Genomic DNA, 45,973 nt, shown 5'->3' with positions numbered 1-45,973 from the left:
GCTGCCGGATGGGCATCGCGCCGATCTGGTCGCTGCCGCGCTGGCCGCGCGGATCGTGACGTTGCCGGTCGCGTTGCGGCGCACCCTGACCTGGGATCAAGGCAATGAAATGGCTGCTCACGCCCAGTTCACCATCGCGACCGAGGTTCCGGTCTACTTCTGCGATCCCAAAAGTCCCTGGCAGCGCGGCAGTAACGAGAACACCAATGGTCTTGTCCGCCAATACCTTCCCCGCACCGTCGACATGCGCGACTACACCCAAACCGACCTAGATGCCATCGCTGACGAACTCAACCAACGACCTCGACAAACCCTGGGGTTCAAGACACCATCAGAAGCACTCAACCAAGCGTTGCGATGACCGCCTGAACCCGCACCGCATATCGCGCGTTGGGTCAGTCGTTGGTCTTGGCCGCGGGAATGCGGCCGAGACTATCTGGGCCTGCCCGGAGAGGTTCGGCCGGCAGCAGCCACGCAACTTCCGAGGGTGTCAGGGTGGTGACTGCGGCGTATCCACCAAGCCTTGCGGTGCGTAACGCCGAAACGGTTCGTCCGGGCATCTGATTCGTAAGGTCAGGTATGGCTCTTGGTGACAGATATCGTGGTCCGCCACCGTTCGTCGCTCGCGTCGCGTGGCCAGCTGCGCAACAGACCGCGAGGGTTTTGCGGCTTGGTCTTCAGACTGCGCTTCGTGTAGTTCGTATCGAGTCGCGAGCCAGGCGCGCCAGAGTGCACGTTGTTGCCGGTGGCGGGATATGCGCTCTCGGCGCAGCTGCGGGAGGCCGTGTGCGGTCGCGATGTCGTCGAGAGTGGTAGGACCTTCGTTGATGCGGCTCTTGGTGTGGGTGAGAAGCCCGGCGGTGGTAAGGGTCGCCAGCGCGGCGTACCCGCTGCTGCGGTTCATTCGGGCCGCCGCAATTGCTTCTGTCGGGGTCGCTGCCCGATCGCCGAGCACGGTTTCGTACAGCCGGCGGCAGTGCAGTCCGAGGATGCTCCAGGCCGGATGCACCGGCTCTACCCGAACCGTTTGGCTCCCTGCCGGATTCGATGAGTCCGGATGGTCGTCGACTTGGGGTCTGACCAATGCGTAAGCATCGGCGAGGAGCCCGGCGCCACGTCGTGTCCTCAGAATAGGAGAGCCGGGGAGGTCGCGAAGGTCGCGCAGGACCTGCCAGACGGTGGTCTCCGGGATTCCCGCGGCCATGAGCGATACCGACCGGCCGCCCAGCTCCACGATCGGGACACCGCGCACGACGGTCCCGCCGATCGCCGAGCCATACGCCAATGCCTGAAGGACAGCGAGCGCGCTCCAGCGTCGGGGGGATCGTGGCCATTGCGCGTCGACCCACTTTGTCGCGGCGGTGAGCCAGCGAGCTTGTTTTTTCGTTCGCGAATTGTCCCCCCACCACCCCCCTGTGTGCTCTTTGGACTTGTGCGCGAGTGAGCGGAATTCGGGTGCGATCCGGTTCGCCCAGCGGCAGGCCGCATCCCAGTCGCGACCTAGCGCGGCGTCAGCCTCGGCCCCGTAACGGTGGTAGGCGGCGGCGAATCCGGCCCAGGTCCCACCTGCGGCGGGCAACTGCGTACGAATGTCGCTGAGGCAGTACCCGCGCAGCACGGCGGCCGCGAGGACGGCCTGGCGGGCAGCGGAGCGGTCCAGGCGTCCGTCCCGCGCGCGCCAGCGACCGTTCGCAGGTGCCGAGCCGTTGATGGCAAATGCGCGCACCGCGCTCGGCATCGGTGTCCTGAGCCGGATCTGCGTGCGCAGTCGTGCACGGTCGCCGCTGTCCTCCCATAGCGGGGGGACCTCGGCTCCGGCGGTGCACGTCGCGCGCGATGTGTGCACGGTGGTCGTGCGCACCGTGCACGGGGCCGATGCGGAGCTGGCCGGGTCATGCGGGAGCAGTGCACGGTCGTGCATCTCCAACAGTTGGGACAGGCGGGGAACGAACCCAGCGTCGGAGCGGACGGTGAGCGCTTGGACCGCGTCGTCAAGGCTGCCGTCGAGTTCGCGGAATCCGCCTTCACGACAGCGAGATCCGGGCGGGGTGATGCAGCCGGTGGCGGGGTTCAGCATCGGGGTGATGTCGAGGCTCGGTAACTGCTCGGCGAGCAGCCGCAGCAGAGGTTCGAGGTCAGCTCTGGTGAGAGCGATACCCACCGGCAGCGGGATCAGGACATGGCGGCCACCGCTGGTGCTGCGGTCGGCGATCGCCTTGCCGCCGCAGTCGCCGATCCACCGCAGACACCGCGCGACATCATTGTCGACGCCCTGGCGGCCACAATGTTTGGCGTCGAAATCCAGTGCGAGCAACCGCGCACGGCCGCGGAGATACAGCGGCACCGCCGCGGGATGGGCGGGCAGTCGGCGGGTCAGCTGCTGGGCATGCGCGCGATAGACGCCGTCTTCGGGGCTCCACAACCGCATGGAGCGGCGGGCGGCCAGCAGGGGCGCCAGGGTGGTGAACAGCGCCTGCGCTTGCGTGTGGGTGTAGCTGGAAGGGGTTGGGGGACAAGGGAGTAGGGGTTGCCCAGGTAGGTCAGGAATGGCTGTACGCGCTGGTGCGTCGCCCGAGAAGAGGGCCGTTGCAGGCGCGTGCAGGCGTGAGCTACCCTGGGACGTGCTAAGCCTCATTAGCGCGACCTTCGGGTGTGAAGCGGGCCCTCAGTTCCAGCTGGGGGCCTTTGCTATATCTGGAGTTGCGATCAGGGGCAGGATCGGTGCGGGGGCCGTCTTTTCTTGTGTTTCACATGGGCTCACCCGCTCGCTGACCGATCAGGCTGTTCGGATCGGAGTTCTCACCTCCTGCTGTTGGTTGATCGGCAGGCCGAGGGATTGTGCTCGGTACACGATGCGACCGATGGTGGATGCGTGGAAGCGCTCACCGGTTTCTTCTGCCATCTCGTTCGCGATGAATTGATGGGCCAGGCCACGCGCGGCTTTCTCGAGCACCGAGATCAGGTGCTGCTCAGGCATCGGGGTCTGCCTACGGCTCCTCATGTGCCGTGCGATGTGGACGATGATGTCCGCGTCGTTCTGTGAGATCCCGGCGACAGTAGTGGCCGCCTGCACCACTTCGGAGGTCGGAGGTGAGGTCCGCTCGGCAACGGTGGCCTCCGATGTGGGCGAGGCCGGGCTGGGGAAGGCAGTGGAACTGTAGGCCGGGACAAGGGTGATCGGCGACGGCGCAGGGACCGGCGTGGCTTGGGGTAACTCAGCGGTCTCAGATGGGCTGTCGTCGGTGTCGTGAGCTGCCGATGTTGCTGACACTTCGTCGATCATCTTGGCGTAGCGTGCAGCCAGCCAGGCGTGCAGCCACATGAGGACCACGACCATGGTCGGCGCGACACTGTACTGTGCGGCGCGCCCGAAGTTCGCGGCCGCCAAGTGCGGTCCGGCGTTCAGCGAGACGGTGGCGAGCAGCAACGCCGCTTCGAAAAGCACAATGCGCGAGCGATCGACAAGCCTGCCCAGCCGGGCCGCGATGGTCGCCTGAGCCATGATCTCGAGGATCGGGATAGAGATCAGAGCCTCTAGACCGAAAGACAAAATCCACAGCACCAGCACCGGCCCCGTTGGGTCGGCGTGGTCCGGCGCAAAATTCATGCCTACGTTGATCGCTGACCACAACAGCGCACCGACTATCGCGACGCGTAGTCGGGTCGACATACCCGTGGTGCGCCGGTAGAGCATGCCCACCTGTGTGTCGGGGCTGGTTTCGCGCCGCCGCGCCGCCAATGCCCGCTCGTGCCAACGACGCTCGCTGGCAACGGCCCGACGGTCCTTAGCCGCTTGCTTGTGGTCGCGGTAGACGTCGGCACCCTCCAGCGCCGCGATACGTGCACGCTGACGTCGCTTCTGGCGGCGCAGCCGGACATGGAGCCGGTATTCGGCCGCGATCTCGTCTTCTGTCATCGCGCGATACAGCAGCGGATCATCCTGGATCGTGACTGTGTCGTAGGCATAGTCCAGCCACTGCCGCAGCGGGCGCGAACCCGGGCCGCTGCGGCGAATCAGCCCCCACCACAGCCGCGTCCACGGCCGCCGGATGGCAGTGGGTTCGGGTGTCGGCGCGGTTGAGGTTGCTGGTATGTCGGCCGAATCGTCGACGTGTGACGCCCGGTCGCGGGGTGGTGCGGTCATCGGGTGGGTTCCTTCCAGCGAAACGGGCTCAGACCGGCATGGGCCCATGCGGGATCGTCGTCTGGCAGCAGCGGGTGCAGCTCGCCGGTGAGCGCGACGAGCGCTTCGACGACTTCTTCGCTGGTGAACGCGAGAGCGGAGTCGGATCTGAATTCGCCAGCGTGGGTGGATTGTTCGTCCATCGCGGAGGTTGTCATGAGCTGATCTCCCTCAGATGTTTCGGCCCGACTCGATGCCAGCGCGCGTCGGCGGCAGGCTCGGCGGCGATCCGGAAATCGCTGCGCGGCTCCCGGCATGGTCGAGGCTGGGTTCTGTCGTGGCCAAGGGGTGGGGTTCGCCGGTGAGGTGAGCGATAGCGGTGGCGACTTCGTTGATGGTGGCGGTGGTGTAGATGCCGGTGGTGCCGCGGCTGGCCTGGCTGTGTCGGGCGAACTCGCTGGCCACGGCGTGGTTGTAGTGGCGTTCGATCCATGTGGTGGTGGTGTGGCGCAGCCAGTGGATGGAGATGCCGTGTGTGTGCACCCACGGCAGGTGGCGGCCGAGGCGTTCGAACAGCGCGTTGTAGCGTCGGCGGGTGATGGGCTTGCCGTTGCGTGCACGCAGTAGCTGTTCGTTCGGCAGCGCATCGCGCTCCTCGCCGTGGCGGCACAGCGCGCGCATCAGGGTCGGGGAGACGGGCTGCCAGAGTTCGGTGCCACCCTTTTCCCGCAGCAGGATCAGCGACTGTACCGGGTCCAAGTCCTGCGGACGCAAGCTCAGCGCCCCGCCACGGCGGCATCCGGACTCGGTGTGAAGCCGCAGCAGCAGGGTGTCGAGCTCGGGGTCGTTGCCCGTGGTCGAGGCGACATGGACGATTTGCGCGAGCAGATTCGCCGGCAGCGCGCGCCGGTTGGAACGGGTGCGTTTGGGTTTCTTCAGCCCGGCGACGGGGTTGTCACGCGGATCGATCGTCCGATTGTCCTCGGCGTGCTTGTACAGCCGTCGCAACACGTCGGTGACGTGGCGGACCACATCGTTGCCTCCGCGGTCGCTGCGCCGGATTACCCGCTGTGCACGGATCGCCTCGCACAACACCTGAAAATCGGCGGTCGTCGGTTCGTCCAGACGCCGCTGGGCCCACCCGGGCTGGGCGAGGATCTTGTCCCAATAGGTCTGGTAGTGATCGCGGGTGCGCCCCTGCGGCATCGAGGCCAGCGCCTTCGGGATGTGCTCGGCGAAAGTCGGCACCGCACGAGCGGTTTCGGTCCCTGTTGCCAGATCGGCGAGGGTGAGTCCGAGACTTTTCATCATCGTCTGCATTGCGGCGATGTCGGAGTCTGTGCGCGTGCTCATGCGTCGGCTCCTTCGGCGAAGCGGCGCGCGAGGATCTCATCGAGCACGTGGGCCGGGTACACCACCAGCAGAGACTGTTCGGGGTCGGCAGCCAGCAGAACGCGGTCGTGGATGCTGATGTGTGCGCCGCGGCGTACGGCCGCGGGCAGGGACAGGTGTCCGTGCTTGGTGACGCCGCGGCGGCCGTAGCCGGGGCGGGTGATCACGATCAACCCGCCGTTGATCCGCCACGACAGCAGATCCCCGGGACGCCAATCCAACGCGGTCAGGACGGCCTTGTCGATCACGCGCCCGTTGGTATCGACCGGACGGATGCTGTGTACCGCCGACCGCTTGGGCGGTAGCTCGACATTGCCCAGCGGCAACCCCGGCGCGCCGGGAATCGCATGAACGCCACCGGTGGCGTTGAGCGCGGAGAACGATGGAATGACCGGTGCGAGTGTGTCATGGCTCACACGAATCACCCCCAGTGGGGGTGAAACCGCAGGTCGCGAGAAAAATCCGATGATGGGTGTCCAGGCTGAGCCTGGACCCCTTTTCTGAGGCATATTTGCCACAATTTTGTGTCCGGAGGGGGACTTGAACCCCCACGCCCGTTAAAGGGCACTAGCACCTCAAGCTAGCGCGTCTGCCATTCCGCCACCCGGACCGGTGGTGCTCAGCAAGGTTATCGGATGTGGGTGCGTGGAACCAAATCGAGCCTCTAGCTGGCAATTCTCGGGGATGTGAGCCTGCGGCCGTGCGTTCGTGGAGGGGTGGCGAACGCACGGCGGTGTGGTCGGGTCAGCGGAGTTCTTCGATGGTTCGCTCGAATCCCAGCGGGTTGTGGCCGTCGGCGATTTGGCGGTCGATGAGGTTCTTGATGGGGGCCGATGTCGAGGGCTACGCCTGCGTCGCGGCGGGCGCGGACGATGGCGTCGACAGTGGGTTTGTGGAAGGCGAGGGGTTGGAAGGGGCGGCCATCGCCTGGCCCATCGCGCCGAGTCCGAGGACCGTCACCGGGGTACTGGGTTTCCGCCATTGCGGGTCGCCTCCTTGGTTGGTGAACGTGGTGGTCAGCGCGCTGGAACCAAGGTTGCTCTTTGCCCGATGGACCGGCAAGTACCTACTATTTGGTCGGGTACTTACCACTCGGCGTGTGAACAGGTAGCGAGGTCGGACGATGGGCGAAAAGAGATCCGGACCATACTTCTGCGGCATCGACGCGGCGATGGATGTCGTCGGCGGGAAGTGGAAGGCGCTGATCCTCTGGGAGCTCGAGAACCACGGTGTGCGCCGCTTCGGCGAACTGCGCCGCGGCCTGCCGGGGGTGTCGGAGAAGATGCTCATCCAGCAGCTGCGCGAGCTGGAGGAGGACGGCGTCGTGGACCGCGAGATCTATCGCGAGGTCCCGCCGCGGGTCGAATACCGCCTCACCGAGCTGGGCACGGCGCTCAACGCCGCACTCGAACCACTCGGCGCCTGGGGCCGCGATCGCATCGATCGCATCGGGGCGGCCAGAGTCCACTTGTCCGCGTGACCGAGTCGCATCTGGTGGCCCGGTCTCGCATTCCGTCGCGGCCATGTGCCGCCCGTCGGCGATCCCCGAGGCTTTCTGCTCAGGCTGATGTTGGCGGCGGGCGGCCGTAGGATTGCCCACCGCAGGCGGTGGTGTGTGGGTGCGTTCCGCCCGGCGCGGCGGGCGGCGCAGCACGGGATATCGGCGGGTAGATGGTAGGAAAGGGTACGTGTCAGCAACTGGCGAAGGATCCGTCCCGAAAAGCAGCAGTCGTGCGGTGTCGGAGGTGGTGGAGCTGGTCAGTGCGCTGATCCGGTTCGACACCTCCAACACCGGCGATCTGACCACCACCAAGGGGGAGCGCGAGTGTGCGCAGTGGGTGGCCGATCAGTTGCATCAAGCGGGTTACACCACCGAGTACGTGGAGTCGGGTGCGCCGGGACGCGGAAATGTGTTCGCGCGGTTGAAGGGCGCCGATGCCGGCCGGGGCGCACTGATGATGCACGGCCACCTGGATGTGGTGCCCGCCGAGGCCGCGGACTGGAGCGTGCACCCTTTCTCCGGCGCGGTTCGCGATGGTTACGTGTGGGGGCGCGGCGCGATCGATATGAAGGACATGGTCGGCATGATGCTGGCGATCGCGCGCCAGTTCAAGATCGAGGGGACGGTGCCGCCGCGCGATATCGTGTTCGCTTTCCTCGCCGATGAGGAGAACGGCGGCAAGTGGGGATCGCAATGGCTGGTGGACAATCGGCCCGATCTGTTCGCCGGAATCACCGAGGCGGTCGGGGAGGTCGGTGGGTTCTCGCTGACGGTCCCGCGCCCCGACGGCACCGAACGCAGGCTCTACCTGGTGGAGACGGCCGAGAAGGGGCTGGGCTGGATGCGCTTGCGCGCCAAGGCCCGTGCGGGTCACGGCTCGTTCCTGCACGAGGACAATGCCGTCACCATCCTGGCCGACGCGGTCGCCCGCCTCGGCAAACACACCTTCCCGCTGGTGCTTTCGGATTCCGTCGCCGAATTCCTGGCCGCGGTGTCGGAGGAGACGGGCCTGCAATTCGATCCAGCGAGCCCCGACATCGAGGGCCAACTCGCGAAACTCGGCACCATTTCCCGCATTATCGGCGCGACGCTGCGTGACACCGCGAATCCGACCATGCTGCAGGCCGGTTACAAGGCCAACGTCATCCCACAGACCGCCGAGGCGGTCGTGGACTGCCGTGTGGTGCCCGGGCGGCAGGAGGCATTCGAGCGCGAGGTGGACGAGCTGATCGGCCCGGACGTCGAACGGGAGTGGATCACCAAACTCGATTCCTACGAAACGACCTTCGACGGTCATCTCGTCGACGCGATGAACGACGCCATCCTCGCCCATGACCCGCAGGGCCGCACCGTGCCCTACATGCTTTCCGGTGGCACCGACGCAAAGGCGTTCGCGCGCTTGGGTATTCGCTGCTTCGGCTTCGCACCGTTGCAGCTGCCGCCGGAACTGGACTTCACCGCGCTTTTCCACGGCGTCGATGAACGCGTTCCCGTGGACGCGCTCGAGTTCGGCACGCAGGTTTTGGAACATTTTCTGTTGCACAGCTGAATCAATCCGGAGAGGACCCCATGACCTACAACCCCTACGACGCGCTCCCGCAGGTGCCCACCTTCACGGTGACCTCGGAAGACATCACCCCAGGCGAGTCGCTGCGCAACGATCAGGTGAGCGAATTCTTCGGTGTGGGCGGCAAGGACATCTCGCCGCAGTTGTCGTGGTCCGGATTCCCGGAGGAGACAAAGAGTTTCGCGGTCACGGTGTACGACCCGGACGCACCGACCGCGGCGGGCTTCTGGCACTGGGCCGTCGCGAATATCCCGGCGACGACCACCTCGCTGCCGGCGGGTGCGGGGAGCAAGGGTGGCACGCTGCCCGAGGATGCGATCAACCTGCGCAACGACGCGTCGTTCCCCGGCTTCGTCGGCGCCGCGCCACCCGCGGGCCATGGACCGCATCGGTACTTCGTGGTCGTGCACGCCGTTGATGTGGAGAGCCTGGAGGTCTCCGAGGACGCGACACCGTCCTTCCTCGGATTCAACCTGTTCTTCCACACTCTCGCCCGCGCGACCGTGGTCGCCACCTATGAGGTGAAGTAGGCTCGAAGCCGGTGTGGCCCTGAGCGAGATGCTCAGGGCCACAACGATTTCCGTAGCCACTCATCGTGGACGGACGTCGGGGATCGTGACGGTTCTCACCGCGAGTGCGAATCGCCGCATGCACCATGACACCGGAGGACACCACCACGGCCCGTGCGACCGCGGAACCCGCGACGACCAGCCCGCGTCGTCGAGCGGGATCATATGCCCGCGACGGTCCCGCTTGGCCTCGAGATACTTGCGCGCCTTGTCGCTGCGCGGCCGCGTCCCCAAAGGCACCACCGTGACGGCGATGCCCTGATCCCGCACCGCACGCACCTTGTCCGGGTTGTTGGTCAACAGCCGCACCGAGCACAGCCCCAGCGCCGTCAGCGCCTCGGCGGCGAGTCGGTAGCACCGCATATCGGCACGCAGTCCGAGGTGCTCGTAGCTGTCGAACGTGTCGACTCCCAGTCGCTCACTGGTGCGCAGGCCACGCGCCTTGTTGACCAGACCGGCGCCGCGCCCTTCCTGCTCCAGATACACGAGCACACCGCACCCGGCGTTCTGGATGAGGTCCAGCGATTTATCCAGTTCGGGACCGCAATCGCAGTCCTCGGACTGCAAAGCGTCGCCATAGAGGCAGCGGGAATGGATTCGGACCAGACAACCATCGGTGATCTGGCCGAAGACAAGCGCATGACCGCCGTCTTCGTCACCGGGAATCGGCATGACCTGAACGCGGAGCTCACGCCCCTTGCGAGTCAGCCGATGTCCGGTGGCGGAGAGGCTGGGTGCCGCTTTTGCCATGCTCCTCCGATGCATAGTGAAGCGGTCGCACGAACTGTGAAATTGCCAGTCGCACAATGAATCCATGGTAGCCGGAGGGCAGGTCCCATGGCACTGCTACGCGGGGACGGCGGCTCGCTGGGTACCCTCGTGACCGCAGTGCGGCGCGGCATTGCCGAGAGCTGGCTGGGTGACAGGTGCCGGCAGGCCCGGTTCGGTAGGCAGGTATGCGACGATTTCGCTCGGCATCGCCCCGGGCTGTGGGGTGGGATCGTCGCTCGGCTTTTGCGCGGCGGCAGCGGAGGCCCGCCGCCAGAATGCCAGACGACTGTTGCGGACGCCCCCGCGTCGACGATTGCGGCGTGGTCGCTGCACGGCCGGGAACGTGCCCAAGGCATCCGATTCCCAGTCGGCCGGCGCCCATGGCGCGTCGTCGGTCGGAATCCAATGGCGCCGACGTCGACGTTTGGCCTCCAGATACGCGGCGGCGCGTGCGCTCAGCGGACGGGTGCGCAACGGAACCACGGTCACCGCAAGGCCCGCCAACCGAAAATCCTCGGCCTTGGCCGGGTTGTTGGTCAGCAGCTGTACCGATCGCAGCCCGAGTTCCACCAGAGTCTTGGCCGCGTGGTTGTAGGTGCGGGCATCAGCCGGGTAGCCGAGCGCTTCGTAGCTGGCGAAGGTGTCGCTGCCGGTGCGCTCGCTCTGCTGGTAGCCGCGTGCCTTGGCGATCAGCCCGACGCCGCGGCCCTCCTGCTCCAGATACACCAGGACGCCTGCGCCTGCCGCCTGGATGAGGTCGAGCGCCTTGTCGAGTTCGGGCCCGCAGTCACAGTCGTCGGAGCCGAGCGCATCACCGTAGAGACACCGGGAATGCACCCGGACCAGGCACCCGTCGGTGAGCTCACCGAAGGCCAGTACGTATCCGTACTCGGCGCCGCCGGCGACTTCCATGACAGAAACCTGTATTTCGCGTCCCTTGCGGGCGAACCGGTGAGTGGTCGCACCGAGTAGGGACCCGGCTGTGATCAATGCTGCCCCGGACCCGAGCCGGAGCGACGCCGTTGGATGTGCGTGGTCACGACGGGGACTGTAGCGGATGCATAGTGTCGTACAGATGAAGTGCGAGGCATGGTGGTAAAAAGTCGCCGTTCGGGATGATGCGATGCTCACCGGTTCGCGGCATAACGCTCGACGATCTGGTCGATATCGCCGGTCAGCGGCATGGCGCTCGGCACGTCACCGAGCTTCTGCGTCAACAGCATGGCCGCGGTCGCCCAGTCGAGGTCTTCCCGGCCGAGCGCCCCCTCCGAGACGACCACCCGATAGGCGAGCGCCGCGGAGAACGCGGCCGCCGCACCCGGCGCGTTCTTGAGTGCCCGCGGAAAATGCGTGACGTCGACGTTGAGCCGATCCGATCGCATCGCACACTGGAATTCCCCGACCGTGCACACCGCGCCGACCCCGAGCCCACGCAGCCGCTGCGCGACATCGTCGCTCGACGCGGTGATCACGGCCGGGAGCATTTTGTCGAGCTCGTCGGCGGAACCCACCAGGTAGTCGACCGCGTCGAGATGGCGATAGAGATCCTGCGGTACCCGCAGACTCGGCGTCGGACAGACGATCAGCCGCGGTTTGGGTCGCATGCGCGCAACCATGGCCAGCACCTGCCCGATGATGCCGATGGGGTGTTCGAAGGTCAGCAGCACCACATCCGAGGCACCCAGCGCCGCACGCACATTCGGTCCATCGAGATCCGCCCCTTCCAATCGGACCCGATCGTCCTGCACACCGATCAACGCCATGTCGCCGCTCGAGGTCATGATGACCGCAGTGATCGGTGAGGGTGCGCGGGTGGCAGTCTTGATCAGCTCGGTCCTGACCCCGGCCGTGTCGAGATACTCCCTGATGCGACGGCCGTTTTCATCGTCACCGAGCGCGGAGACGATGCGGACCTGGAGTCCGAGGCGTGCGGCCGCCACCGCCCGATTGAGCCCTTTGCCGCCGGGATGCTCGCTGTAGCCGTTGCCGCGAGCGGGCGCGTCCACCGCGGGTATGCGGTCGACACGGAAGAGGTGGTCCATGACCGCGTCACCGACCACCGTCACCATGCCGGGTCGCGGCTGCGAGTTCGGAAGCGTCACTACGATTTTCGGCGTGGGAGCCACCTGCGGGATGGTGTAGCTGGATTCGCCGGCGAGCAGGCCGGCCAGCGCGGTGAACGCGTCGTGCTCCGAGGATGTGCGCAGCCGCTTCACCGTCGGTGTCTCGGGAATGGCCTCGGCCCGCAGCGTCTCGTGCAACCGCTGCCACATCTCGGCCAGATACTCCCGCCGCTGCCCGAGGTTCTCGGCGTAGAGGCGGTCGAGGTCGATTCCGTCCGGGGGGCTTTCACGAAACAACCCGAGCGAGAGTGCCGCGTCGGCGATCAGGCGGTCGGTCGGCTGCAAGCGGCGTGCCATATCGCTGACGACGGGCAGCATGGATTCCTCCGGCGACCGGCCCGTCCGCAGTGCGCGCTGCCGGACTACTACCAGGTCGAGCAGGGGCTCGACGTCGATCTCGGTGTTACGCAAGCGATCCGAGCTCAGGCCGGAGTACTTGCACAGCCGCGTGAGGATATTGCGTATCGCGACCATACGAGAGTCCTGCGGAAGGTTCTGCAAGATCCGCCCCTCCCTGGGTGCGTTGTCGATTCGTTGTCCGTGCCGGCGAACTACCGGATGAGCGGGGTTTAGCGCGAACAGGATCCGGCAATCCCCAACTTACTCCGGCAATTGACCATCATGAAGGGCAAATGCCACACTGGTTTCGGCGATCTGATCGCCCGCCAGACGATTCGGGAGGGTTTGGTGATGAGAATGCTGCTCCTGATGCGACATGCTCGGCGGCGCGGACAACACCGCGTCGGCGACTGTGAAACCGAGCTGGAGACCAACCGCACCACGGTCTAGGCGAACGGTTCGCGTTCACCCGGACATCCGACAGAAATCAGCCACCGTCGCCGCTCCGCTTCTTCCGATGGCAACGAGGCCCGGCCGATGCGAGCAATTCGGATCCACCAGGGCTCGACGCTCCCTGGCCGAAGCATCCGCGACGATTCCTCCGCCCGTGGAGACAGCCGTGACGATCTACGAAAGCAGCCGGTCGATGACCAGCAGCGTCACGCCCGAATGGGCATGGCGAGCAGGCCCCGAGGAACCGGCGTGGCGACTGAGCTGGTTGCCCAATCCACTGACCCGCGAACAGGCACTGGCCGGCATGGAACTGCAGGAGATCCTCAGCCATCCGGACCTGGCACCGGACGCCGCCGCGCAGACGCTGGCCGATCGACTCGGAATCACCGTGCGGCAAGCCATCGGCCTGCTGCATCAACGGATGCTCGACAGGAGTCATTCGTGACCATGTTGTACCCCCAAGAGCCCACCAGGCTCGAGCTGTTGCACCGGAGGCACCCATGAACGTGCAGACGACCGAATGGACGATGATCAGTGACATAACCCCCGAATCGGCCTACAGGACCATCGGATCGGGGGCGACGGTGTGGTCGTTGAGCTGGCTGCCCGACCGGCTGCTGACCAGGGAACAGGCGTTGGCAGGCATGGAACTCGACGAGATCCTCAGCGACCCGAGCGGCGTGCACGACCAGGACGCGGACGTCGAAGCGACCAAGCGAGCGGACACCATCGGCATCCTCTGGGAGCAGGCGGTGATCCTGCTGTCCAAGCGGATCCTGGCACGCATGCGTCAGCACGCGGGCGAGACGCCGGAACCGCAGGACGCGACGGTCGATGAACAAGTCACGACCGGGCGCACCTTCCGCTCACGCCGCATGTCGATGCATCGCGGCGGACCGCCTCGGGTGCTCGGATAGCAGCGCGCACACCGTGCAAGGCGGCACCGAACGCCACCGCAGGTGTCAGGAGCGATCGCCGTGCTCGGCGCCGATAGCGTCGGCGATCGACTTGTACCCGTTGTCGCGCAGCCGCGCGGCGATGCCGCGATGGATGTTGCGAGTCCAGAAAGGGCCGCCGTAGATGAAACCGGTGTAGCCCTGCAGCAGGGTGGCGCCCGCGAGGATCCGCTCCCAGGCCTGGTCGGGGGTTTCGATGCCGCCGACGGAGATGAGGACAACGCGGTCGCCGACGCGGCGGTAGAGGCGGCGCAGCACGTCGAGGGAGCGCTCGGCGACGGGAGCACCGGACAGGCCGCCCGTACCCATGGCTTCGACCTCGGCGGCAGCAGTGCGCAGGCCATCGCGGCGGATGGTGGTGTTGGTGGCGACGATGCCGGCCAGGCGCAGTTCGACGGCGAGGTCTGCCACCGCGTCGATGTCCTCGTCGGAAAGGTCGGGGGCGATCTTCACCAGCACCGGAACCTGCACGCTGTCGAGCACGGCCTGCAACACCGGGCGCAGCGATTCGACGGCCTGCAGGTCACGTAGACCGGGGGTATTGGGGGAGCTCACGTTGACAACGACGAAATCGGCGAGCGGGCCGAGCAGTGCCGCGCTGATCGCGTAATCGGCTGCGGCGCCCTCGGGTTCGACGATCTTCGTTTTGCCGATATTCGCGCCGACCGGGACTCCGCCGCGGCGCCTGCGCAGTCGCTCGGCCGCGGCGGCCGCGCCGTGATTGTTGAAGCCCATCCGGTTGATGAGGGCATGATCGGCGGGCAGCCGGAACAGTCGCGGCGCGGGATTGCCCGGCTGGGCCTGGGCGGTGACTGTGCCGATCTCGGCGAAGCCGAAACCGAGCGGTCCCCACGCGTCGACGCCGTCGGCATTCTTGTCGAAGCCGGCGGCCAGGCCGAGCGGCGCGGGGAACTCGACGCCGAAGGCGGTGTTGCGCAGGATCGGATCGTCGGAAACCAGGACCTTCGACATTGCCCAGCGTGCGGGTGGGAAGCGGTCGGCCAGTTTCATTGCGGCAAAGACCAGATGGTGGATACGTTCCGGCGGTAGCAGGAACATCAAGCGCAATAGCAGTGCGTACATCGGTTCACATCCCCGGTTCGGGCTGGGGTAGCAGCGCGGTTTTTCGGCGGCGCAGCAGCACTCGGCGGCTGCCGTCTGTATAGGCGCGTACGCGCGAGAGTTCCCAGCCGCCGAATTCGGCTTGAATGGCCAGCCGCATGGACGCGGTCACCCGATTCACCTCCGGCGGTAGTCGCAGTGGCACGTATTCGTAGTCGTCACTGGTGGTTTCCCAGCTCGCGGGGAGCGCCGCGCGATGGTTGCGCGTCCTTCGATGCTGTGGTGGTTGGTCATCCTTCGACGCCATCACTGCCCTCCCTTCCGCTGGTCCGCCCGGATTCGTTGCAGACCGTTCCCGGTCGCGGATCCGACGAACAGATCGCCGGTGCGCTCGTCGATGGCGACCGAATTCGGCTGCCGGACCGTCGGAAATCGGCCCACTTCCTTCGGTATACCCGTCGACAGATCGAATCCGACGACCTCGTTGGTCTGCGTGCACGTCACCCACACGGTCTCCGACCGTGGATCGTAGGCAAGCGCGTAAGGCGACGATCCTACCGGGAAACGCTGCCGCAGGACGAGCGGTCCGGCCGTGTAGACCAGCAGTTCGTTACCTGCGGTGTCGGTGACGATGATGCGGCCGAAGTGGTCGGTGATCAGGTTGGTGGCGCCGTCCCCCGCGCGCAGAGCCAACCCGAGCTGGTCTTTGCGCAGGTCGAGTTCGGTGAGCGAGGTCTGACGACGGTCGAGCACGCTCACCCGATCGCCGGTGAGGGCCAGCGCGTCGGCAGAGGCGAGCCCGGATACGGTGTCGAGGACCTCGCCGGCGGGAGACAGGACGCGCACCTTGCCCTCGGCCGTGCCGACGACGAGTGCGCCGTCGCCGCGTTCTTGCACCGCGTGCACGTCACCGTCGACGGTCACCGCGGTGCTCGTCGACGCCGCGGCGTCCACGCGCAGCACCTGATTCGGCAGGGCGACAAGAACTTCGCCGGCCTGTCCCGAGGCGAGAGCGGTGGCCTTCGCGGGCAGCGCGACAGTGCGCACCACGGGCGGGGTGGTGGCCGGATCGATGAGCAGCAACGCCGTCGCGCTGTTGTCGAGTGCCGCGAGCAGACCGGTTCCGGTGACGACGAGCAGATCGGTGATCGGTGTGGCGACCGGCAGGACCTGATCGGCCGGTGCGGCGGTCGCGTCCGAGGAGACCGCGGCGGTGGCCGGTGGTCTGGTCGGCAGGTCTTTACCGTCGGTGTCGGAGGAGCATCCGGCGAGCAGCACCAACACCGCGACACCCGCAATGGCCGAGAGGACCGAGCCGCGAGGGCGCATCCACCGAACTCCTTCTACCGACGTACTACCGACCGATCATCCGCAACATCACCATCTGACCATGATGGCGCACCGGCGCGGCCGACCGGGGTGGCGGCTCGAGGAGAATGTCGGCGTTCGGGGTTACGGTTATGTCGAAACAATGTCCAACTCAGGGAGATCCGGTTGAAAGCCGACCATCCATCGGGATTTGCCATCGATGACATAACCGTTGGTCCGTTTGCTCACGGATTCGGCAGCACCGCCGACGGCAGGCCCTACGCCTTCCGCACGGTCCGCTCGACCGTCACGCTGGAGATCTACCGCGCCGACCTCGACAGCGACGTGCCAGGTCCCGAGGACATCGTCGCGGTCGCCCAGGCCCGCGTCACCGACATCGATCTCGACGACGAACGCAGTGTGGTGGCGCTGGTGCGGGACATGATTCCGGACGCGGCGCCGGTCGAAGTGGCCGCCGAGCGCGACGTGACGACGGTTCGGGCGCTGCTCGGACGGATCAGTTCCGTCATCGATGGTATGTAGATGGTGATGCCAACCACACGATTCGCCCGTACCGCGCTGACCGCAGCGGCCCTCATCACGATGACCTCGGCCGCGGCGTGCAGCTCGGGACCGGACGAAGCAGCTGTCGACGCCGCACGCTCCTCGGCCATCGCTTCGCTGTCCTCCTCTGTCGCCGCGTCCTCGAGCGCCGCACACCGGCCGCTGCCGACCGCCGCCGAACTCGACGCGCAGATCAAGCGCGCACTCGACCCGGCGCTGCCCGACAGCGAACGCACCGATCTCATCGAAGACGGCGAGGTGTTCAAGGACGCCATCCCGGACATGTACAAGGCGCTGCAAGACAATCCGCGCGCCGTATACGGGGTCACCGACCCGGTCTTCGACAACCGCGACGGCACCTTGACCGCGACCATGCGCCTGGACAAAGACGGCACCGGCTCCGCCGTGCGCACCACCGTGGTGCATTTCGTGCTCATCGACGGCAAGTGGAAGATCTCCCGCACCGATCTGTGCGGCATCCTGCGCTCGGCCGATTACCGCACTCCGGCCTGCGGCTAGTGCTGGATACGGGCCTGGCGCGGTGGGGTCATGTCGTCTATCGCCACCGTTATCTCGTCCTGGCGGTCTTCGCGCTGGCCGTCGTCGCCTCCGGCTGGTACGGCCGTGACCTGTCGGGCAGGCTGACCCAAGAGGGCTGGTTCGACGAAAGCAGCGAATCGGTGGCCGCCTCCAAGATCGCCGACGATACCTTCGGCCGCGATACCGACAGCGACATCATCGCCGTCTACACCGCGCCCGCGGGCAGCACGGTCGACGATCCGGCCGTGCGGGCCGCGGTGACGACCGCACTCGATCAGCTGCTGGCCCGCCACCCCGACCGAGTCCAGAAGGTCGACAGCTATTGGGACAGCCCGTTCGCCGCGCAAGCCACCGACGCCTCGCACACCCACGCCTTCGCCAGCATCGGACTGCGCGGTGCGGGCACCGCCACCGTGGAGAACTACGCCGCGATCAAGGACGAGCTCGGCGCCGGACCGGCCGGTAGCGGGCCCGGCGGCACGACGGTGCAGCTTGCCGGGTTACAGCCGGTCGTCGAGGGCATCAACCATGGCATGCAGCACGACATCAAACGCGCCGAAATGATCGCATTGCCGATCGTGGCGATCCTGCTGTACTTCGTCTTCGGCGGGGTGATCGGCGCACTGCTCCCCGTGCTCATCGGCGGGATGACGGTGCTCGGCACGCAGGGCACCATGCGCGTGCTCACCGACCACATCAATGTCAACGTATTCGCCAGCGCGGTAGTGACTTTGGTCAGCCTCGGGCTCGCCATCGACTACGGGTTGTTCACCGTGACGAGGTTCCGGGAGGAGTTGGCCGCCGGTCACACGGTGGAGGAGGCGACCGCGCGCACCGTCGCCACCGCGGGGCGCACGGTGCTGTTCTCGGCGGCGATCATCGCGATCAGCCTGGGCGCGTTGTTCATCTTCCCCATCGGCGTGCTGCGCTCGGTGCCCTACGGTGGCATCAGTTCGGTATTGCTCGCCGCGCTGCTGTCGGTCACCGCATTGCCCGCGGTGCTCAGCATCGTCGGACGGCGCATCGATCTGTGGGGCTGGCATCGCTTCTCCCGCAGCAAAACCGAAGCCCAGATAGACGCCGGATTCTTCTCGCGGCTCGCCACAATGGCGATGCGGCGGCCGTGGCTGATCGCGGCGCCGATCGTGCTGGTGCTGCTGGCGCTGAGTGTCCCGTTCCGCCAGATCGAGTTCGGCGGGCTGAGCGAGCGCTATCTCGCCGACGACAACGCGGCCAGGGTGGCGCAGGAACGCTTCGACGAGCTGTTCCCGAGCTTCCGCACCGAACCGCTGAAACTGGTGGTGATCGGCGCGAATCCGCAGCAACTCAGCGACATCCGGTTCGAAGCCAACCAAATTCCCGGACTCACCGGGCGCTTCGAACCCGGCGCGCCGACCAAGGACGGCATCAATGTGCTCAACGCGGGCCTCGCCGACAAGCGTGACGCCGACGCGGTGATCGCCGCACTGCGCGCCATCCCGGAACCGCCCGGCGTCGAGGTCATGGTCGCGGGTGTGCCCGCGCTGGAGCGCGACAGCATCAACGGACTGCTCGAAGGGCTACCGGTACTGGTCGCGATCCTGGCGGTCGCCGCGCTGGGCCTGATGTACGCCGCGTTCGGGTCCTTCGTCCTCGCGCTCAAGGCCGTCCTTATGAGTGCACTGAGTCTCGGCTCTACGCTGGGCATCCTCACCTGGATTTTCGTGGAAGGCCACGGCGCGGGGATCTTCCATTTCACGCCGGGCCCACTGATGTTCGCGGTGCTGGCGCTGATCGTGACGGTCATCTTCGGACTGTCCACCGACTACGAAGTCTTCCTGCTCTCGCGCATGGCCGAGGCCCGCGCGGGCGGCGCCGACCCGCCCGAGGCGATCCGCTACGGCATCGCCCACACCGGCAGCGTCATCACCTCCGCCGCTGCGATCCTCATCGTGGTGACCGGCGCTTTCGGCTTCTCCGACCTGGTGCTGATGAAGTACATCGCCTACGGCATGATCGCCGCGCTGATCATCGACGCGACCGTGATCCGCATGTTGTTGACGCCCGCGGTGCTGAAACTGATCTGGCGCTGACGACGACCTGGCGTAGAGCTGGAAGGAGAACCACCTGTGCGCGCGATCAGGGGCTCGAATCTGCTGGTGATGTTCCTGCTGGAACTGGGTGTGCTCGTGGGAGTGGGTCTTTGGGGCTTCACGATTCGCCTTACCGTGATGATGGTCGAGTGTGTTATGGGCGGTAGGCCATCGGCAGAGGCGGAGGTGCGTCGGTTGCGCACGGCTGGCGAACTCGCGGCGAGAATGCCGCTGTGACAACAGGTTCAGCGGTCTCTGGAGATCGGAAACGCAAGACGACCGGATGGTTTACGCTCTGGCGACACATCCAACAGAGCGTCAATGGATACCTCAGCCTGTCAGGTACCACACCGCCCTTTCTGCCTGGTACGGCAGGCGGAAACCTGCTGCCGACAACGATTGGGCACCCGGACGTTCCTGCCGTAGATGGCGATCTCCGCGCCGACGATTTGAATCGTCGCACGTAGCGGCCGATTTTCGCGGGGCGGGCGGCTGCTCAGCGTCGGACCGGGAGGACTAGCTGGGCGCCGGAGATCGGGTGGTCGAGCACCTCGACGGGGTGTTGATAGACGCGGCTGAGCAGTTCGGAGGTGAGGACCGCGCGCGGTGGGCCATCGGCAGCGATGCGGCCGGATTCCAGGACCGCGACGCGGTCGGCGTAGGCCGCGGCGATACCGAGGTCGTGCAGGACGACGACAACGGCGGCGCCTGCTTCGGCGCGGGTGGTGGCGAGGTTCAGCACGGCCTCTTGGTGGCCGAGGTCCAGGGCGGCGGTGGGCTCGTCCAACAGCAGGGTGGCGGTGTCCTGAGCGAGGACACGCGCCAAGGCGACGCGTGCGCGTTCGCCGCCCGACAGCGTCGGAAACGACCGTGCCGCAAGGTGTTCCACGTCGGTGGCGGCCATCGCGGCGGCGATCTTCTGGTCGTCGAGCGCACGCAGCTCGGTACGCACCCACGGCGCACGGCCCATGGCGACCACCTCGCGCGCGGTGAACGGGAAACCGACGGTATGGCTCTGCGGCAGCACCGCCCGGCGGCGCGCCATGTCGAGCGCAGACCAGTGGGCCAGCGACCGCCCGTCGAGTTCGACCGTGCCTTCGGTCGGGGCGAGCTCGCCCGCGAGAGCGGCGAGCAACGTGGACTTACCAGCGCCGTTCGGGCCGACCAGCGCGACAACCTGCCCGGCAACGACGTCGAAGTCCACTGCCTCGAGCACGCGACGACTTCCCGTTCCGGTGGCACCGCGTCGATCGATGCTCACACCGATCGCGCGCAGCGTGACCGAATCACGTTCGTGCGCCACAGGCAGCTCGTGCGTCCGCGCGAAAACCCCGCCGAGCCCTTGCCGCATGCCGCTCATATGTCGCCCCCGATCACCATGTCGGCAAGGCGCTCGGACATGGCAGGCGGGGAAGCCGCGGCAGAGGTCAGCGAGGAGCGCGTCGATGAGCCGGTCATGCCCATCCTCCCGCGCGAGCGCGTGTCCGGCGCAGCAGCCAGAAGAAGAAGGGGCCGCCGATGAGGGAGGTGAGCATGCCCAGCGGGAGGTCGGCGTTGTCGACGAGGGAACGGGCGCCGACGTCGGCGGCGAGCAGGACCACCGCGCCGATGATGGCGCTCAAGGGGATCAGGACGCGGTGGGCGGGACCGACGAGCATGCGGACCAGGTGCGGGACGATCAAGCCGACGAACAGGATGATCCCGGTGAAGGCGACACCCGCAGTGGCCAGAATCGCTACGACCAGGATGACGTTGCGGCGCAAGCGTTCTACGTCGACACCCAGATGGCGAGCAGCGGACTCGCCGAGGGCCAGCAGGTCCAGGCGCGGTGCGATGAAGATCGCGGCGAGCACGCCGACGGCGGTGAGTGGTGCGACCACGCGCACCGAGCCCCACGTGGCGCCGTTGAGGCTGCCCAACTGCCAGAACACGATTTGATCGCGGGCAGCGGGGGAGGCGACGAACAGCAGGAAGGCGATGAGTCCGCCTGCGAAGGCATTGATCGCGACGCCGGTGAGCACCAGTGTGACCACCTCGGTGCGTCCATTGGATCGGGCCAGCACATATACGAGCAGAGTGGTCGCCAGCCCCGCCACGAACGCGGCCGCCGCGACCGACCAGGCGGCGACGAACGCGCCGCCGAACACGATGACGGTCCCCGCACCGACCGCGGCGCCCGCCGACACCCCGATCACACCGGGCTCGGCCAGCGGATTGGCGAACACACCCTGCAACAACGCACCCGCTGTCGCCAACGCCGCGCCCACCAGCATCGCCAGCACCACCCGCGGGAAACGGACCTGCCACAACGTCACCTCACCGGCAGGATGGGCGGGCATCGGCCCCCAGTCCAGGCCGATTCGATGCAACACACTGCCCGCCACCTCGGCGGGCGTGGTCGGCACCTGCCCGATCGCGGCCGAAGCCAGAGCGAGCAGAACCAGCACCGCCACCGCGACCACGAAGACGATCGTGGTGCGTGAACGGCCACGGGATTTCGGAGCAGTCGGCTGCGGGCTGTGCGGCATCGACCGATCGATCGAGGTGCTCCCCGACGTCGCTCCGCTCACCACCGAACCTCGCCTGTGCTCGCTGCCACCGACCTCAGGGTCCCGTCCCTGCGAGACTCTGCGGCGATCCGCCCGGAATCTGTGCCGGTCCGCACTGATCGGGACATGCCATTGCGGTCGCCGCGCGCGGCCCTTCGACCCGACATCGCCCCGAACAGGTTCGTGCCGAACGGGTCAGTTGCCGCGCGGTTCGGGGCGATTGTTGCCCGGACCCCCAGTGCGGTCGTTCCGATGAGACTCGAACTCCTGCCGAATAGACCGGTTTCGATGCCGAATACACCAGAAACTACTCCGAACGGACCAGAGTCCGTCCCGTCGACTACTCGCTCGCCGCCCGTGCTCATGCCGGTCGGGTGCCGTACACGGCCTCGCTCAGGGCTGCGATGACGCGGCCGGTGTTCGGGCCGAAGCTCAGCAGGACCGCGTCGGACATGTCGACTACGCGTCGGTTGCGGCCAGCGGGGGTTTGCGCGATGCCGGGTACCTTCTCCAAACCGTCGACCCCGCCGACCGAATGCAGGCCGTCGGTCATGACGAGCAGGACGTCGGGGGCGGCGCCGATCATGGCCTCGCTGGTGATCGCGACGAAGGGTTCCTTCAGTCCGGCCACCGCGCCCGCGTCGTGTGCGCCCAATGCGGCGATGAGCGCATCCGCGCCGGAGCCGGGGCCCGCGAGCATGGTGATGGCAGTGCTGCGCAGGTAGAGGAAGGCGATGGTGAGGGGCTTGTCCTGCCTCGGGACGGCGGCGGTCGCGGCGGCGATCTCGTCGCGGGTGCGCCGGGCGAGAGCCTGTCCGCTGCCGGGAACACCGAGGGCGCCCGCGACGGCCTCGATCTGCGGCACCACACCGTCCATGGTGCGTTGCGGGTCGAAGTACACGACGGTGACACCTGCTGCGCGCAACTGCTCGCGCACCGCGGGCGCGGCGCTGGTGCTGTCGGTGAGGAACACCGAAGGACGCAGCGCCAGAATGGATTCCACGTTCAGCGAACCGCTGCCGCCGGTCACGTTGGGCACGTTCTGCACCGCGGGGAACGAGGCGGCGGTACTGCGGCCGACGATTTTGGGACCTAGGCCCAACGCCCACACGATCTGCGCGAGGGTGCCGTAGCGGTCGGCGGCGATTATGCGGCTCGCGCTGGTGACGGTGACCTCGGAGCCGTCGAACGACCGCACCGTCGCAGGCAGGGTGGGGGTCGGTTCCGGCCCGATCGGCGTGGGGTCGAGGTTCGCCAGCTTGGCGGTGCTCTGCCCTCGAGGCCCGGAGGTCGTGGCGTCGCTGCCGGTGCCGCACGCGGTGACCCCGACCAGGATGCTCAGCGCGAGCACGGCGTAGACCGCACGCTCCCATCCGCTTCGGACGCCGTCGATCCGTCGCGCCTGGACGGACGCGGGCCCGGACAAGCGTGCCGGAAAAGCCGAATGCCTCGACGTCGCACAACTCATGCAGGCAAGGCTAACTTGCGTCATTCCGTGCGTGCACTGACGTCGTCCAGAGCGGCCGCGATGGCCCGCGGCAGTTCGAGAGCCTCCGCGGCGAGCACGCCGGTCAGCTGCCCGATGTCGCGGGCGCCGACGATCATGCTCGCGACGCCGGGGCGATCCCGAATCCACGCGAGCGCGACCGCGAGCGGCGAGGTGGCCAGGCCGTCGGCGGCGGTGACCAATGCGTCCACGACCCGGGTCGCGCGCTCGTCGAGCCGGTGCCGGATCTCGGCGGCGGTCGCCTCGTCCGCACCACGCGAATCGGCGGGCACACCGTCACGATATTTGCCGGTGAGGATGCCGCCCGCCAACGGGGCGGACGCGATCAGTCCGACGCCGTGGTGATCCGCCGCAGGCAGGAAGGAACCTTCGGAGCCGCGCGCCAGCAGCGAATACGGCGCCTGCGCGACGGAGATCGGCGCAATGGCGGCGAGACTGGCCAACTGCCAGGCGCCGAACCCGCGCACGCCCGCGTACCGGACCCGCCCCGAGCGCACCGCGAATTCGAGGGTCGCCGCGACTTCGTCGAGCGGAGTCCGCGGATCCCATGCGGCGACGTTCCAGATGTCGAGATAGTCGGTGCCGAGCTCGAGCAGCGTCCGGTCGAGTTGACGCAGCAGGGTGCGCCGCGAGGTGTCCACCGTCGGGCGGGCCGGTTCCGGCGCGGGCACCGACGGACCCGCCGGCGCGGGCGAAATCCTCGGCAGCACACCGGCGCAACCACTGAGCACCAGATCGTCACGCGAGACCAGGTCACCGAGCAGCTCGGCCAGGATCCGTTGCGCCGCACCGCCGCCGTAGGCGGGGGAAGTGTCCACCAGGGTGCCACCGGCATCGGTGAACGCCACCAACTGCACGGCCGCCTCGTCGGAATCCGTATGCGAACCCCACGTGTGGGTCGCCAAACCTATCCGGGACACCCGTAGGCCACTGCGACCGACCGTCCGCTGTTCCATCACCGTGTCCACGATTTCGTCACGGCGCCAAGCCTAGAGCGTGCGAGCGGATGCGGGCGCTCACGCGCACTGTGCGTCGCATCGCGCTGTCACCGCGTGTCGCGGACGCGGCGGACCGTTGCGCTGGTCACCGCCCCGACACCCGATCCTCGCTTCGACACTGTACTGTCGCTGCGTGATTGCGGCGGTGATCATGTCAGTGCGACCCGCCTGTGGACCAATTGCCCAGCCGGAACGGATTTTTCGGGCAGAAGCGGAGGACGGTACGTGGTCGGCGAGTCCATGACCTGGGTGCAAGCGCTGGTACTCGGTCTGGTGCAGGGACTCACCGAGTTTCTGCCGATTTCCTCCTCGGCGCATCTGCGCATCGTGTCGGCGGTGTTCTTCGGCGACGACGCGGGCGCCTCGTTCACCGCGGTGACCCAGCTGGGCACCGAGGCCGCCGTGCTGGTGTATTTCGCCAAGGACATCTGGCGCATCGTGCGCGCCTGGTTCACCACCCTGGTGGGCAAGGTGTCCGGGCCCGCCAGGCAAACCGTGCCGCTCACCGAGCAGGTGACCACGAAGCTTCCCATCATGCGCCCCGGCGAGCCCATGCTCCTCGACGAGGACGCGCAGCGCGAACTCGACTACCGCATCGGCTGGTATGTGATCATCGCGACCATCCCCATCGGCCTGCTCGGCTTCCTGCTCAAAGACCAGATCCGCACCGGAGCCCGCAACCTGTGGCTGGTGTCGTTCATGCTGATCGCGTTCGCACTGGTCATCGCCGCCGGTGAGTACTACGGCCGCAAGATCCGCCCGATCGAGCAGCTGACCACCCGCGACGGGCTGGTCATGGGTTTCGCTCAGTGCCTCGCGTTGATCCCGGGTGTGTCGCGCTCCGGCGCCACCGCGACGGCCGGTCTGTTCCTTGGGCTCGAGCGTGCGGCCGCGGTGCGGTTCTCGTTCTTGCTCGCCATTCCCGCGGTAACCGCGTCCGGCCTGTTCAGCCTGCCCGACGCGTTCGAACCGGCAGGAGAAGGACTCAATGCCAGCGGCCCGCAACTGCTCGTCGCCACCATTGTGGCCTTCGCTGTCGGCTACGCCTCGGTGGCGTGGCTGCTCAAGTTCGTCGCCAAGCACTCGCTGGACTGGTTCGTCGGCTACCGCATCGTGCTCGGACTGACTGTGATGGGGCTGCTCGCGGGCGGGGTGGTGTCGGCGACATGATTAGGCTGACCGCATGACGGTAATCCTGCTGCGACACGGTGTGTCGACATCGAACACCGCCCGCACGCTCGCGGGCCGCAGCCAAGGCGTCGATCTGACCGAGCGCGGCAACGAGCAGGCCAGGGCGCTCGCCGCTCGCCTCGCCGCACTGCCCATCGAGCACATCGTGCACTCGCCGCTACTGCGCTGCCAGCGCACGGTCGCGCCGCTGGCGGAGAAACTCGACCTGGAACCGGAGTACGATGACCGGCTGATCGAGGTCGACTACGGCGACTGGACCGGCAAGCTGTTGGCCGATCTGCTCACCGAACCTCTGTGGAAGGTCGTGCAACAACACGCCTCCGGCGCGGTGTTCCCCGGGGGCGAAGGACTCGCGCAGGTGCAGGCCCGCGCGGTGGCCGCGATCCGCGACCTCGACCGGAAATTCGCCGAGCGGCACGGCCACGATGTGCTGTGGGTGGCATGCTCGCACGGTGATGTCATCAAGTCGGTGCTCGCCGACGCGTTCGGCATCCATTTGGACGGCTTTCAACGCATCGTGGTGGAGCCCGCGTCGATCAGTGTCGTTCGCTACACCCCGACCGCGCCGTATGTCTGGCGTGTCAACGACACCGGGACCGACCTTTCCGCGCTGGCGGCGTCCAATACGCCACGCCCGGTGGCCGATTCCCGCACCGCGGGGGACGCCGAGCCGGTCGACACCTCCGGTCCCGTTCCTGGCGGGGAGGTAGGCGGTACCGGAAGTGCGGATAATGGGAATGCGGAGCGTCGAGATTCCTTGTAAACGAGTAGTCGGCGTGTTGAATGTCTGTGCGCCGCGGGTAGTCGATCAGGGTCACGTATCAGGAGGTGCATGTGTCACGCGCAATCCATGTATTCCGCACCCCCGATCGTTTCGTCGCCGGGACTGTCGGTGAGCCGGGCGATCGTTCGTTCTATTTGCAGGCCGTGCAGGAACCGCGCGTTGTGAGCGTGCTGCTGGAGAAGCAGCAGGTGAAGGTGCTCGCCGACCGCATGGGTCTGCTGCTGGACGAGGTCGCGCGTCGCTTCGGCGCCGAGGTGCCGCCGCAGGCCGACGATGTGGCCGATGTGGATCCGCTGGTGACACCGGTCGACGCCGAATTCCGGGTCGGCACCATGGGCTTGGGCTGGGACGCCGATGCGGGAGCGGTGGTGGTGGAGCTGCTGGCGATCACCGAGACCGAGGTCGACGAGTCGGTGGTGCTCGATGACACCGAGGAGGGCCCGGACGCGGTGCGGGTGTTCCTGACCCCGATCCAGGCGCGCGAATTCGCGCTGCGCTCGACCCGTGTCATCGCCGCGGGGCGTCCGCCGTGCCCACTGTGCGGCGAACCGCTCTCGGCGCGCGGACATATGTGTGTGCGAACCAACGGATACAAGCGCGGGGACATTTTCGGCGCGGCCGAGCTGGAGGAGTAGCCGGTGGCCGCGTGGCATACCGCCGAGCTGACGGTGATCGGACGGGTAACCGTCGCAAGCAATGTCACCCTCGTCTGTGCCGTGCCCACGAGCACGGATACCGACGGTGCGCCACTGCGAGTGGTGTACAAGCCCGTGCGCGGTGAGCAACCGCTGTGGGACTTCCCCAACGGCACCCTGGCGGGCCGCGAGGTGGCCTCGTATCTGATATCGGATGCGCTCGGCTGGGGTGTCATCCCGGAAACCATCCTGCGTGAGGGCCCCTACGGTCCCGGCATGGTGCAGCGCTGGGTGGAGGCGGTGGACAACCACACCGCGCAGGGCAATCGGCTCGACCTGATCGACCTGGTGCCCGCAGGCGCGGTCCCCGACGGCTTCTGCGAAGTGCTGCGAGCCCTCGACCCGGCAGGCAACGAGGTATCGCTGATCCACGCCGACGATCCGCGCCTGCGGCGGATGGCGGTGCTGGACGTATTGCTCAACAATGCCGACCGCAAAGGCGGGCACGCACTGGAAGGCGCCGACGGTCAGGTCTACGGGGTCGACCACGGCATCTGCCTGCACAGCGAGCACAAACTCCGCACCGTGCTGTGGGGATGGGCGGGCAGTGGGGTCGGCCAGGATCTGCTCGACGACATCACCGCGTTCGCGAAGGCGCTGCCGGGTCAGCTCGCCGACGCCCTCGCCCCACACCTGACCGACACCGAGATCGAGGCACTCGCCGATCGGACCCAGGGACTGCTGGACGACCCGGTGATGCCGGTGCCGCGCACCTCCCGCCCGATTCCCTGGCCCGCGTTCTGATCCGCAGGGTGACCCTGGCAGGGCCTCCCTCCGGTATCGCGTCGTGTACCAGACTGGGCGCATGCGCTACCGACTCTTCGGCTCGACCGGCTTACGAATCTCCGAACTCGTCTTGGGCACAATGGGTTTCGAGGATGCGGAGGAAAGCAGGCGCATCATCGACGCCTATGCCGACGCGGGTGGCAACGTCTTGGACACCGCATCGGCCTACGGCGAAGGGGAGAGCCTGCTCGGTGCGGTGATCCAACGCCGCGACCGTTTCGTCCTCGGCACCAAATACACGTTGTCGCGCGACACCGCGGATCTCAATGCCGCGGGTAATCACCGCAAGAATCTGGTGCTGTCGCTCGAGCAGAGCCTGCGGCGGCTGCGCACCGACTACATCGACATCTACTGGGTGCATCTGTGGGACCGGCACACCCCGATCGAGGAAACGATGCGGGCGCTCGACGACGCGGTGCGCGCGGGCAAGATCCTCTACGTCGGCATCTCCGACGCACCGGCCTGGGTGGTCGCCCAAGCCAACACCCTGGCGCAATGGCGTGACTGGACACCGTTCGCCGGCCTGCAGGTGCCCTACAACCTGTTGCAGCGCGATATCGAGCGAGAACTACTGCCGATGGCCGAATCCTTGGGCATGACCGTGACCGTGTGGGGACCTCTTGCGCGCGGCGTCCTCGCGGGCGCGAACGGCCGCCGGGGCTCGGCGGCCGAACTCACTGCCCGCGATCGTGCCGCGGCCGACGCGGTCGCGGCGGTCGCCGCCGAGTTGGATGTGTGTCCCGCGCAGGTGGCGCTGGCCTGGCTTCGACACAAGTCGGCAGCGGTGGTGCCGATCATCGGAGTCAGCAGTGTCGCCCAGCTCACCGACAATGTGGGAGCGGTGCAGCTCACGCTGACCGACGACGCGGTGCGACTGCTGGAGGCCGCGGCCCCGTTCCAGCTCGGGTTCCCCGGCGATTTCATCGCCGAATGCGAGCCGCATCCCTTCGCGTTCGGGGACAGGGCCACATCCATCGATGGGCGCTGATCGCGATGAGGACGACCACTTCCGCACTGTCGGGCAGGCGAGCCTCAGTGGGCCGGTCTTCCCGAGCGCCGACATCGTCGCGGGCCGCCAGCGATGCCGGCGTGCCCGCATTGCGCCCGTCGCTGCGGGCAGCTCAGTCCAGCAGCGGGCGCACCTTCTCGCCGACAAAACGGACGAACTCCACCGGGTTCGGGTCGTCGTCGGTGGGTTCCAGCACGACGGTGTCCGCGCCCGCGGCCGTGTACCGGCGCACGGTATCCGCGATGGAATCGGGGTCGCCCGCGATGCCCGCACCCGCCTGGAATCCGTGCTGCTCGGCCGTTGCCGCCAGACGCCGGTCCGCGTCCGGTCCGGTCGCTGTCGCCACATACACGATCACCCGATGAGGTTCGGTTCGCCCGGCTCTCGCGCGCCCCTCATCGATCAGCGCCCTTGCCGCGCGCACGCCGTCGGGAGCGGTGCGTGAGGTGAGGATGGTGCCGTCGGCGAGCTCGCCGGACAGCCGCAGCGTCCGGGGGCCGCTCGCAGCAGCCAGCATCGGTACGGGCGCGGTAGGCGGCCAGTCCAACGCGACCTTATCCAGCTGCACATAGCGGCCCGAGGTGGTGACGGTTCGGCCGCAGAGCAATCCACGCAGCGCGCCGAACTGTTCGCGCAGCAAGGTCATCGGCGATTCGGCACAGGCACCGACCTGCGCCATCCATTCCTGCACGCCGTGCCCGAATCCCGGCAGGAACCGCCCAGGATGCAGGCGCAGCAGCGAAGCGACCTCCATGGCAGTCAGTGCGACATTGCGCAACGGCACCGGCATCACCCCGATCCCGACGCGCACCCGCTCGGTCCGGGCCAGCACGGTCGCGGCCGCCGCGACACCACCACCCCAGAAGCAGTCCTCCCACAACCAGAGTTCGTCCAGCCCGCTCTCTTCCGCGGCATCGCCCACTGCGGCAAGATGTTCCGGAGGAATCCGGGGAAGCGCTACGGCACCGAGCACAGTCATCCGGCCACCGTATCCCCAGGCACCGACAGATGTGCTGGATCCGGCCCCGCGACCGCGGCCCGCGCGGCCCCGCCGGCGACTGCGAGATCGCGATTCGCCCGGTTCGCCGACATCGCAATTCGACCCCGCATCGCATCGAACCAGCCAGACCGTAAACGTTGACATCCACCGGCGACGACATTTACGCAGGTCGGAACCCGCCATCGGGGTGTGCTACGTCGCGAATCAGACGGGGCGAAGGCCGATGATCTCCACCACACCTTTACCCTCGAATCATGCAGTCCTGGTCCGATACCGCCCTTCCCACCATCCCCGGAGCAGGGCCACCGTTGCGGTTGTTCGATACAGCCGACCGACAGGTCCGGCCGGTCACCCCCGGCCCCACCGCCACCATGTACGTCTGCGGGATCACCCCTTACGACGCCACCCACCTCGGGCATGCGGCGACCTATCTCACCTTCGACCTGGTGAACCGGTTGTGGCGGGACGCGGGCCACACCGTGCACTACGTACAGAACGTGACCGATGTCGACGACCCGCTGTTCGAGCGTGCCGCCCGCGACGGCTTGGACTGGCGTGACCTGGGCACCCGCGAGATCGAGCTGTTCCGTGCGGACATGTCCGCGCTGCGGATCGTGCCGCCGCGCGACTACATCGGCGCTATCGAGTCCGTCGACGAGGTCGTGGAACTGGTGCAGAAACTGCTGGCCTCGGGTGCGGCCTATGTCGTCGACGATGCCGAATTCCCGGACATCTACTTCCGCGCCGACGCCACCGAGCAATTCGGCTACGAATCCGGCTACGACCGCGCCACCATGGAGCGACTGTTCGCCGAGCGCGGCGGCGACCCCGACCGACCGGGCAAGCGCGACACCATCGACGCACTGCTGTGGCGCGCCGCGCGCCCCGACGAACCGTCCTGGCCCGCCCCCTTCGGCGCGGGTCGTCCCGGCTGGCACATCGAGTGTGCGGCGATCGCGCTCAACCGCGTCGGCCCCGAGTTCGACGTCCAGGGCGGCGGCAGCGACCTGATCTATCCCCACCACGAGTATTCCGCCGCGCACGCCGAAGCCCTCATCGCGGGCCGCCGCTTTGCCCGCCACTACGTGCACGCCGGTCTGATCGGCCTCGACGGCGAGAAGATGTCCAAGTCCAAGGGCAACCTCGTCCTCGTATCCAAGCTGCGCCGCACGGGCACCGACCCCGCCGCGATCCGCCTCGGCCTGCTCGCCGGTCACTACCGCCAGGACCGCATGTGGACCGACACCGTCCTCGCGGAGGCCACCCACCGCCTGGACCGGTGGCGGCGCGCGTCCTCGCCGGCCGCCGGCCCCGCCGCCGAGGACACCATCGCCCGCCTGCGCCAGCACCTCGCCGATGATCTCGACACCCCGAAAGCCTTGGCTGCTGTGGACAACTGGGCCGACCAGGCCCTCGAGTACGGCGGCGCGGACCGCGACGCCCCCGCCCTCGTCGCGACCGCGGTCGATGCGTTGCTTGGCGTGCAGCTGTAAAGCCGCATGCCACCCGCCCGTTTTCCGACGAGCGGGGTACAGCTGGTGCGTAGTGGCGGTCGGCCTCACGTCGGCGACGGTCTTCGGTGGTCGGCCCCGGACGTTTCCTCCCACACCGGCCACTGATCGGCCCACGGCGGACCGAAGTCCCGCACTGCGACCAGGCTCCATGGTGTTTACGCATGTCGGTGGCGACGGGCCGGGCGGCCGGCGCTCGCAGCGGTCTCCCTTGCCCGCGCTGTGATTCCGTGATCTGGTACACACGTGTGCAACATTCATCCGCGCGCTCTGATCGGTCGGCACACCGCGCTCGGTGGCGCCCTCGATGCCCTCGCGCAGATCGCTGAAGGTCGTTTGGAAGCATCCGCCGAGCCGGACGCCGAACGAACCGTCGTGGCGCGCCGGCGTTTCTTCGGCACGGACACCGTCGACGCGCGAACCGGAGCGGTGCGCGCCGACCGGGTGGCGTTGTCGTGGGTGGGATGCACAACCTTCGCGCTGGCAATCGGCGGATCGGTGTTGCTGCTCGACGCGTGGGTGCCCCGGTTCACCAGCTCGGGGTATGTGCCCGCCACTGCGCAGGACCTGGCCGACCTGCGCCCCGAGGCGATCTTCATCGGGCACGGGCATTTCGATCACGCGGGTGACGCGGGCCGGATCGCGCAGGCCTGTGGCGCGGTCGTGCACGGCACCACCGAGCACTGTGTGGCTATTCGCGCGCAAGTGCCGGACCCGTCGTTCCCTACCTCCGAGCTCGGCGATGCCGAGACCCTGATCGGTGCGCGCCACGAATTCACCGTCGGCAATGTTGCGGTGACTGCCGTCCGTCACCTGCATTCGGCCCCGACCGCGCCAGACCGCAGCGATCCGGCGTCACCCTTCTTCCCGGCGCCGGATGTCCGCGCGATCGTGCGGCACCCGCCGACGCTCGCCGGGGTCCTGCAGAGCCTGCCGCGCCTGCGCGATCCCGAAGGCGGTGTCCTGCTCTACCAGTTCCGGGTTCCCGGATTCACTCTCACCTGGCACGATTCCGCGGGTCCGCTGACCGAGAAAGCCCCGCACGTGTTCGACGTCTTGGCCGGCCTTGCCCCCACCGACGTCCAGATCGGTGCCGTCCAGGGCTTCAACCAGATCACCAACGGCCTACGCGACCCCCGCCGCTACATCGAATCCCTCGGCCCGAAGCTCTTCGTCCCCAGCCACCACGACAACTGGCTCCCCGGTTTCACCAGCCACGCCGACCGCTACGACACCCCGCTGCGCACGGAACTGGCCCGCCTCGCCCCCGGCCACCGCCCAGAATTGCGCACCATGCACGACCCGGCCGACTACCTCAGCCCGCAGCGCCTGACATTCTCGCTGTAAGCCTTTCGCGCTTCGACCGAATTCGGTGCCGCCGAGCGGGACACGACTACAGGCAATCACCGAGAGGTCGGCAGGTCGGAGGCGACCATGGCAGCGGATCAGCAAGCGGACCGTCTCGGGCATCCGGTTCGACCAGCCCGGCGACCTAACCACGGTGCTGCGCGTGCTCTACCTGGTCTTCAACGAGGGATACTCTGGCGACGTCGACCCGGCCGGTGAAGCGATCCGGCTCACTCGCCGGCTGGCAGCCGAGACCAAGCATGAAGAGGTCGCGGGCCTGCTCGCGCTCATGCCACTCCACCACGCGCGGCGCTCGGCACGAACCGGCCCCGACGGCAGGCTCGTTCCTCTCTCGCCGAGCAAGACCGCAGCCTGTGGAACACCCGCCTCATCGCCGATGACGTCGACGTGCTCCAGACAGCCCTCACCCGCGACCGCCTCGCCTCGGTGAGCTCCAGGCCCAAGCCGCGATCGCCCGCGCCGCACGACTCAACGCCCAGCTGCGCAGTTGCGCGGCGGGTGGCAAGCATTCACCGACCCGATAGGGACGGTCTGCTCACCCTGTTGACGGGCCGGATTCGCCGTTCGACAGGCCGATCGGCGACGATCCGCTAGCCCGCATACAGATCTACCGATTCGGCGGGCTCGTGCACCGTCGCCTCGGGCTCGGCGGTATAGAGCTGCTCGATCGCCGTGGCGTATTTCGCGGCGATCGTCTTGCGGCGCAACTTCATCGTCAGGGTGACCTCGTCGCCGCCGGGTTCCCAGAATGTCGGCAGGATGATGAAGCGTTTGATCTGTTCGACGCGCGACAGTTTCGCGTTGCCCGCCGCGACGCCGCGCGCGATCTCGGCGATCACGCCCGGGTTGGCGGCGAGTGTGGCGGGGGTGGCGTCGGGCAGTCCGTGCTGCGCGGCATACGGTTGGGCGGATTCGGCGTCCAGCACGATCAGTGCGGTGTTGAACGCTCGCGCGTCGCCGATGGTGGCGAGCGCACCGACCAGGGGCGCGGCGGCTTTGATCGCGTTCTCGATGTTGGCCGGGGACATGTTCTTTCCCGCGGCGTTGATGATGAGTTCCTTTTTGCGGTCCACCACCCGCAGGTATCCGTCGGCGTCGACGGTGAGGATGTCGCCGGTGTGCAGCCAGCCGTCGGCGTCGATGGCCTCGGCGGTCTTCTCCGGCTCTTTGCGATAACGACGCATCACCAGGGGACCGCGGATCAGGACGCCGTCCTCGGCGATCATGGACTCCATGCCGGGCAGCAACCGGCCGACCGTGCCGAGGCGCGCCTGCGACGGCGGGCTTGCGCTGGCCACGCACGTAAGCTCGGACATGCCCCAGATCTCGGAGATGGGAATGCCGAGGCCTGCGAAGAACCCGAGGGTCTCCGGTGGGATCGGCGCCGCACCCGACATCGCCCACTTCACCTGGTCCAGACCGAGTTTCGCACGCAGCTTCGACAGCACCGCCGCATCGGCCTTCGCCCATTCCGCCGCCAGCTCCGCCTCGACCGGTCGTCCGTCCAGCTGTGCGGCAGCCTTGCGCGCTGCCACCTCCAGCGCCCACCGCAAAGCGGCGCGGGTGGCGTCGTCGGGTTCGTTGGCGACCGAGAATTCGACCGCGGCCTTGAGCTTTTCCCACACTCGCGGCACCGCACCCCAGATCGTCGGATGCACATCCAATAATGCGGCAGGCAGCAGCGCCCGGTCCGGCACCACCGTGATCTGGGTACCGAAGAACTCGTGCAAATACAGCGCGGTCATCCGATCGGCCATGTGCGCGCTGGGCAGATAGGAGGTTTGGCGGTCGCCGAATTCGACCGGCAGTACCGCGTTGAAGGCGTGCACCTCGGCGTACAGGTTCGCGTGGGTGATCTCGACGCCCTTGGGGTTTCCGGTGGTACCGGAGGTGTAGACCAATGTCGCGACGTCCTGGGACTGCACGGCCTGCCAGGTCGCTTCGAAGTCGAAATCGGTGCGGCCCATGGCTTTGAGTTCGGCGACACTGATTGTTCCCGCATGCTCTGCATCGACGCACACGATGGTCTCGATCGGCGCCCCGCACGACCGCACCCGTTCGACGTACTGTTCCTCGCAGATCACCACCCGGTTCTCGGCATTGGTGAACACATAGTTCAACTGCTCGGGGGCCAAGGTGTTGTACACCGAGAACGACGTCGCGCCAGTGTGCTGAGCGCCCACTTCCAGCGGATAGAACTCGACCCGGTTGGCCATCATCAGCGCGACGGTGTCGCCGCGGCCGATCCCGAGGGCGTCGAGCCCTGCGGCGATATGCCTGACCTGATCGGCGTATTCACGCCAGGTCAGGCTCTGTCCGCCTCCGATGGAGCGAACCGCGACCGCCTCGGGGGCGATCGCGGCGATGCGCTGGAACGCAGCACACGTAGTCTTCGGTTGATTCATCCCACACAATCTCAATCACGTCGCCCGGCTTTGCTGTTCACGACGTTAGGGTGCGAGCCGAGCGGCGTGGGAGGTTTCGCACTATTTAGCTGCCAGCCGCCACAGGGAGGTGATCTCCGCTACGCGAGCGGTGTGCAGGGGATCGCTGGGATCCAGCGGCCGGGTGTGGCGCGGGCGGGTGTCGAGGCGGTCGAGGACTCGCAGGCCCGCCGCGTCGATGGCATCGGTCAGGTCGTCACGGGTCCGGAGTCCGAGGCGCTCGGCCAGGTCCGACAGGATCAGCCAGCCTTCGCCGCCCGGCGCCAGATGGGCGGTGAGCCCGTCGAGGAATCCGTGCAGCATCGCGCCGCCGGGATCGTAGACTCCCTGTTCGACGGCGGCGGTGGGGCGCGCGGGCAGCCACGGGGGGTTGCACACGATCAGATCGGCGCGGGCGGGCGGAAACAGGTCGGGCCCGATCACCTCGACACGATCGGTGAGCTCGAGCCGGTCGATGTTGTCGCGAGCACAGGCCAGTGCGCGCGGGTTGATGTCGGTGGCTACGACCCGCCCGATGCCGCGACGAGCCAGCACCGCGGCCAGCACGCCCGTTCCGGTGCCGAGATCGAACGCGGTGCGGTCACCACCGCCGTCCGGCAGTGGCGCCCGTGCAACAAGATCGACGTATTCGCCACGGACGGGAGAGAAAACTCCGTAGTGCGGATGGATGCGCCCACCCAGCGCAGGCACCTCCACGCCTTTGGCCCGCCACTGCTGTGCACCGATGGCGCCGAGCAACTCGGTGAACGCGACGACCATCGGTTCGCTGGGCGAGCCGTAGGTTTCGGCGCACACCTGCCGCAGATCGGGCGCTCGGCGCAGGTCGAGGGTGTGGTCCGCGGACAGCTGCACGACCAGTTTGCCCAGCACCCGCGCGCGATGGCCGCGGGCCCTGCGGTACAGGTGAAACGATTCGGCGACGCTGCCGCCTCGTGGCGACGCGATGCGGTCGATGCGGCGACGCAGTGCCTGCAACAACTGGCGCGCCTGCTGAAAATCGCCCCGCCACAACAGCGTGGTGCCTTCGCATGCCAGCCGGTAGGCGGTGTCGGCGCGCAGGGTGTCATCGGCGACGACGACGTGTCGCGGCAGCGGTGCGGCGCTCTCGGAATGCCAGCGCGCGCTGCGGTCGGTGTCGGCTTCGGTCCAGTGCATGGTGGGCACGGGGGTGCTCCTCGTGATCGAACGTGCATGGGCACGGAAAGCACTTCGACCAGGAGGGAGAACAGCCGGTGTCGGACCCGGGAGGCGGGTCGGAACGGGGAGGGCTAGCGGTCCTGCGTCGAAGCGCGAGCGAAGGAGTCGCCGAGGACCATGCCGAGCGTCACGAGAAGCCCTTCCACTGAGATACCCGACAAGACTCCCACACCGCGCGGGGTGCCCGAGGCCGGGGTCAGCGAACCCCAGCAGGCAGCGGCTGCGAGCGCCGCGATCGACGAACGGCGCGGCCGCTGCTGGAGGCCTGAATGCCGTGGCGCCGGACGGGGTTCGGCGAGGACCGCACTGCCCTGAGTTCAGGCAGACACCGTCGCGTTCATGGCGCGGGTGAACGCGACGACGGCCGGATGGCGGTCAGCGCCTGCACGGAAGGCGATTCTGGTGTGGCGTGCGATCGGGAGTTCGGTGAGGATCACTTCGGCCGGTGGGTGTGCGGCGCTCAGCTCGGGGACCAGTGCGACGCCCTGTCCGGCGGCGACAAAGGCCAGCGCTGTGGCGAAATCGTCGATCTGATGACGGACGTGAGGGAGAAAGCCCGCGGCCCGGCAGGCGCGGATGGTCATGGTGTGGCAACGGGTGCCGGTGCTGGCCACGATCCACGGCTCGTCGCGGCAGGTGGTGAGCACCGCGCCGGGAGTGGCGGCGCGGGATGTGGTCGAGGCGAGGAACATCGTCTCGCGGTAGAGGGGCTCGGTGCGCACTCCGGTTTCGGGTGGGAACGGCACCAGGTCGTAGTCGTGCACGAGGGCCACATCCAGTTCGCCGGCGCGTAGCGCGTCCGAAACCAGCGCCGGATCGAGTTCGGCCACCTGGGGTTCTAGGCCGGGATGGTCCGCGGCCAGCGTGCTCAGGGCGGCGGGGATGAAAGCCTGTGTGGCAGAAGGAAAGGCGCCGATCCGCAATGGACCGGTCAGCCCGGCCTCGGTGTTCGCCAGATCGGCTTCGGCCTCTTCGAGCCGGGCCAGCACGGCTTCGGTGTGCCCGACGAGGGTGTGCCCGGCCGGTGTGAGGGTCACCCGTCGACCGGTGCGCTGCAGTAACGCCACCCCCGCTTCCCGTTCCAGCGCGCTCAGTTGCTGCGAGACCGCGGAGGGCGTGAAGGCCATGGCTTCGGCGACGGCCGCGATCGTGCCGCGGCGCGCCAGTTCCCGCAGCAGTCGCAAGCGCCGAACATCGAGCATCAGCTGAGCTTACGCTCGAAGCCACAAATGCGAACTAGACCTGCGGTTATCGGGCGGACAAGCTGGACGTATGGCTCAGCACGAACCTCTGCAGGGGATATTCGTCCCGCTCGTGACCCCGTTCACCGCCATGGGGATGTCGCGGTGGATGCCCTGGAATCCCTGGCTCACCGCGTCCTCGACGAGGGCGCGACCGGTCTGGTCGCACTCGGCACCACCGGCGAACCCGCTACCCTCGACGCCGACGAAAAGCGCACCGTCCTTGCGGTGTGCGCCGAGGTCTGCCGCACCCGCAGCGCACCGCTGATCCTCGGTGCGGGCGACAACGACACCCGCGCCACCACCACCGCGCTCGTGGCTCTCGAATCCCATCCCGAGATCACTGCCGCCCTGGTCCCCGTGCCCTACTACACGCGCCCGTCGGAAGCCGGTGTCCGCGCACACTTCACCCAGCTCGCGGCAACCAGCCCGGTTCCCGTGATCATCTACCACATCCCTTACCGCACAGCCCGATCCGTCAGCGCCGGCACGCTGCGCGAATTGGGCCGCCTGCCCGGCATCGCCGCGGTGAAATACGCGACCGGCAGCATCGACGCCGACACCGTCGACCTCCTGGGCGACCTGCCCGAGGACTTCGCCGTCCTCGCAGGCGACGACGAGTTCCTGTCCCCTCTGATCGCCCTCGGCGCCACCGGCGGCATCCTCGCCTCCGCGCAACTGACCACCGCACCTTTCGTCGCGCTGATCTCCGCCTGGCGCAACGGAAACCACGCACATGCCCGCGCACTGGGAGCCGCACTGGCAAAAATGTCGGCCGCTGCCTTCAGTGAACCCAACCCGACGGTGATCAAGGCGGTTCTGCACGCCCAGGGGCGAATCCCCACCCCCGACGTCCGGCTGCCCCTGCTCCCTGCCGGGCCGGGCGCTGTGGATCGGACCATGCAGCGTCTTGCCGCCCTCGCCGAAGTGCGGACCTCCCGCTCGGCGAACTCACCCGACGCCGACCCGCTGGTCACCGCATCGAGTGCCCCCTGACGGCGAGCGCCACCTGTGTGATGCGCGACCATGCGACACTCGCCGATCCACCAGGGTCCCTGTAGTAACGGCGCAGAAAACAACGAAGTTCGTGCCGGGCTGTCGCGGATGCCAGGTGTGTTCCTGATCGTGAGCAACCTGTACCGGCTGATGCTGGCCGTGTTCGCGCCCTGGGTACTCGGATCCGCGGCGCTGTGGCCGGCTATCGGTTCGCGGTGCTTCCGAAGTGCGCGCGGCTCGAGATCACCGAGCGGAGATCCGGTGCGATCAAGTTGCCGAGGAGGGGGCGAACGAAAGTAGACCGATGCCTACTCCTCGGACGCGAGGCGAAGTCGCCTGTGCAGCTCGCCGTATTTAGCAACGTCGTGTTTCTCTCCTGGTGTGAATGGAGAAGGCTCGCCCCCCATGTGTGGATATAGCTGCTGCATCGGCCCCAGGTCGAACAGGTCCACCGGTTCGATGTTTCCACCCGACCGTTCGATTTTGTCCTGCCAATGCCCATAGCGGTCACTTCCGGCCTCGACCGCGTCAGCCCACTGCGATGGAGAAGTGAGCATATCGTTGTCGAACTCGGCGACTGCGGCAGGCGGCTTGCCCGCCCGCTCCAATAAATGATTCATCAGGATCCGCGAATGCCTGCCATGGGAATCGCCGATCCATGCGTGCGCAGAAATGAATTGCCTCTGAAAGCTGGCCGCAGACTGATACGGGTTGAACCCGGGCTGTCTGGTCGCATCGTTGTACCAGTCACACAGCGACTCATGGAATGCGTGCGAATTATCTACGCTGCCGAAGTTCGGGTAAATGATAATGCCTTGATTATTCGGATCGATCCAACCCGGCTTCATGTACGAGAGAAATGGGTCATCTCTGATCGCGGCCAGTTCCTCGTCGCGGGGTGGTTCGGTCAGCCAACGAGCCGCACGCCCGGGCCGACCCTCGACCTCCGGATACAGCACGACGCCATAGGGTTCACTACGGAAGGGGCCTGGAACATGGGTGAGTAGCGGATTTTCCTCGATGGCAGTCCGCTCGTTCCGAGACAACGTCTGACGTAATTTAGCCACTCCTTTTCCGCCGGGCCCGAGTTGCCCGGCCCTCACCGGATTGCTTCGGATTATCAGTCGGTAGTGTATTTCCTGCATCAGGTCCACCGACATCTCGCGATCGAGGTTCCGCCGCGCGAACAGTCGGGCATCGAGCCAGCTCGCCCACCCCTCGGGCCCATCGAACACCGTCTCTGGTCGTGCCTGACCGGAAATGTAGGAGATGTCGCGGAACTTGTCCTCCATGAAGAGGCTTATTTCGAGTGCCCGCTCAGCGTCGGTGTGGATGCCGTGTGCTTCCTCGAGTCGGCGTATCTGCTCCTCGATGGGCAAGTCCAGAAAGCCGTCCTCAGCGGTCGGGTCCGGCCCGTGGACCGGTCCCCGCGTGCTTGCGCCGGATTCTGGGTGTTCGGTGGCGGTATCACGGTCCGTGTGTGCAGCCGGGCCAATCTTGATCTTGTCGATCTCGGGTGCGAGGTGCTCGTCTTCGTGCCGAATTCGTTCGAGAGTATTCCGTATCTCGTGCGGGAATCCGTGGTGTGTTTCGCTGATTCTTATGGAGGCTTTGTAAACAAGCGTGCCGGCGATGCGGTCGGCTGCCTGCACCATTTTCGCGATGATCGCACTATCGCCCATCGAGGTTTCCTGCCGCCTGTTATCGAGCTGTCAGGCGGCGAGGTCGAGCGTGGTGAAATCGACCTCGGTGAGCGCCGGGGTCGCTCCCGCATTCGCCGGGCCGGCTACGGCCGGTGATCCGGCAAGAATCGCCACCACAGCGAGGCCGAGCCGGGCCCCGTGTTCGACCGAACGCACCTGTCAACATCCCGTTCTGTGACGAAATCTTCTCGGACATCAGAATCAACTCCTCCGGACCAGCCTCACCCTGCCGACCGGTGATCATAGGTCGAACAAGGAGTGATCCCGGACCAGGCGTGCAGGCACGGCTCCGATCTCGAGACCTCACCTCGGCGATCATGGGGTGCCGGCAAGAATCGTGTCATCGGGTACATGAAGCGTCGTAACACTGCCCGCCGCGGTGTCGCTTGCCTCGCGTGATGAGACAGACGCTGGATAGCGTCGTCGATCGCGGGACTGCAATGTTCGCGCGCTACGCGCTCGGGCCCATGCAGCCGTGAATCGCACCGGATCCAGGCGCAACGGGTTGTTCGTGGGTGTGGCCTCTGGCCGCTACTGTCTTCCACGGTTCAGGCGGATCTGCGCTATCAGGGCGCGGTGGTCCGCGCCTGGTAGGTCGACCGTCTCTATCGCGACCGCGCAGCCCTCCGCGACGAGGATGTGGTCGATACCGACCAGGGGCGGCCACCGTTTGTCGGTCGGATAGGTGACCAGATGTCCAGCGCCCGCCTGTTCGGCGGCGTCGGCGAAACGTCCTGACAATATCGCGCGGTACTGCCGATGATCGTAGGTCGTGTTGAAGTCGCCACCGACGATCACCGGCCGATCCGATGGCGACTGCTCGAGAATTGCGCGCAGACGGGACAACTCGTCCGCCCACACCTGGGTGCCGAACACCGGGGGCACCGGATGGAAGGCATACACCGTGACCGGTCCGGCGCCCGGAATGTCTGCGGTCGCCGAGAGTTGGTTCAGCACGAACCCGTCATACTCAACGGTCTCCGACAGCGGGTAGCTGCTCCAGATTCCCGTTCCGGCCGCGGTCCTTCCCGGCGAGAGATACCGGTACGGCAACACCTGGTCGAGCCCTGCACGGCCGAGGCCCTCGACCGCCGCCGGGGTGAGTTCGTTGACAGTGAGCACAGCGATGTTCCGCGCGCGTACCTGGTCGACCAGCGCCCCTGGATCCGCTCCGTCGAACAAAAGGTTGGCCTGCATCACCATCACGGCGGGTCCATCGACGCCGCCCGAGCGATGGACGTACAGCGGAGCTTGAGTCCAGACCGCGGCGGCCACCACAACGCCCGCCACACCCGCACTGATCCAGCGTCGCGTGGCTGCAAACGCCACAATCCCAATGAACACGGCACCCATCAGATACGGCGCACCCGAAGCCGCCAAGACCAGCACCCGAGACAACGACCGACTGAAGTGCAACGCGACCCCAGCGCCTCCCGCCAGTGTCGCAGTCCACCCGAGCACACCGATGCCGACCCGAACCAACTTCGATTTCACACCCGACAGACAAACACACAAGTCCCACACCACATGTCGATGGCCAACTGGAGACAGGAGACGAGGACGGTCGACAACGCGCCTTTCTCGTCACCGGCCCTCGCGGGAAACCAGGGTAAACCCGCAGCCGCTATTGAGGGCCGGTCATCTGGTCAGCCGGTGCCGGATGTATTACTCGCGGAGTGCGGCGACGACCACCAGCCACACCGTTGTTCCGAAGCCTGCGGTGACGACGGTTCCCCACAGCATGATGAACGGCCCGTATTCCGCCACGCGTGCCCAGTATCCGCACGGGCCCACATCTTCCGGGATGGTGGCGCATTCGGGGTGGCCGATGGCCGCGAAGGCCAGGGTCGCGAGCATCGGAATCGCAACGGCCACACCGAGTACGATTGCCAGGCTTCTGATGGGGCGGGAGAGGACTGCCATGCGGTCAGACCCTAATGCGCGGCTTGGGGGCGATTTCCACGCGCACCCGCGCACCCATCAAGGGTCGGCCAGTTCCTCGCGCCAGTAACCCCAGTCGGTCAGCAGTGTGTCCAGGCGCATCGTGACGCAGTTGCTCAGCCGAGTCGTCACCAGAGACCCCGGAAGGGGAGCCGGACACCGACCCGGCTACATCGTCGCGCCCGTAACTGCCGGTTCGCACCTATGGCATCGTCGCGAGTCATGCTGTGCCACTGCAGAACTGGAGGTGGCCGATGACTCGACAGTACAGAGCGAACCCGCCACCACGCCGTCCACCGAGCTGCAACCCTGCTACCGGCCCATCCAGCTGTCGATCCGTTCCAGCGCACCAGGGGTGTATGCGCAGGTGATGTGATCACACGGCAGTACCGTGAGCGACACGTCGGCCCCCGCGTTCTGCCATGTCTGCTGCAGCGCCCGCGCGCCCGCGACCGGAATCCATACGTCGAACAGGCCGTGCCACAGGTAGACCGGCATGGTCGGTGTCGCGCCACCGGCCTTCGTCTCCTGGTAGATGCGGCGCGCGACATCGGTGTCGTAGGGGTCGACACTCGTCAGCGAGCGCAACGGCACCGGTATGACACCGAGCACCGCGGCAGGCGAGCACAGGTTCTTGGTCTGCCCCACAGTCGCCACGCCGACATCGTTGAGCAGGTCGAAAGCGCCGGGTGTCACTCGGGCCACGCCGAGTGCCGCCATCAGATACAGCACCGAGGTAGGTGGTGTGCCGTCCATGGTCGTGCGCAGCAGGCTCAGATCCGCGGGTGTGCCGCCCGCCGCGGCCCCCAGCATTCTCAGCTCGGGTGCGTAGGTGGGTTGCAGTTGCGCGGCCCAGACCGTCGCGATCGCGCCACCGCTATAGCCGATCATCGCAGTCGGGCTGCCCGCCAGCCCGGCCGAGGGGAAGGCGAGCGCGGCGCGAATACCGTCGAGCACCTCCCGGCCCTGGGTGGGTCCGTGGGCGTAGGCCATCTGGGGGCCTTGATAGTCGGTCATCACGACCGCGTAACCGCGCCACAGCAATTGGCGAGTGATATCGGGCGCCTCGATGGACACCTCATGGGTCAGTTGATACGACGGGTTGCATCTCAGGCCGACACTGTCGATCGCGTAGTTGTTGCTGACAACCCCGCCGTTCCACGTCTTCGGTTTCATGATCGTGGTCAGCGCGGCGATGTCCGCACCGTCGGCGGCGGTCGTCTTGAACCACACCTGCCACGCGTCGAAGCTCGACGTCAGGGCCAGTGGCGGCAGGATCCGCACCGAACGGCTCGACAGGATCGCCCCGTTCGGTAATCCCTCGGTGGCGAAATGCTGATCGAGATAGGCGTCACCGGTGGGGTCGGGGTCGAACCGCGACGCGTCGACGGGTTGCGCCGCGACGAGCGTCGATGCCGTGAACACGGTGAAGGCCAGGGCGGTTGCGATGACCATCGCGCGCCATGGCGGCCGGAGTTTGACCACGTTGCCTTTCTGTCGGCATTGCACCCACCGGAGCTTCGCCCGCCGCGCGAGGCTGCTGCGCGTCGTCGATCGGGCACCGCTCGGGACCTTTACCGCGCAGACGGTAACCCACCGGGGCGCGGACTTCGGGGATTTCGATGGTCATATCGGCTTGTTCGGAGATGGTTAGCCGACAGGGTGCTGTACACGTCTGAGACAGTGCCTTAGATTCGGTAGGCATGAAGACCATCGAGCTCGACGCGCCCGACGGCACGATCGAAGCGATCCTGGCTCGTCCCACCGGCGTGGGGCCGTGGCCGGGCATTGTGGTAGTGCACGACGCGGTGGGTTTCAGCGGCGATCTGCGCAGCAATGTCGAGATGCTGGCCGACTACGGCTACCTCACGATCGCCCCGAACCTGTTCTCTCGCGGCCGAGTTCGCTGCATTCGCTCGGTCTTCCGCGCGTTGCTGGTCACCGGAGACGGCCCGCCGGTGCGTGACATCCTCGCCGCGCGTGACCACCTGCTCGCCGACGCCGAGTGCACACGCAAGACCGCGGTCATCGGCTTCTGCATGGGCGGTGGTTTCGCGCTACTCACCGCTGCCCAGGGCTTCGACGCGACGGCGCCGTTCTATCCGGGCCTCTACGGCGACTACCGCGCCCGGTTGGACGGCGCGTGCCCGGTGGTGGCCAGCTATGCGGCACTGGACCCGTCACTGATCGGCGCACCCGCCAAACTCGATCGCGCGCTGACCGAACTCGGCGTCGAGCACGACATCAAGTCCTACCCCGGCACCATGCACGGATTCGCCAATATTTTCCCGGTCGAGCCGCTGCTGCGCGTTACCGGTCTCGGCTACGACGAGGACGCCACCCGCGACGCCTGGCACCGCATCTTCGCCTTCTTCGACCGCCATCTCAGCGTCGAAAACCCTGCCACCCAACCCGACCCGACCTAGCGCATCAGCAATACCGCACCTGAGCGGAGCCGATTCGTACCCACTCGGGGCACGTGCGGATCTCGGTCGCCGACCCTCGTGTGAGCTGCGGCTGGTCGGCCGGTGGACTTGACGTGCGGACCCGACCTCAGCAGCGTGGTCCGGTCGAATCGATTCGCGCCGCCCGGACTCACCACCACGATCGGAGGGGAACCGCCCGCAGCGGGACGGCGTCATTCGCCGCGCCACTGCGGTACGCGCTTTTCAGCGAAGGCGCGGGGGCCCTCCTCGGCGTCCTTGCTGCGGAACACCCCCGTCGCCTCCTGCATGCTCATCTCCCAGACCGGGGTGTCCCATTCGGAGCCGAAGTCGTTGACGCGGTGGATGATTCGTTTCGAGGCACGTACCGCGAGCGGCGCGTTGGCGGCGATGGTCTCGGCGAGCGCGATGGCGGTGGGCAGCACCTGTTCGGCGGGGACGACACGGTTGACCAAGCCCCAGGCAGCGGCCGCGGCGGCGTCGACGGGGGTGCCGGTCAGCGCCATTTCCAGCGCGATCTTGGGTGGGATCTGGCGCGGCAGCCGCAGCAGTCCACCCGCGGCGGCGATGAGGCCGCGCTTGACCTCGGGCAATCCGAGGGTGGCGTCCTGGCTCATCACGGCCAGGTCGCTGGCCAGCACGATCTCGGTGCCGCCGCCGAGGGCGAAGCCGTTGACAGCGGCGATGAGCGGTTTGTCGATGAAATGCTGGACGAGTCCGGCGAATCCGTATTCGGGGTGCTCGGGGTCGCCGATGCCGTTGCCGCGGGCGAGTTCTTTGAGATCCGCGCCCGCGCAGAACGCCCGGCCCGCGCCGGTGATGACGCCGACCCGCAACCGCGGGTCGGCGGCCAGTTCCTCGAGGGCGGCGCCGACCGCGACCGACAGTGCCGCGTTCACCGCGTTCATCGCCTCGGGCCTGTTCAGGGTGATGACGGCGATGTGGCCCCGGCGTCGCAGGGTGGCGGCCTCGCTCAAGACGGTCTCCTCGAATGGTGCGCGCGCTGGATCAGCTGGGGGACAACCTACTCCGACACCGGAATCGTCGAGGGCGCCTCGGCGGTGAGCGCGGCGACGACACCGGCGAACATGGTGTTCTTGATGGCGCCGAGGGTCCCGGAGTCCTTGCCGCCCAAGGGGGCCAGCAGTTCCAGTGCGGCGGCGGGGGGGGGGGGGGGGGGGGGGCGGGGGGCGCGCCCGCGGGGGGGGGGGGGGGGGGGGGGTTTTGGGTTCTTTAGGGGGGTTGTTGGGCGGGGGCCGCCCCCCGAGA

44 protein-coding genes, 1 tRNA gene and 1 pseudogene are annotated in these 45,973 nt (G+C 67.2%); 20 read left to right on the top strand and 26 right to left on the bottom strand.

Annotated features, from left to right (window positions below; genetic code table 11):
• Nucleotides 1–361, top strand: a 361-nt coding sequence (locus tag ACFU4Z_RS18135) for an IS30 family transposase (protein WP_379064270.1), incomplete at its 5' end; no start/stop codon positions are given.
• A 129-nt stretch (nt 362–490) separates the two neighbouring features.
• On the opposite strand, the gene ACFU4Z_RS18130 is transcribed toward ACFU4Z_RS18135, so the two are convergent.
• From ACFU4Z_RS18130 to ACFU4Z_RS18105, 6 genes are all read right to left on the bottom strand, one after another.
• Nucleotides 491–2,635, bottom strand: coding sequence for a hypothetical protein (locus ACFU4Z_RS18130; protein WP_379064268.1), 2,145 nt, complete (start codon nt 2,633–2,635; stop codon nt 491–493).
• A gap of 141 nt (nt 2,636–2,776) precedes the next feature.
• A complete protein-coding gene (locus ACFU4Z_RS18125) occupies nt 2,777–4,144 on the bottom strand; it encodes a hypothetical protein (protein WP_379064266.1) in 1,368 nt (455 codons plus the stop codon).
• Nucleotides 4,141–4,341: a hypothetical protein gene (locus tag ACFU4Z_RS18120; protein WP_379064264.1), complete on the bottom strand. Its 201-nt coding sequence runs from the start codon at nt 4,339–4,341 to the stop codon at nt 4,141–4,143. The genes ACFU4Z_RS18125 and ACFU4Z_RS18120 overlap by 4 nt, the downstream gene beginning before the upstream one ends.
• Before the next feature lie 13 nt (nt 4,342–4,354).
• On the bottom strand, nt 4,355–5,476 hold the full coding sequence (locus ACFU4Z_RS18115) for a tyrosine-type recombinase/integrase (protein WP_379064262.1): 1,122 nt from the start codon (nt 5,474–5,476) through the stop codon (nt 4,355–4,357).
• Nucleotides 5,473–5,931 (bottom strand): AbrB/MazE/SpoVT family DNA-binding domain-containing protein, encoded by a 459-nt coding sequence (locus ACFU4Z_RS18110; protein WP_379064260.1) that lies wholly within the window; start codon nt 5,929–5,931, stop codon nt 5,473–5,475. Before ACFU4Z_RS18110 ends, ACFU4Z_RS18115 begins: the two co-directional genes overlap by 4 nt.
• 109 nt (nt 5,932–6,040) lie before the next feature.
• Nucleotides 6,041–6,125, bottom strand: a tRNA-Leu gene (locus tag ACFU4Z_RS18105).
• A 513-nt stretch (nt 6,126–6,638) separates the two neighbouring features.
• Here ACFU4Z_RS18105 and ACFU4Z_RS18100 point away from each other — a divergent pair.
• From ACFU4Z_RS18100 to ACFU4Z_RS18090, 3 genes are all read left to right on the top strand, one after another.
• Complete coding sequence (locus tag ACFU4Z_RS18100) at nt 6,639–6,995, top strand: winged helix-turn-helix transcriptional regulator (protein ID WP_379064258.1); 357 nt, start codon at nt 6,639–6,641, stop codon at nt 6,993–6,995.
• A gap of 208 nt (nt 6,996–7,203) precedes the next feature.
• Entirely contained in the window at nt 7,204–8,565 is a 1,362-nt protein-coding gene (locus tag ACFU4Z_RS18095) for a M20/M25/M40 family metallo-hydrolase (protein WP_379064256.1), read from the top strand.
• A gap of 20 nt (nt 8,566–8,585) precedes the next feature.
• Nucleotides 8,586–9,113: a YbhB/YbcL family Raf kinase inhibitor-like protein gene (locus ACFU4Z_RS18090; RefSeq protein WP_379064254.1), complete on the top strand. Its 528-nt coding sequence runs from the start codon at nt 8,586–8,588 to the stop codon at nt 9,111–9,113.
• Between the two features lie 60 nt (nt 9,114–9,173).
• On the opposite strand, the gene ACFU4Z_RS18085 is transcribed toward ACFU4Z_RS18090, so the two are convergent.
• The 3 genes from ACFU4Z_RS18085 to ACFU4Z_RS18075 form a co-directional block, all read right to left on the bottom strand.
• On the bottom strand, nt 9,174–9,902 hold the full coding sequence (locus ACFU4Z_RS18085; RefSeq protein ID WP_379064252.1) for a GTP cyclohydrolase II: 729 nt from the start codon (nt 9,900–9,902) through the stop codon (nt 9,174–9,176).
• Nucleotides 9,903–9,998: 96 nt separating this feature from the next.
• Complete coding sequence (locus tag ACFU4Z_RS18080; protein ID WP_379064250.1) at nt 9,999–10,835, bottom strand: GTP cyclohydrolase II; 837 nt, start codon at nt 10,833–10,835, stop codon at nt 9,999–10,001.
• A 215-nt stretch (nt 10,836–11,050) separates the two neighbouring features.
• Nucleotides 11,051–12,520: a carbohydrate kinase family protein gene (locus ACFU4Z_RS18075; protein WP_379064248.1), complete on the bottom strand. Its 1,470-nt coding sequence runs from the start codon at nt 12,518–12,520 to the stop codon at nt 11,051–11,053.
• Nucleotides 12,521–13,004: 484 nt separating this feature from the next.
• On the opposite strand from ACFU4Z_RS18075, the gene ACFU4Z_RS18070 reads away from it, so the two are divergent.
• Both ACFU4Z_RS18070 and ACFU4Z_RS18065 read left to right on the top strand, forming a co-directional pair.
• Nucleotides 13,005–13,283, top strand: coding sequence for a hypothetical protein (locus ACFU4Z_RS18070; RefSeq protein WP_379064246.1), 279 nt, complete (start codon nt 13,005–13,007; stop codon nt 13,281–13,283).
• Nucleotides 13,284–13,338: 55 nt separating this feature from the next.
• Nucleotides 13,339–13,755, top strand: coding sequence for a hypothetical protein (locus ACFU4Z_RS18065; RefSeq protein WP_379064244.1), 417 nt, complete (start codon nt 13,339–13,341; stop codon nt 13,753–13,755).
• Between the two features lie 45 nt (nt 13,756–13,800).
• Here ACFU4Z_RS18065 and ACFU4Z_RS18060 read toward each other — a convergent pair whose 3' ends face one another.
• The 3 genes from ACFU4Z_RS18060 to ACFU4Z_RS18050 are packed head-to-tail and all read right to left on the bottom strand — an operon-like array spanning nt 13,801 to nt 16,185.
• Nucleotides 13,801–14,877: a quinone-dependent dihydroorotate dehydrogenase gene (locus ACFU4Z_RS18060; RefSeq protein WP_379064241.1), complete on the bottom strand. Its 1,077-nt coding sequence runs from the start codon at nt 14,875–14,877 to the stop codon at nt 13,801–13,803.
• 4 nt (nt 14,878–14,881) lie between these two features.
• Complete coding sequence (locus tag ACFU4Z_RS18055; RefSeq protein WP_379064239.1) at nt 14,882–15,163, bottom strand: DUF5703 family protein; 282 nt, start codon at nt 15,161–15,163, stop codon at nt 14,882–14,884.
• The gene (locus tag ACFU4Z_RS18050; protein ID WP_379064237.1) at nt 15,163–16,185 is read right to left on the bottom strand and encodes a YncE family protein; all 1,023 of its coding nucleotides are present in this window, start codon (nt 16,183–16,185) and stop codon (nt 15,163–15,165) included. The genes ACFU4Z_RS18055 and ACFU4Z_RS18050 overlap by 1 nt, the downstream gene beginning before the upstream one ends.
• A gap of 165 nt (nt 16,186–16,350) precedes the next feature.
• Here ACFU4Z_RS18050 and ACFU4Z_RS18045 point away from each other — a divergent pair, with 165 nt between their 5' ends.
• Genes ACFU4Z_RS18045 through ACFU4Z_RS18030 form a run of 4 tightly spaced genes read left to right on the top strand, consistent with a single transcriptional unit; the run spans nt 16,351 to nt 19,577 of the window.
• Nucleotides 16,351–16,707 carry a hypothetical protein gene (locus ACFU4Z_RS18045; RefSeq protein ID WP_379064235.1) on the top strand — a complete coding sequence of 119 codons (357 nt, stop codon included), beginning with the start codon at nt 16,351–16,353 and terminating at the stop codon, nt 16,705–16,707.
• A 6-nt stretch (nt 16,708–16,713) separates the two neighbouring features.
• Nucleotides 16,714–17,247, top strand: coding sequence for a hypothetical protein (locus ACFU4Z_RS18040; protein ID WP_379064233.1), 534 nt, complete (start codon nt 16,714–16,716; stop codon nt 17,245–17,247).
• Complete coding sequence (locus ACFU4Z_RS18035; protein WP_379064231.1) at nt 17,247–19,340, top strand: MMPL family transporter; 2,094 nt, start codon at nt 17,247–17,249, stop codon at nt 19,338–19,340. The genes ACFU4Z_RS18040 and ACFU4Z_RS18035 overlap by 1 nt, the downstream gene beginning before the upstream one ends.
• A 36-nt stretch (nt 19,341–19,376) precedes the next feature.
• Entirely contained in the window at nt 19,377–19,577 is a 201-nt protein-coding gene (locus ACFU4Z_RS18030) for a hypothetical protein (protein WP_379064229.1), read from the top strand.
• A gap of 259 nt (nt 19,578–19,836) precedes the next feature.
• Here the strand turns inward: ACFU4Z_RS18030 and ACFU4Z_RS18025 are convergent, their stop codons facing one another.
• From ACFU4Z_RS18025 to ACFU4Z_RS18010, 4 genes are all read right to left on the bottom strand, one after another.
• Nucleotides 19,837–20,700: a heme ABC transporter ATP-binding protein gene (locus ACFU4Z_RS18025; protein WP_379064227.1), complete on the bottom strand. Its 864-nt coding sequence runs from the start codon at nt 20,698–20,700 to the stop codon at nt 19,837–19,839.
• A 94-nt stretch (nt 20,701–20,794) separates the two neighbouring features.
• Nucleotides 20,795–21,868, bottom strand: a complete 1,074-nt coding sequence (locus ACFU4Z_RS18020; RefSeq protein WP_379064318.1) for a FecCD family ABC transporter permease — start codon at nt 21,866–21,868, stop codon at nt 20,795–20,797.
• A 382-nt stretch (nt 21,869–22,250) separates the two neighbouring features.
• On the bottom strand, nt 22,251–23,357 hold the full coding sequence (locus tag ACFU4Z_RS18015; RefSeq protein ID WP_379064225.1) for a hemin ABC transporter substrate-binding protein: 1,107 nt from the start codon (nt 23,355–23,357) through the stop codon (nt 22,251–22,253).
• A gap of 20 nt (nt 23,358–23,377) precedes the next feature.
• A complete protein-coding gene (locus ACFU4Z_RS18010; RefSeq protein WP_379064223.1) occupies nt 23,378–24,352 on the bottom strand; it encodes an aldo/keto reductase in 975 nt (324 codons plus the stop codon).
• 282 nt (nt 24,353–24,634) lie between these two features.
• Here ACFU4Z_RS18010 and ACFU4Z_RS18005 point away from each other — a divergent pair, with 282 nt between their 5' ends.
• The 5 genes from ACFU4Z_RS18005 (at nt 24,635) to ACFU4Z_RS17985 (ending at nt 28,838) form a co-directional block, all read left to right on the top strand.
• On the top strand, nt 24,635–25,564 hold the full coding sequence (locus tag ACFU4Z_RS18005) for an undecaprenyl-diphosphate phosphatase (protein ID WP_379064316.1): 930 nt from the start codon (nt 24,635–24,637) through the stop codon (nt 25,562–25,564).
• A gap of 13 nt (nt 25,565–25,577) precedes the next feature.
• A complete protein-coding gene (locus tag ACFU4Z_RS18000) occupies nt 25,578–26,348 on the top strand; it encodes a histidine phosphatase family protein (protein WP_379064221.1) in 771 nt (256 codons plus the stop codon).
• 71 nt (nt 26,349–26,419) lie between these two features.
• Nucleotides 26,420–27,004: a DUF3090 domain-containing protein gene (locus ACFU4Z_RS17995; protein ID WP_328400927.1), complete on the top strand. Its 585-nt coding sequence runs from the start codon at nt 26,420–26,422 to the stop codon at nt 27,002–27,004.
• A 3-nt stretch (nt 27,005–27,007) separates the two neighbouring features.
• Nucleotides 27,008–27,808, top strand: coding sequence for an SCO1664 family protein (locus tag ACFU4Z_RS17990; RefSeq protein ID WP_379064219.1), 801 nt, complete (start codon nt 27,008–27,010; stop codon nt 27,806–27,808).
• A 61-nt stretch (nt 27,809–27,869) separates the two neighbouring features.
• A complete protein-coding gene (locus ACFU4Z_RS17985; protein WP_379064217.1) occupies nt 27,870–28,838 on the top strand; it encodes an aldo/keto reductase in 969 nt (322 codons plus the stop codon).
• A gap of 133 nt (nt 28,839–28,971) precedes the next feature.
• Here the strand turns inward: ACFU4Z_RS17985 and ACFU4Z_RS17980 are convergent, their stop codons facing one another.
• Entirely contained in the window at nt 28,972–29,838 is an 867-nt protein-coding gene (locus ACFU4Z_RS17980) for an LLM class flavin-dependent oxidoreductase (protein WP_379064215.1), read from the bottom strand.
• Between the two features lie 275 nt (nt 29,839–30,113).
• Here ACFU4Z_RS17980 and mshC point away from each other — a divergent pair, with 275 nt between their 5' ends.
• The 3 genes and pseudogenes from mshC to ACFU4Z_RS17965 form a co-directional block, all read left to right on the top strand.
• The gene (gene mshC / locus ACFU4Z_RS17975; protein ID WP_379064213.1) at nt 30,114–31,352 is read left to right on the top strand and encodes a cysteine--1-D-myo-inosityl 2-amino-2-deoxy-alpha-D-glucopyranoside ligase; all 1,239 of its coding nucleotides are present in this window, start codon (nt 30,114–30,116) and stop codon (nt 31,350–31,352) included.
• A gap of 264 nt (nt 31,353–31,616) precedes the next feature.
• Nucleotides 31,617–32,717, top strand: a complete 1,101-nt coding sequence (locus ACFU4Z_RS17970) for an MBL fold metallo-hydrolase (protein ID WP_379064211.1) — start codon at nt 31,617–31,619, stop codon at nt 32,715–32,717.
• Between the two features lie 91 nt (nt 32,718–32,808).
• Nucleotides 32,809–33,193, top strand: a pseudogene (locus ACFU4Z_RS17965) (DUF6596 domain-containing protein); the annotation flags it as partial.
• Between the two features lie 135 nt (nt 33,194–33,328).
• Here the strand turns inward: ACFU4Z_RS17965 and fadD11 are convergent.
• The 3 genes from fadD11 to ACFU4Z_RS17950 form a co-directional block, all read right to left on the bottom strand.
• Nucleotides 33,329–35,143 (bottom strand): fatty acid--CoA ligase FadD11, encoded by a 1,815-nt coding sequence (gene fadD11, locus ACFU4Z_RS17960; RefSeq protein ID WP_379064209.1) that lies wholly within the window; start codon nt 35,141–35,143, stop codon nt 33,329–33,331.
• An 81-nt stretch (nt 35,144–35,224) separates the two neighbouring features.
• Nucleotides 35,225–36,337 (bottom strand): methyltransferase, encoded by a 1,113-nt coding sequence (locus ACFU4Z_RS17955; RefSeq protein WP_379064314.1) that lies wholly within the window; start codon nt 36,335–36,337, stop codon nt 35,225–35,227.
• A 359-nt stretch (nt 36,338–36,696) separates the two neighbouring features.
• Complete coding sequence (locus tag ACFU4Z_RS17950) at nt 36,697–37,581, bottom strand: LysR substrate-binding domain-containing protein (RefSeq protein ID WP_379064207.1); 885 nt, start codon at nt 37,579–37,581, stop codon at nt 36,697–36,699.
• 144 nt (nt 37,582–37,725) lie between these two features.
• On the opposite strand from ACFU4Z_RS17950, the gene ACFU4Z_RS17945 reads away from it, so the two are divergent.
• Nucleotides 37,726–38,616 carry a dihydrodipicolinate synthase family protein gene (locus tag ACFU4Z_RS17945; protein WP_379064205.1) on the top strand — a complete coding sequence of 297 codons (891 nt, stop codon included), beginning with the start codon at nt 37,726–37,728 and terminating at the stop codon, nt 38,614–38,616.
• 308 nt (nt 38,617–38,924) lie between these two features.
• On the opposite strand, the gene ACFU4Z_RS17940 is transcribed toward ACFU4Z_RS17945, so the two are convergent.
• From ACFU4Z_RS17940 to ACFU4Z_RS17920, 5 genes are all read right to left on the bottom strand, one after another.
• Complete coding sequence (locus tag ACFU4Z_RS17940; RefSeq protein ID WP_379064203.1) at nt 38,925–40,298, bottom strand: hypothetical protein; 1,374 nt, start codon at nt 40,296–40,298, stop codon at nt 38,925–38,927.
• 30 nt (nt 40,299–40,328) lie between these two features.
• Nucleotides 40,329–40,475 (bottom strand): hypothetical protein, encoded by a 147-nt coding sequence (locus ACFU4Z_RS17935; protein WP_379064201.1) that lies wholly within the window; start codon nt 40,473–40,475, stop codon nt 40,329–40,331.
• A 375-nt stretch (nt 40,476–40,850) separates the two neighbouring features.
• Nucleotides 40,851–41,813: an endonuclease/exonuclease/phosphatase family protein gene (locus ACFU4Z_RS17930; protein ID WP_379064199.1), complete on the bottom strand. Its 963-nt coding sequence runs from the start codon at nt 41,811–41,813 to the stop codon at nt 40,851–40,853.
• Between the two features lie 171 nt (nt 41,814–41,984).
• Nucleotides 41,985–42,194 (bottom strand): hypothetical protein, encoded by a 210-nt coding sequence (locus ACFU4Z_RS17925; RefSeq protein WP_379064197.1) that lies wholly within the window; start codon nt 42,192–42,194, stop codon nt 41,985–41,987.
• Nucleotides 42,195–42,572: 378 nt separating this feature from the next.
• Nucleotides 42,573–43,715, bottom strand: a complete 1,143-nt coding sequence (locus tag ACFU4Z_RS17920) for a lipase family protein (protein WP_379064195.1) — start codon at nt 43,713–43,715, stop codon at nt 42,573–42,575.
• Between the two features lie 248 nt (nt 43,716–43,963).
• Here ACFU4Z_RS17920 and ACFU4Z_RS17915 point away from each other — a divergent pair, with 248 nt between their 5' ends.
• A complete protein-coding gene (locus ACFU4Z_RS17915) occupies nt 43,964–44,686 on the top strand; it encodes a dienelactone hydrolase family protein (RefSeq protein ID WP_379064193.1) in 723 nt (240 codons plus the stop codon).
• Nucleotides 44,687–44,898: 212 nt separating this feature from the next.
• On the opposite strand, the gene ACFU4Z_RS17910 is transcribed toward ACFU4Z_RS17915, so the two are convergent.
• Nucleotides 44,899–45,681 (bottom strand): crotonase/enoyl-CoA hydratase family protein, encoded by a 783-nt coding sequence (locus ACFU4Z_RS17910; protein WP_379064191.1) that lies wholly within the window; start codon nt 45,679–45,681, stop codon nt 44,899–44,901.
• Nucleotides 45,682–45,973: the final 292 nt, after the last annotated feature.

Origin of the sequence: Nocardia sp. NPDC057440, from assembly GCF_042802915.1 — a bacterium.
Lineage (GTDB): Bacteria > Actinomycetota > Actinomycetes > Mycobacteriales > Mycobacteriaceae > Nocardia.
The sequence above is the reverse complement of the archived record's forward strand: the minus strand, read 5'-3'. Positions and strand labels throughout refer to the sequence as shown.

Bases quoted from the DNA above. Each gene is read 5' to 3' on its own strand.
- ACFU4Z_RS17920 (WP_379064195.1), bottom strand. From the start codon at position 43,715: ATGGTCATCGCAACCGCCCTGGCCTTCACCGTGTTCACGGCATCGACG.
- ACFU4Z_RS18130 (WP_379064268.1), bottom strand. From the start codon at position 2,635: ATGAGGCTTAGCACGTCCCAGGGTAGCTCACGCCTGCACGCGCCTGCA.
- ACFU4Z_RS18090 (WP_379064254.1), top strand. From the start codon at position 8,586: ATGACCTACAACCCCTACGACGCGCTCCCGCAGGTGCCCACCTTCACG.
- ACFU4Z_RS17985 (WP_379064217.1), top strand. From the start codon at position 27,870: ATGCGCTACCGACTCTTCGGCTCGACCGGCTTACGAATCTCCGAACTC.
- ACFU4Z_RS18050 (WP_379064237.1), bottom strand. From the start codon at position 16,185: ATGCGCCCTCGCGGCTCGGTCCTCTCGGCCATTGCGGGTGTCGCGGTG.
- ACFU4Z_RS18125 (WP_379064266.1), bottom strand. From the start codon at position 4,144: ATGACCGCACCACCCCGCGACCGGGCGTCACACGTCGACGATTCGGCC.
- ACFU4Z_RS18065 (WP_379064244.1), top strand. From the start codon at position 13,339: ATGAACGTGCAGACGACCGAATGGACGATGATCAGTGACATAACCCCC.
- ACFU4Z_RS18005 (WP_379064316.1), top strand. From the start codon at position 24,635: ATGACCTGGGTGCAAGCGCTGGTACTCGGTCTGGTGCAGGGACTCACC.
- ACFU4Z_RS18080 (WP_379064250.1), bottom strand. From the start codon at position 10,835: ATGGAAGTCGCCGGCGGCGCCGAGTACGGATACGTACTGGCCTTCGGT.
- ACFU4Z_RS17915 (WP_379064193.1), top strand. From the start codon at position 43,964: ATGAAGACCATCGAGCTCGACGCGCCCGACGGCACGATCGAAGCGATC.
- mshC (WP_379064213.1), top strand. From the start codon at position 30,114: ATGCAGTCCTGGTCCGATACCGCCCTTCCCACCATCCCCGGAGCAGGG.
- ACFU4Z_RS18000 (WP_379064221.1), top strand. From the start codon at position 25,578: ATGACGGTAATCCTGCTGCGACACGGTGTGTCGACATCGAACACCGCC.
- ACFU4Z_RS17940 (WP_379064203.1), bottom strand. From the start codon at position 40,298: ATGGGCGATAGTGCGATCATCGCGAAAATGGTGCAGGCAGCCGACCGC.
- ACFU4Z_RS18085 (WP_379064252.1), bottom strand. From the start codon at position 9,902: ATGGCAAAAGCGGCACCCAGCCTCTCCGCCACCGGACATCGGCTGACT.
- ACFU4Z_RS17955 (WP_379064314.1), bottom strand. From the start codon at position 36,337: ATGCACTGGACCGAAGCCGACACCGACCGCAGCGCGCGCTGGCATTCC.
- ACFU4Z_RS17950 (WP_379064207.1), bottom strand. From the start codon at position 37,581: ATGCTCGATGTTCGGCGCTTGCGACTGCTGCGGGAACTGGCGCGCCGC.
- ACFU4Z_RS18075 (WP_379064248.1), bottom strand. From the start codon at position 12,520: ATGGTCGCGATACGCAATATCCTCACGCGGCTGTGCAAGTACTCCGGC.
- fadD11 (WP_379064209.1), bottom strand. From the start codon at position 35,143: ATGAATCAACCGAAGACTACGTGTGCTGCGTTCCAGCGCATCGCCGCG.
- ACFU4Z_RS18120 (WP_379064264.1), bottom strand. From the start codon at position 4,341: ATGACAACCTCCGCGATGGACGAACAATCCACCCACGCTGGCGAATTC.
- ACFU4Z_RS18100 (WP_379064258.1), top strand. From the start codon at position 6,639: ATGGGCGAAAAGAGATCCGGACCATACTTCTGCGGCATCGACGCGGCG.
- ACFU4Z_RS18060 (WP_379064241.1), bottom strand. From the start codon at position 14,877: ATGTACGCACTGCTATTGCGCTTGATGTTCCTGCTACCGCCGGAACGT.
- ACFU4Z_RS18115 (WP_379064262.1), bottom strand. From the start codon at position 5,476: ATGAGCACGCGCACAGACTCCGACATCGCCGCAATGCAGACGATGATG.
- ACFU4Z_RS17980 (WP_379064215.1), bottom strand. From the start codon at position 29,838: ATGACTGTGCTCGGTGCCGTAGCGCTTCCCCGGATTCCTCCGGAACAT.
- ACFU4Z_RS18040 (WP_379064233.1), top strand. From the start codon at position 16,714: ATGCCAACCACACGATTCGCCCGTACCGCGCTGACCGCAGCGGCCCTC.
- ACFU4Z_RS18055 (WP_379064239.1), bottom strand. From the start codon at position 15,163: ATGGCGTCGAAGGATGACCAACCACCACAGCATCGAAGGACGCGCAAC.
- ACFU4Z_RS18015 (WP_379064225.1), bottom strand. From the start codon at position 23,357: ATGAGTTGTGCGACGTCGAGGCATTCGGCTTTTCCGGCACGCTTGTCC.
- ACFU4Z_RS18020 (WP_379064318.1), bottom strand. From the start codon at position 21,868: ATGCCGCACAGCCCGCAGCCGACTGCTCCGAAATCCCGTGGCCGTTCA.
- ACFU4Z_RS18025 (WP_379064227.1), bottom strand. From the start codon at position 20,700: ATGAGCGGCATGCGGCAAGGGCTCGGCGGGGTTTTCGCGCGGACGCAC.
- ACFU4Z_RS18010 (WP_379064223.1), bottom strand. From the start codon at position 24,352: ATGGAACAGCGGACGGTCGGTCGCAGTGGCCTACGGGTGTCCCGGATA.